Source organism: Deinococcus metallilatus (genome assembly GCF_004758605.1).
In the GTDB taxonomy this organism is placed as follows: domain Bacteria; phylum Deinococcota; class Deinococci; order Deinococcales; family Deinococcaceae; genus Deinococcus; species Deinococcus metallilatus.
Genome location: NZ_CP038512.1, coordinates 1,000,001 through 1,055,694 on the forward strand (window position 1 = coordinate 1,000,001; position 55,694 = coordinate 1,055,694).

Genomic DNA, 55,694 nt, shown 5'->3' on the forward strand with positions numbered 1-55,694 from the left:
CGCGCGGGAAGTACAGCCTGCGCGACCTGACCTGGGTGGCCAGCGCGGTGCTGCGTGACGGCGCGACTATCGTCGAGGAGGTGAAGAATCAGACGGGTCACAGCCAGGCAGCCGTGCGGCTCCGGCTGCGCCGTCTCGAGGTTCGTTACCCGGCAGGACCGTAGGCACTACGCCCCGCGGACCGGGTGAGAGACGGGGAACGGGACGCCGTCCAGCAGGGCTTACATGCCCGCGCAGATATGCAACTGACCTAGAACATCTGGGACTCTCGCTCGCCCCACTTCCGGCCCTCTTCCGGGGTCCCAGGGTGGTCGGCGGGTCGCCTGGCAGCACTCTTGCCCAGGCACGGGCTGGGGAGTGGGCCGCCCCGGGGGGCCTCCGGCCGCTGTGAAGGCCGCCACCTGTCTCCCAGCTCCCGGTGCGGTCACCCGGGGATGTGTCAGGGAAGGGATACCGTTAGCGAAGTCCGGGGGATGCCTCAAACGCATAGCTGACGCACTAGACCGATGACCCAGCCCGCCAACAACACGCCTGTTATCGACTTCGCCAACGGCAAGTAGGGCGCGGGGGAAAAACAGAACTTCCCGCCCGCGTACCCCCTCTTCCCAGCGCTCCGCGCCGACCCTCTGCCAGCAGCTCTACGGGTCTCGCGCAAGGGGCGAGGGTGAAGAGGCCTCCCGGAAGATGACCGTATTTCCTCCCGCGAGCTCCTTATCGCTTCCCTGACACACCCCCCTCTAGGGCAGCTTGATGCACTCTCCACCGAGCATTTCCTCAGGCTGGCCGCAGGCGGGCAGGAGGGTATTCCCCCGAACGCTGTCATAAACCTTCCGAATGGATTGAATCACCAGCTCAGGCTGCTCCTTGTGGATGTAGTGCCCACTGTTTTTTGCCACGATGAGCTGAGTATTGCTGGAGATCGTCGCGTTTTTCACTTGCAATTGGTGCCACAGCGCCTGGAAGGCCGCGCTGATCGGCGTTCCAGGCGGCAGAAGTTCCTTCCCATGTTCGAGGACCACGGTCGGCATCTTCCCGAACGGCCCCAGAGGACGTACTTCATCGGCACTCCGCCGGAGCAGCAAGCCCTCTTTGGGGACCATTTCCATACTGGCTTCCTCACGCAGGGCACCGATGATCGCCGCCTCGCCCTCTTTCTGCGGACCGACGAGCTGGAGGACGCGGTCGAACTGGTCAGGGTTGGAGGTATCCACCAGCACGAGGCCCTTCACGTCCTGCGGGGCCTGCTGAGCAAAGAGCCTGGCCGTGAATCCCGAGATGGAATGTCCCACGTAGATATAAGGACCAGGAACCTTGGCATTGCGGAGCAAGGCTCTCAGTTCGGAAACCACAGTTCGGGTCGTCCGTGGGCGTGGCCCCGCTTCGCTCTTGCCCAGGCCGGAACGGTCATAAGCACAGACACGGGTGAACTGGGCGACCCCTGCCTGCACCTGGCCCCACTCGCTGCTGTCACCCCCCGCGCCCGAGTCCAGGAGGACAGTCGGACTACCACGGCTCTTCCCCATGCAGGAGATATACAGCCGATGTGTCCCCACGCTCACCAGTGAGTTGACTGGGACGGAGACAGCCTGCGGGGGGGGTGCGCCCGCACCTCCGGCTGAGGCAGGAGCCTGGGACCCGATCAGAAGGGCCAGACTCGTGAACAGCAGACATAAGCGACGGGGGCCAGGAGCTGCATTGTCCATGAACAATAGTAACGTCTCGCCCTGGAGGGGGGTGCGTCAGCTTCCTGATACCGTTGGCGAAGTCGGCGGGCGAGGCGCACACTGAGCGATGCTACGTCCAGACCCGCTCGGCCCCGTTCCCGAAGACACAGCTCGTATCGCCTGTGCGGCCTTCCGGCAGGGCAACCTCTACCTCAAGCTCCGAGACGAGCTGGGCGTGCTGTACACCGACGAGGATTTCGCCGCGTTGTTTCCAGCGCTAGAGACTGGGGAGGAGACTATCCAAGAAAGGGCTTGGATTTTGCCAGGAGCAGAACGCAGGCCGCGAGGAAATGAAAGCCGATCAGGGTGGAGGACAGGCGTTCGAGGTGACGTCCGAGGCGACGAAAGCGGGATAACCAGGCGAACGAACGCTCCACCACCCAGCGTTTGGGGAGCAGGACGAAGCCACGTGAAGCGTCCAGACGCTTCACGACCACCAGTTCGATGTTGCTCTTCCGAGCGGCCTCCAGGGTCTGTTCGCCGGTATAGCCCTGATCCACGAAGGCCACTTCCAGCATGCCCCCGGTGATCTCCTGTGCCTCTCGACACAGCTCTGCGACCTGAGCGCGATCCTGTTCGTGAGCGGGCGAGGTCAGCAAGGTGAGGAGGTGGCCCAGGGTATCGACTACCAGATGCACCTTGGTCCCCTTACGCTTCTTGGCACCGTCGAAACCAGCACGGTGTCCGCTCTCCGGGGTGCTTTGCAGGGTGCGGCTATCGATGATGATCGCGGAGGGTTCCCCTCCGCGTTGCTGCTGAACCCGGCTCAGAAGCCGCAGATCATGCACGGCGTTTTCGAAGCAATGCGCCTCGAACCACCGCTTCGCTTGTGCCCGAACAATGTCTTCGGGTGGAAAGTCATGGGGAAGATAATCCCACTGTGCCCCTGTGCGGCCCAGCCACAACAGCGCGTTCAGAACCTCTCGCAGCGGATATTTGCGTTGTGGTGCGTCCTCTGGAACCAACGCCAGATAGGGCAGCAGGAAGTGGTAGGTAGCGTCGTCCACATCGCTGGGATAAGCGCACCGTGTCACCCACTCATTCTGACCTTGGCAGAGCGAGTTCCTTCAATTTGGATTGCCTTCAACCCAGCCTCTAAAGCGCCCCGCTCACTTCAGCCGGTGCGCCTCGATAAAGTCGATCACCTGTTGCCGAGTCCCCCCCAGGAATGTCAGGGGCCGGGCGAGGGCGGCGGCAATCGTGATGTGGTTGACGCGCGGCAGCACCGTGCGGGTGACCGGCACTCCGGCAGCTTTCAGTGCCGCTTCCATATTCAGGGCGTTCTGCGGGTGAACGGTGGTGTCGTTGGCGGCGACCAGCAGCAGGTGCGGGGGCGCGTCCCGGCGGACGTGGCGGTCAGGCATCACCTCGTCGGGGGTGCTGCCCTCGGGAAAGGCGACGCGGCTGGGGTACTGCCGGAAATCGTAGGAGTACGGCCCCGCGATGCCGATCACGCCGCGCACGGCACTGATCGGCACGCCCGCCTCGCGCAGCCAGCGTTCGTTGTCCACCGCCTCCACCGCGTTGAAGGCGCCCGCCGAGTGTCCCACCACGAACAGGTCGTCGGGGTTTCCGCCGAAGCTCTTCGCGTGGTCGCGCAGCCACTTCAGGGCGGCGGCGGTGTCCTGCACGTAGGTCGGGTAGCGGTTCTGCGGCGCCAGGCGGTAATTCATCACGCCCGTCACGTACCCCGCCCGCGCCAGGCTCTCCCCGACGAACTTGTGCCCGGCCTTGTCGCCGCCCTGCCAGGAGCCGCCGTGGACGAACAGCACGACCGGGGCGTTTGTGGCGTCTGTCGGGGCGTACACGTCGAGCAGGTTGCGGTCATAGGGCCCGTACCGCTGATCGGTGACGACCTTCAGCCCCCGGGTGCTGATGGCGCGGTTCAGGGTATCCTGCGCGCCCGCGGCCGAGCAGGCGGTCAGGGACACGCCCAGGGCCAGCATGCCCAGGCCGAGCAGACCCAGCTTGAGAGGAAAGGTGCGACCGGAGAAGGGGGAACGGGACATGCGCGCAGGCTAGCGGCGCCGTGTGGTGGCCCGGCGTGCAAGGGGCACACTCGGGCTTGAGGCGGCCTTGACCTTGCGGGGTGAGGGGTGGGGCGCACAGGCAAAAGGGAAGCGGGCGGGCCGAGTCCCTTGAGCCGCGTGTTTTGAAAGCCGGACGAAATTCATTTGAGCGGAAAAAGGCCGTCAGAGTCGGTGGCTCTGGAATGCATAGCGGCTTTCCCTGGCATCCAGCTATGCACGCATAACCGCCACCTCCCTTGAGCATTTGGTCGTCCCTGACGCAAGTTGCCCCAGGGCTGTTCCGGCTGGAGGTCAAACTGGGACCGGAAAATGCCGATCTGGTCATGAATACTCAGACTTTCGTCCGGCTTTCAAGCGTGTTAGCTTGCCCGGATGCGTCTGCTCCTGATCCGCCACGGACAATCCAGGAACAATCACCTGACAGGAGCACCGGACTACCTTCAGGGAAGGTTGGCCGATCCACCCCTCACGGAGCGAGGCCATCAGCAGGCGCTCCGGCTGGCGGACTGGGCCACCCGGGACGACTTCTGTCAGCGAATCACGCATCTCTACACCAGCCTCACGATCCGCGCGGTGCAGACGGCCGCGCCACTCGCCCAGGCGCTGGGGCTGAAGGCGCGCGGCCTCACCGAAGCCTACGAGTGCGGTGGTCTGAACAGCGGCCCGGCTGGAGGATTCACCCCTGTTGCGGGCCGCGACCACGCCTCACTTCAGGTGGACTGCCCGGCGCTCCTCTGGCCGGAGGACCTCTGCGGCCAGGTCTGGGATGGAGGCTGCGAACCCTGGGAACAGGCGCGCTTTGCCGCACGGGCGGCCAGCGTGACGGCCCGGCTGCGGAGAGTTGCGGACGAGGCAGACGTGATCGCCCTCATCACCCACCATGATTTCGCGCAGTATCTCACCTCCGACCTGCTTGACCTGCCTGCGCTGAGCGGTGAGGCGCTCACGTTCCGACTGAACAATGCGGCCACCGCCTGTATCGAACTGGGCCTGGACTCTGCTGGAACGGAGCGTCGCCTGTTGCACTGGTTCAACCGTGTCTGTCACCTGACGCCCGATCTCATCACGCTTTGACGACAGGGGTGCGGAGCTTGCCGCGTTCCGGCTGCTCCCTCGCCACTCTCCCTTCCGTGTGCATGCCTCCACTCCCGGTTCACCCCCACACGCTAGCCTGCGCGGCATGCCTGCCGCCTCCCCAGCGACGGACGCCCTGGTGGTGGGCGGCGGCCCGGCGGGTCTGGGTCTGGCGGCCGAACTCGCCGCGTGTGGGTTGCGGGTGTGGCTGGTCGCGCCCCACCCGCCCCGGCCCTTCCCGGCCACCTACGGGGCCTGGCTGGACGAACTCCCCGCCTGGACACGTACCTGCCTGGCCGACGTGTGGACCGACGTGCGCGCGTACACGGGTGAGCGGCCCACGCCGCTGCTGCGCCCGTATGCCCTGCTGGACAATGCCCGGCTGCTGGAGACACTGCTCGCCCGCGCCGGAAGCGGCCTGACCTGGACCGTCGGCACCGTGCGCGGGGCAACCCGGCTGGAGGAGGGGTGGGAGGTTCACGGTGCGGGCGGCGAAACCTGGTATGCCCCGGTGGTCGTGGATGCGGGCGGACACGTGGGGAGCCTGTCCCGGCCCCGGTATACCGGCGGGGCGGCCCTCCAGACGGCCTTCGGGATCGTCGCGCACTTTGATCGGCCGCCTGCCCCGCCCGGCGCGATGGTCTGGATGGACCACCGTGCGTCCCACCTCGCTCCTGCGGGTGTGTCTGCCGCTCCTACCTTTCTGTACGCCATGCACCTGGGCGGTTCCCGCTATCTGGTGGAGGAAACCAGCCTGATCGCCCGCCCGGGTCTGCCCCGCGCCCTGCTGGAGCGGCGACTGCACGCCCGCCTCGCCGCGCAGGGGACGCCCCCCCGCGAGGTGGAGCGGGAGGAATGGGTGGCCTTCCCCATGAACGCGGCGGCGCCCTGCCCCGGTCCCATCCTCGCGTTCGGGTCGGCGGCAGGGCTGGTTCACCCCGTCAGCGGCTTTCAGGTGGCGGGCGCCCTGCAAGACGCGCCGGAGGTCGCGGAGGCGGTGGCAGGGGCTCTCGCCGGGCATGACCCGTGGGCCGCCGTGCAGGCCGGGTGGACGGCCCTCTGGCCCCCGGAGCGCCGCGCGGCCCGCGAGGTCGCCCTGCTGGGGGTGGACGCGCTGCTGGCGCTCCCGGGTGACCAGCTTCCTGCCTTCTTCGAGGCCTTTTTCCGGCTGCCTGCCCGTGAGTGGCGGGCCTTCCTGGCCCCCCACACGGACGCGGGAACGCTGGCCCGGACCATGCTGAGGGTGTTCGCGCACGCGCCGAACGCCGTCCGTGCCCCCCTGGCCCGCGCGGCTCTCGGGCAAACGGGCGTGAGTGGGCGGGCGCTGAGGGCGGCGGTGCGTGGGTTTTGATGAATGCCCGGGTCTGAGTTCCGCCCGACCTAAGCCTGCCGCACCAGCACCGCCGCCTCCACCTCTACCGGGATATTCCAGGGCAGTTCGGCCAGGCCGACGGCGGACCGGGCATGCTGGCCGACCTCGGGGCCGAACACCGCCAGGATCAGCTCGGAAAAGCCGTGGATGACCCCGGGAAGGTCGGTGAAGCCGGGCGCGGCATTGACCATCCCGTGGACCCGGCCCCAGGCCGCGATCCGGTCGAGGTCGCCCAGCGCACGCTTCAGGCTGCCCAGCATGGACAGGGCCACCAGCCGTGCGGCCTCCCGCGCCTGCACCGGACTCACCCCGGCCCCCACCTTACCGAAGGGTCCGGCCAGGGAACCGTCCGGCGCCTGCGGCCCGTGTCCCGAGAGCAGCGCCCGCTCGCCCACGATCCGCACCGCCACAAACGGCAGCGCGGCTCCCCCCGGGGCTTGCAGTGGCGGTGGCAGGGTCAGGCCGAGATCGTGGAGCCGCGATTCGATCTGCATGGGCCGAGCATACCGGGTGGCCGCAACAGCTCCGGGTCAGCGGATGAACGCGGCCTTGGCCTCCCCACATCCTCCCGCAGTGCAGCGCGCGTCAAGCTCAGGTATGACGGACCGACAAGCCGAGGACCAGACGCCCCAAACCAGCCAGTTGGACGTGTCCGGCGCCGACCAGCAGGACTCCGTCGGCACGGTGAACCCGGCGGGCCTGGACAGCGATCCCCAGCGAACCGAGCTGGAAGAACTGCGCGCCACCCTCGCGGACATGACCCACGAGGAAAAAACGCGGCTGGAGGAGGTCGAGGAAGGGGAACAGTAGCCTCCTCCCCAGACGCTTGATGGGCAACAGAAACTTGCTGTCTGAGATGGGCTTTTTTCTTCCTCCCCCCTTGCAGGCTGGGTGATGCAGATAAGTCTCTCATGTCTGCAAAGGCTGGGGTTGCTGTTTCGTTCGGGTCGCGCCGGGAAGGCGTTTGCGTTCCCCCCTCCCAGCCTCCCCCGCAAGGGGGGAGGAGCGAAAAACGCCGTGTTTACCGGTGTTACTTCTTTTATGAGTGACATGCGTGCATCACTCAGCCCCTTGCAGGGGACCGGTACAGCTCGCACCGCTTGAGGCTGGGCCTCGCAGAGCTGTTTGCAGAGGGGGGTGTTGGGCGAAGCCCGCTTCCGTGCCAGACGAGAAAAACGGTTCCGCGCGCCCTGCTCGCCTGACCTATAAGGCACATCAAGCGTAGAGGTGAGAGGGCCAGGACACCGACCTTCAGAAAGGGAGGAGATACGTGGCTCCTTCCTGCTTCCCGCGTTGCCGTCCTCCCGCCCCGGACACGCCCAGATGGAGTTATCTATACTGATTTCATGTCCCTGCTCGACATGATCGGCCCCGTGATGATCGGGCCGAGCAGCAGCCACACGGCGGGCGCCTGCCGCCTGGGTCTGGTCGCCCACCACCTGCTCGGGGAAGCCCCGCGCCGCGCGGTGATCGGCCTGCACGCCTCCTTCGCCAAGACGGGGCGGGGCCACGGTACCCACCTCGCGCTGGTGGCGGGCCTGCTGGGCTTTTCTCCCGACGACCCCCGCCTGCCTCACGCCTTCGAGGAGGCCCAGGCGGCGGGCCTGAGCGTCGAATTCAAGGACGTGGACCTGGGGGACGTTCACCCCAACACCGCCCATATCGATCTGCACGGCGACACACAACACGTGACCGTGCAGGGCAGCTCGACAGGGGGCGGCGTGATCCAGGTGACCCAGGTGCAGGGTCTGGGCGTGAACTTCAGCGGCGCCAGCCCCACCGTCCTCCTCCGCTACACCGACGCGGTGGGCATGATCGCCCGCATCGCCACCACCATCGCCGCCGACGGCGTGAACATCGCCGCCCTCACCTGCACCCGCGAGAACCGCGGCGGCCAGGCCCTCCTCGCCATCGAACTCGACGCGCCCCTCAGCGAACAGGCCCTCGCCTTTTTCAACCACTGGCCCGATACCAACTGGGTGCGGCTGCTGCCCAAGTTGATGGATGGGTAGCGGCTGGCGCCGCTGTCTCAAGGTCTGACGGTCAAACCGTCTCCCCGCCGGACCGCAGCTTTTGCCTTTAGACAGTCAGACCGTTAGACAGTTAGACCCTCCGCAGGAGACTCCATGACCCTCGAAGAACTGATGAACGCCCCCGCTCCGGCCTCCGCCTGGGTGCTGGCGCAGGACTGCCAGGAAACCGGGCTGAACCCCGAAGACATCCGCGCCGAGATGGCCCGCCGTATCGGGGAGATGCGCGCCAGCATCGAACGCGGCCTCAAGAGCGACGCCAAAAGCATCACCGGCATGGTGGGCTGGAACGCCAAGGGCCTGTGGGACGCGCCCGACGTGCTGAATGCCCCGCTGCTGAGGCGCGTGCAGGCCTACGCGATGGCCGTGAACGAGGAGAACGCCCGGATGGGCCGCATCGTCGCCGCGCCGACGGCGGGCAGCGCGGGCACCATTCCCGGCGCCCTGATCGGCGTGGCCGACCACCTGGGGATTCCCGACGAGCGGCTGGTGGACCCGCTGATTCTGGCCGCCGGGGTGGGCAAGGCGATCAGCAAGCGCATGTTCATCTCCGGCGCGGCGGGCGGCTGCCAGGCCGAGATCGGCTCAAGCGCCGCGATGGCCGCCGCCGCCGTCACCGAACTGCTGGGCGGCACGCCACGCGCCTGTGTCCATGCTGCCTCCCTCGCGCTGATGAACACCATCGGCCTGGTGTGCGATCCGGTGGGCGGCTACGTGGAGGTGCCCTGCGTGAGCCGCAACGCCTTCTACGCCGTTCACGCCATCAGCGCGGCGCAACTGGCCCTCGCGCAGCTCGAATCCTTTATCCCCCCCGACGAGGTGCTGGGCGCGATGGCCTCGGTGGGCCGCATGATGCCCCCCGAACTCCGCGAGACGGCGGAAGGCGGCCTGGCGCAGACACCGACCGGGCTGGCCGTGACCGCGCGGATGGAGGGGAAGGGCGACGGGGAACTGCCCGGCGGGATGGTCGAATTGCCGATGGCATGACAGGCCGTTCTCTTACAGCACGCCCCGGTACATCTCGTCCAGCGTGAGGGTGCGTCCCAGGCAGGGCACCTCCACCTGTCCCTCCCCGCGATGCTCGCGCATCTGCCAGCCCCCGTCCGTGCGCTGGTACTCCACCACATGCCGCTCGTCCTGCGAGACGATCAGGTAGGTCTGGAGGGTGGGAACCGCCGTGTACGTCTGGTACTTGGTGCGCCGGTCGTTGTGGGCCGTGCTGCCCGAGAGAACTTCCACGAGGAGGCAGGGCGAGGTTTCGTAGTAGCGGTCGGGTGGCTCGCCGCCGCACACCAGCATCACGTCCGGGTAGAAGTAACTCTTGCTGCCGGGGCTGTAGAGCTGCATGTCGGACTGGTAGAGGCGGCAGCCCTGGCGCATGGCATCGGGGTAGAGGTGCCCGCCAATGTTCATGCTGATCCGCGTATGTTCCCCGCTCGCCCCCGCCTGGGCATGCAGCGGGTACACGAACCCCCCCACGTATTCCCGCTTGTAGGGACTCTCGCGCTCGGTGCGGAGATATTCGGCCTCGCTCATGGCCTTTGGAGCGGTGTCCGTCATGGGTCATCTTACGGCGGGCGGGGGGGGCAAGGCCCCTCACACCGGCACGCCCACCCCCAGCGCCTCCCGCAGTTCGGCATGCGTGCCCAGCACCCGCGCCGCCCCCGCTTCGAGCAAGGCCTGAGCCCCATCCGGGTGGACGTGGCCGCCCGCCAGCAGGCCCCACACCGTCGCGCCTGCCGCCACCCCCGCCGTCAAACCCGTCACGCTGTCTTCCACGACGAGGCAGCGGGCCGGGGAGACGCCGAGTGCCGCCGCCGCGTGCAGGTACAGGTCCGGCAGGGGCTTGCCCCGCCCTCCCACATCTGCCGGATGGTAGGCGTGCTGGCCCACCAGTTCGCTCAGACCCGCCGCCGCCAGTTTCAGGTGGAGCCTCTCGCGCAGGCTGTTGCTGGCGACGGCGAAGGGGAGGCCCGCCGCTCTCAGCGCGCGCAGGGTATCCGCGGCGCCCTCGATGGCAGGGGTGGCCGTGAAGGCCCGGGCCAGCCGGGCGTCCAGTTCGGGCAGAAAGTCCCCCGGCTGCTCCCAGCCGTGTTCGGCGCGCAGCCAGTCGAAGAGCGCCCGGTGCGTGCCGCCCACCGCCCGCGCCATGAAGGCGGCCCGGTCCAGCGTCAGCCCGTGTTCGGCCAGCAATTCGACCCAGACGGTATTGCCCAGCAGTTCGCTGTCCACCAGCACGCCGTCCAGATCGAAGAGGACGGCGTCAAAGGGCCGCCCGCTCACTGGACGTCGCTCTCCGGGCTGCCGTCCCACCCCGCCAGGATGTGGATGTGGGTGTGGAAGACCAACTGCCCGCCGCCCGGCCCGCAGTTCACGACCATCCGGTAGTCGCCCGCGTGCTGCCGCGCCACCTTCACGGCGGTCAGCCACAGGTCGCCCATCTCGATGGGATCGGTGATCTCGTCCACGCGGGCGGTGACCTTTTTGGGGATGACCAGCAGGTGAATCGGCGCTTTGGGCGCGATGTCGCGGATGGCAATGTAACGGTCGTCCTCGTACACCACGTCGGCGGGCAGCTCGCGGGCGATGATGCGCTCGAACAGGGTCGGTGAAGGGTTGGTCATGCCTTCACTTTAAGGATTCCTGGCGGCCGGGACAGGCACACTCAGGGTATGCGACTCCCGAAACGTCTGATGCTGGCGGCTGGCCTCAGTGCCCTCGCGGCCCGGCGTGTCCTGAAAGCGCCCTATGACCTGGGCGGCAAGAGCGTGCTGATCTCGGGTGGCTCGCGGGGTCTGGGCCTGGCCCTCGCCCGCGAGTTCACCGCGCGCGGGGCGCGGGTGATGCTGCTGGCCCGCGACGAGGGCGAACTGGCCCGCGCGGCGGCGGACCTGCGGGCGGAAGGGGCCACCGTTCACACCGTCACCGGTGACGTGACCGTGAAGGCCGACCTCCTGCGGGCCGTTGAGGAAACCGCCCGCGTGTACGGCGGCCTGGATGTGCTGGTGCACAGTGCGGGGCTGATCCAGGTGGGACCGCTGGAGAACATGACCGAGGAGGACTTCCGCGAGATCATGGAGGTGAACGCCTTCGCTGTCCTGGGCCTGACCCGCGCCGCCCTGCCGCTGCTGCGCGCCGCGCGGGGCCGCGTGCTGATCGTCGCGTCCATCGGCGGGAAGGTGGCGGTGCCCCACCTCGCCCCCTACTCCTTCAGCAAGTTCGCGGTGACGGGGCTGGGCCAGGCCCTGCGCGCCGAATTCGCCCGCGAAGGCGTGGGCGTCACCACCGTCTGCCCCTCGCTGATGCGGACCGGCAGTGCCCGCCACGCGGAAGTGAAGGGCCAGCAGAAGAAGGAATACGCGCTGTTTGCCACCCTCGACAATTTCCCATTCGTATCGTTGGATGCGGACAAGGCCGCCCGCCGCATCGTGAACGCCCTGCGGCGCGGTGACGCCGAGGCGATGATCGGCGGCCCCGCGCTGATGCTCCGTTACGCAGAGGCCCTCGCCCCGCAGCTCACCGCCGACGTGATGGCCCTCACCAACCGCCTCCTGCCCGGCCCGAGCACCAACAATCAGGGCGTGCTGGGCGCGAGCGTCGAGACGGCCATTACCCGCGACAATCCCATCAAGCGCGAGGCGGAGAAGGAGTGGAACGAACGTTGAGCGCCGGTAAATTTCCGGCAAAAGCGGTAAGAAGCGTCTAACCGTCGAACGGTCCAACGGCCAGAGAGGCCAGAGAGGCCAGAGCAAGACGAGGCTTCGAGCGGTTAGACCTTTTGACCGTTAGACCCGCTTTCGTGTGAGGTCTGTTCCTCAAAGGGCCACCCGTCAAAAGGCGTGATCGGCAGCGCCCGCTTGTGCCGGGTGGCGAGGTACAGCCTTTCCAGCCTCGCCGCCGCTTCCGGGGATACGTCGCGGCCCTCCAGATAGGCGTCGATCTGCGGGTAGGTCACGCCCAGCGCCGCCTCGTCAGGGAGGCCGGGGCGGTCGTCTTCCAGGTCGGCGGTGGGCACCTTGCGCCAGGTGCTTTCCGGGGCGCCCAGGAACGCGAGGAGCTGCGCGCCCTGCCGCTTGGTCAGGCCGGTGAGGGGCGTCAGGTCCACGCCGCCGTCGCCGTACTTGGTGAAAAAGCCGGTCAGCGCCTCCGCCGCGTGGTCGGTGCCCACCACCAGCATGTTTTCCTGCCCGGCCAGGGCGTACTGCGCGACCATCCGCTCGCGCGCCTTGATGTTGCCGCGCACGAAGTCGCGCAGTTCTGTGCCCAGCGCCTCCGCTGCCGCTGCCGCGCTCGCGTCCGCCGCGGCCTTGATGTTCACCGTCACCGTCCGGTCGGGCCGGATAAAGGCCAGGGCGGTCTGCGCGTCGGCCTCGTCGGCCTGCACGCCGTAGGGGAGGCGCACCGCGAGGAAGGCCGCGTCGCCGCCCCCGGCCCGGACCCGTTCGGCGGCGAGCTGGGCCAGCCGCCCGGCCAGGGTGCTGTCCTGCCCGCCGCTGATGCCCAGCACGAAGCCCCGCGCGGGCGTGCTCCTGAGGTAGTTCACCAGAAAGGACACCCGGCGTTCGACCTCGGCCCCTGGGTCGATCTCGGGCTGCACGTGGAGTTCCTGGCGGATGCGGTCGCGGAGGGTGGACATGGGGGGAGTATTTCATGGGGTTTCGCCGCGGGGCTGGAGGGGCCGGGCGTCCTGAAGTCCGTCCTGAACTCACCGCGCCAGTTGCCCCCCTGTCCCTGAACAGGTTGCTGCCCCCTTGTGCTTCCTGTCACGTACACTCGCAACGTCATGACTGCCATACCAAAGGCTGTTCCCCTCGATGATGCGATTGACCGCCTGGGCCTGGGCCGCTTTCAGTGGCGGCTGCTGGCGATCTGCGGACTGACCTGGGCGGCGGACGCGATGGAAGTCCTCCTGATGGGCTTCGCGCTGCCGGGCATCAGCGCCGCGTTCGGACTGGCGCGGGGGTCGGCGGACGCCACCTGGCTGCTGACCGCCACCTTCGCCGGGATGCTGGTCGGCGCGGTGTTCTGGGGCTGGCTGGCCGACCGGGTCGGACGGCGGGCCGTCTTTCTGACGACCGTCTCGCTGGGGGTGGTGTTCGGGCTGGCTGGCGCCTTCGCGCCGGGGGTGACGTGGTTGCTCGCCGCCCGCTTCCTGACGGGCTTTGCCATCGGCGGGACGCTGCCGGTGGACTACGCGATGATGGCCGAATTCGTGCCGACGGCGTGGCGGGGCCGTTTTCTGGTGTACCTCGAAAGCTTCTGGGCGCTGGGGACGGTGGTGGTGGCGGCGCTGGCGTGGTGGCTGAGCACCCTCTTTGAACCGGCCGAGGCGTGGCGCTGGCTGCTCGGCCTGGCCGCACTGCCGGGCGTGGTCGGTCTGCTGGCCCGACTGGGGATTCCCGACTCGCCGCGCTCGCTGCTGGTGCGGGGGCGGGAGCCGGAAGCGCGGGGGGCCCTCCTGCGGGTTGCGCGGGCGAACGGGACCCTGCTCCCCGACGCGCCGCTGCTCCCACCTCCGCCCGCCCCACGTGCGACGCCCGCCGCCCTCTTCCAGGGAGTGCTGCGCCGCCGCACCGTGCTGCTCGCGCTGGTCTGGTTCGGCCTCAGCCTGGGGTACTACGGCATCTTCTCGTGGTTGCCGTCGTACCTGCGGGCACAGGGGCTGGACCTCGGGGCGGTCTACCGCACGACGCTGCTGCTGGCGCTGGCGCAGCTTCCGGGGTACGTGCTGGCCGCGTATCTGGTGGAGAAGGTGGGGCGGCGCGCCACGCTGGTCGGGTACCTCGCCGTGTCGGCGCTGGGGGCGTACCTCTTCCTGCTGGCCGGGACGCCTTCCGCGGTCCTGCTGACCTCCGCGCTGCTGTCGTTCGCGCTGCTGGGGGCGTGGGGGGCGCTGTACGCCTACACGCCCGAACTGTTTCCCACACCGCTCCGCACGACCGGCATGGGCTTCGTGAGCGGCATGGCGCGGCTTGCCAGCGTGCTGTCGCCCAGCGTCGGGGCGCTGCTGCTGACCGGGCAACTGGGCGTGGCCCTGACCCTCTTTGCCGCCTGCTTCGCCGTGGCCGCCGTCTGCGCCTGGGGGATCGGGGTCGAGACACGCGGGCGGAAGCTGCCGGAGACGCTGATGCCGGAGACTGTGTTGCCGGAGAATGGCGCATGACCGCGACGGCCTCACCCCCCGCCCCATCGGCCCTGTTCACCGACCTCTACCAGCTCACGATGATGCAGGGCTACTTCGCCTACGGCCTGCACCGGGAGGAGGCGGTCTTCGACCTGTACTTCCGCAGGCCGCCCTTTCACGGGGGCTTCGCGGTGTGGGCGGGACTGGAACCGGCCCTGGACCTGCTCGAACGCCTGCGCTTCACGGGGGGCGACCTCGCCTACCTGGAGTCGCTGGGCCTCTTCAGGCCGGATTTCCTTACGGCGCTGCGCGGCTGGAAGTTCACGGGGCGCGTCACGGCCTTCCGCGAGGGCAGCGTGGTGTTCGCGCACGAACCGCTGCTGACCGTTACCGCGCCGCTGTGGGAGGCGCAACTGGTCGAGACGGCGCTGCTGAACACCCTCAACTTCCAGACGCTGGTGGCGACGAAGGCCGCCCGCTGCGTCCTGGCGGCGGAGGCGAGTCCCCACGGCGGCCAGATCGTCGAGTTCGGGGCGCGGCGGGCGCAGGGGCCGAACGGGGCCGTCAGTGCGGCGCGGGCGGCCTTTGTGGGCGGCGCGGTGGGCACCAGCAACGTGGAGGCCGGGCGGGAATTCGGCCTGCCCCTGACCGGCACGCATGCCCATGCCTGGGTGGAGAGCTTCCCCGACGAACTCGCGGCCTTCCGGGCCTACGCCGCGCTGTACCCCGACAGCACCACGCTGCTCCTCGACACGGTGGACACGCTCCGCAGCGGCCTGCCCAACGCGCTGACGGTGGCGCGGGAACTGCGCGCGGCGGGCCATGAACTGCGCGGCGTGCGGCTCGACAGCGGCGACCTCGCGTACCTGTCGCGCCGGATTCGCGCGGCGCTGGACACGGCAGGCTTCCCAGAAGTAAAGATCGTGGCAAGCAACGACCTGTCCGAATCGGTGATCGCCTCGGTGATCGCGGAGGGCGGCCGGGTGGACGTGTACGGCGTCGGCACGCAACTGGCGACGGCGGGCGGCGAGGGCGGCGGGGCGCTGGGCGGCGTCTTCAAGCTCGCCCAGCTCGGCGGCGTGCCCAAGATGAAACTGACGGGCGACCCCGCCAAATCCAGCCTCCCCGGCGTCAAGCAGGTGTGGCGGGCTGTAGGCGAGGACGGCGAGTACGCCCTGGACGTGCTGACGCTGGGCGGAGCGCCCCGCGAGGGCGAGCGCGTCAGCGATCCCACCAACCCCCTGCGCTTCTCGCGCCTGCCCGGCGGCCTGACCTGGCAGAACGCGCGTGAGGTGGTGCTGGAAGGCGGGCGGCGCACCGGCACGCCGGAGACGCTTCAGCAGGCCCAGGCCCGCGCCCGCGCCGACCTCGCCCGGCTCCCGGAAGGCACCCGCCGTGCCCTCAACCCCCACATCTACCGGGTGGGCCTGGGGGACGACGTGGCCGGGCTGCGTGACCGCGTGGCGGAGGCGTTGCGCGCGCACACGGGGGCATGAGCGCACCGCTCGCGCCCGCCGCCGTCTTCGTGGGCCGCTTTCAACCGCCACACGCGGCCCACGTGGCGACCGTCCTGCACGCCCTGAAGCGCGCCTCCCGCGTGCTGGTCCTGCTGGGCAGCGCGAACCTCGCCCGCAGCATCCGCAATCCCTTCAGCGCACCGGAACGTGCGGCGATGTTCGGGGCCGCCCTGCGTGAAGCCGGGGTGCGGCGGGGCCGGGTGCTCTTCCGCCCCCTGCCCGACCGCTTCGACGCGGACCTGTGGGCGGCGGACGTGCGCGCCGCAGCGGCGGAGGTGTTCGGTCCGGAAGTCCCCGTCCTGCTCGTCGGCTTCGAAAAGGACGCCAGCACTTCCTATCTGCGCTGGTTCCCCGGCTGGGAACGTCTGCCCGCGCCCGAGGTGCCCGGCCTGAACGCCACCGACCTGCGCGCGGCCTGGCTGACCAGGCGGCCCCTGCCCGAGAGCGTGCCGCAGGCTGTGCGCGCCTTTCTGACCCGCTTTGCCCGGACGCCCGCCTTCGTCCGCCTGCAAGCGGAATGGGCGGCGGTGGAGACGGCCCGCGCGGCCCTTCCGCCCGGCGCCCATCTGCAAGAGGAACGCTGGCTGCACGTGCAGGCGGAACAGGTCTGGCTGCACACCCGCCGGGGCCCCATCGGGCACGGCCTGTGGGAACTGCCGGGCCGTGTTCTCCCGCCCGGCGAGCGGCCCGCTGTCCCCGCCGACGCGGTGTTCGACCACCCGGCCCGCGCCCTGGTCGCCCCGACCGCCGCGCACGTGTGGCTGGGTCCGCCGCCCGGGGTCTTTCCTTCCCGTCCCGTGCCACTCGCCCGCGCGCTGGCCCTGCCGCGCCGCTTTCACGAAGACCATCACGTGATCCTGACGCGGCTGCTGGGGAGGGTATGAGCCGAGGGGCTCCGGTTCTGCCCAGCGTTGGATACGGCCAGATGGTCAGCAGACATTGAGCAGAAGGTTGCGATTCGGATTCATTCTGTTGTAAACTAAATCCACAAGACGGATTTCGAGACTGAGCTGGTTTCTCCCGTCTCCTGCGTGCTTCCGGGCGCGCACCGCCCCCCCCATTCTCAGGAGAAGGCAGGAGGAAGACCTTGAAGGGCGGGAGCCTGACGTTCCAGTGCTGAGGGTCTGACCGAAAGGGAAAGGTGCCGCCGCGAACAGCAGCGGCTGAAGTCGCCGTGCCAACAGGAGGGAATGCATGACCCAGCAGGCCAGCAGGCAGCCCCACGCCCATCCGGAACCTTGCCTGAGCGGCACCAGCGAGCCGTTCACCTCAGCGCCTGACCTTCAGCTCAAGAAGGCCCAGAACATCTTCTGGGGGGAGTCGGGACGGCGGGCCTGTTCTCCTGGGGAGGCTTCCTGGGCTGAGGGACCGGCCTTCACCCGGCTTCCTGCCGCCGTGCGGGGAGGAGGCTGTAACGGACACCGGGCAGGTTCGTCCGACAGGCGCCTGCCCATCCGGGTTGACTCGGGTGATCTCATAGCCAATGCGGAGTGTGCCGTTTCCCTGCCCTGAACGCGATAGACCAGAGGGATGGCTCTGGGCCCACGGCTGTCCCTTCAGAACGCCGCCCCGAGAGGTGACTGAGGCCCGCCTCCCCAACAGGAAATGAGGTCAGACCTTGATACCCCCCACCCCACCCGCCCCCCTGTCCCCCCGCGACCGCGCCGTGATCCTGATTCTGCTGATCGCCACCTTCGTGGTGATCCTGAACGAGACGATCCTGAATGTGGCGCTGCCCCGGCTGATGACCGAGTTGCGGGTGGACGCCGCCACCGTGCAGTGGCTCTCCACCGCCTTCATGCTCACGATGGCGGTGGTGATTCCGGTCACCGGGTTCCTGCTGCAACGCCTGAGCACCCGCCGCGTATTCTTCAGCGCCATGCTGCTGTTCTGCGCGGGAACGCTGCTGGCGGGCCTCGCGTCCGGCTTTCCGGTGCTGCTGCTGGCCCGCATCGTCCAGGCCTCGGGGACGGCGATCATGCTGCCCCTGCTGATGACCACCGTCCTCACGCTGGTGCCGCCCGAGCGGCGCGGCGCCGTGATGGGCAACATCAGCATCGTGATTTCCGTCGCTCCGGCCACCGGGCCGACCATCTCCGGCCTGATTCTCCAGGCGCTGTCCTGGCGCTTCCTGTTCCTGTTCGTGCTGCCCATCGCCCTGGCGGTGCTGGCCTACGGGGCACGCGCGCTGGTGAATGTCGGTGAGCCGCGGCGCCTGACCCTTGATGTGCTGTCGGTGCCGCTCTCGGCGCTGGGGTTCGGCGGCGTGGTGTACGCGCTGAGCCGCGTCGGGACCACCCCGGCGGGGCTGGGGAGTCCGGCGGTCAGCGCCCCGCTGCTGGTCGGGGTCGTCAGCCTGGCGCTGTTCACCTGGCGGCAGCTCGTCCTGGGGCGGCGGGGCGCTCCGCTGCTGGACCTGCGGGCCTTCCGGTTCCCGATGTTCACGCTGGCCACCGTGCTGATGATGGTCGCCATGCTGGCCCTGTTCGGCGGCGCGATTCTGCTGCCCCTCTACCTCCAGAACATTCGCGGCCTGGGGTCGCTCCAGACCGGGCTGCTGCTGCTGCCGGGCGGCCTCCTGATGGGCCTGCTGGCGCCCGGCGTGGGGAAACTGTATGACCGCTCCGGCCCCGCCTGGCTGGCTCCTCCGGGTGCCGCGCTGCTGGCCTTTACGCTTTGGCGGCTGGGCAGCATTACGGCGGACACGTCCGTCTGGACGCTGCTGACCCTGCACCTCGTGCTGAGCGTGGGGCTGGCCTTGCTCTTCACGCCCCTGTTCACGAGTGGCCTCGGGGCGCTGCCGGTGCACCTCTACTCGCATGGCAGCGCCCTCCTGAGCACGCTGCAACAGGTGGCGGGTGGTGCCGGAACCGCCCTGCTGATCACGGTGATGACGGGCCGCACCGCCGCGCTCCTCCGGGACGGCGCCGCTCCGCTCCCGGCCCAGACGGCGGGTCTGCAAGCCGCGTTCGGTGTGGCGGCGGGCATCGCGGTTCTCGCGGTGGTCCTGGCCCTGTTCCTGCGCCGTCCCGCACCGGCTGCCGATCTGGGTGAACCACTGCCGCACCCGGAAGGCGAACCGGCGGCCCTCTCCACGTCCTGAAGTTGAAGTGGTCCGTCAGGCCGTCCCGCAGGTGGGGCGGCCTTTTCAGCGTGAGGGTGAACGTCGCCTGGCCCTTCTCGATGGGGGCGCTGGGGGGCAGGTCATCCAAACTCTTCCGGAGTGCATAGAGCCTGTTGAACCGGTCAGAACGCAGCCGCGCTGACCTTCACCGGAGGAACCCCTATGAGCCACGATCACGAGACGCCCGCCCCCCAGACCCTCGACACCCCGCCCCTCGACCGCCGCGCCGCCCTGGGCACGCTCGGCAAATTCGGCCTGGGCGTCGCCGCCTTCGGCCTCGCCGGGTCCCCCGCGCTGGCCGCGCCCGCGAAGGATATCGACGCGGACGTGCTGAATTTCGCGCTGAACCTCGAATACCTGGAGGCGGCCTTCTACCTGGCCGCCGTGGGCCGCGTCGACGAACTGCGCGCCATCGGCGGCGGGGCGGACATCCGGCTGCCGGAGAGCCTCGACCGCGCCCGGGGGATGCAGTTCAAGGACGGGAACGTGCAGGCCTACGTGCGCGACATCGCCGAGGATGAATTCCAGCACGTCAAGTTCCTGCACGCCGCGCTGGGCAAGGCCGCCGTTCCCCGCCCGGCCCTCGACCTCGCGGGCGCCTTCGACGCGGCGGGCCGGGCCGCGAGCGGGGGCAAGATCCGGGGCTTCAATCCCTACGCGAACGACCTGTTCTTCCTGCACGGCGCCTTCATCTTCGAGGACGTGGGCGTCACGGCCTACAACGGCGCGGCGACCCTCATCACCAACCCCGCCTACCTCCAGGCGGCGGCGGGCATCCTCGCCACCGAGGCCTATCACGCGGGCGCCATCCGCACCCTGCTGTTCCAGCACCGCTACGAACCGGCAGCGGCGGGCCTGTACGTCGGGCAGGTCGTGGACGCGATCAGTGCCCTGCGCGGCAAGGTCGGCGGCGGCAAGGACGCGGGCCTCAGCAACGCGCAGGGGGCCGTCATCGCGCCGACCGACGCGCACGGCGCGGCCTACCACCGCACTCCCCGCGAGGTGCTGAATATCGTGTACCTCGCCCCCGGCGCGCATATGGGCGGCTTCTATCCCAGGGGGTTGAACGGCAACATCAAGTAGCGGTCGGCCGTCAGCAAAAGAAGGGCTGCCTCAGCGAGGTACGGTCCTTCTTTTTATGCCTGGGTAGGGGAGAGGAGCCTCTGGACGCCCTGCACTGGCGTCAGATTGCCTGCCAGCACTTCCGCGCGCAGTGCCCGCAGCTTTTCCGTGTCCAGCCCGGCCTGAAACGCCCGCCACGCCGCCTCGCGCAGCAGGTCGTCGAACCAGAGGGCGGTCTGGGCGCGGCGTTTGGCGGCCACGTCCACCGCTTGCCGGTAGGCGCCCACCGCCTCCCACACCTGGGGGATGCCTGCCCCGGTCAGGGCGGAAGCCTGGAGCGCCCGCGGTCGCCAGGGTACGCCCTTCGGGGTCAGGAGTTTGAGGGCGGCCGTGAGTTCCGTCTGGGCGCGGGTGGCCGCTTTGGGATCGGTGTCCGCTTTGTTCACCACGCACAGGTCGGCCAGTTCCATGATCCCGCGCTTGATGCCCTGAAGCTCGTCCCCGGCGTTGGGCAGCGCCAGCAGCAGGAAAAGGTCGGTCATGGCCGCCACTTGCGTCTCGGACTGGCCCACGCCGACCGTTTCCACCAGGATCACGTCATAGCCCGCCGCCTCGCAGAGCGTGATCGCCTCGCGGGTGCGCCGCGCCACCCCGCCCAGCGTGCCGCCGCTGGGACTGGGGCGGATAAAGGCGCCCTCGTGGACGGTCAGCCGGGGCATCCGCGTCTTGTCGCCCATGATGCTGCCGCCGGTGCGCGCGCTGCTGGGGTCCACCGCCAGCACGGCGACCCGGTGCCCGGCGTCGGCCAGCCAGGTGCCCAGTGCCTCGATAAAGGTGCTTTTGCCGACCCCCGGTACGCCCGTCAGGCCCACCCGCACCGACTTTCCCGCGTGGGGCAGGACTTCGGCCAGCAGCGCCTGCGCCTGCGCCTCATGGTCGGTGCGGGTGCTTTCGCTGAGGGTGATGGCGCGGGCGAGGGCGCGGCGGTTGCCGGAGAGGAGAGGGGCAGCGAGGGGGTGAGGCATAGGGAAGGCGGCGGGGCAGCGTACCTCCGGCCAGCTTAGCGCCACGGCGGTGTATACTGCCCCCATTCCAACTGGTCAGACCACTTGTGGAGGACTATGAACACCACTTCGTCACCGCCTGTTCCCGGCGACATTCAGGCCATCTTCGAGGCGCAGCGGGCACACCGCCTGCGGATGGCGCAGACGGACGCTGCCCCGCGACAGGCCATCCTGCGCCGCCTGCGAGACGCGATCAACCGGCATCGGGTCAGGCTGGCGGAGGCCCTCGCATCCGACCTGGGCAAGAGCCGCGCCGAGGCCGAAATCACCGAGCTGCATTCCGTGGTCGGGGAATTGAACCACGCCGTCGCCCACCTGCCACGCTGGATGCGGCCCCGACCGGTAGCGACGCCCGCCACGCTGCTCGGCTCGCGCAGCCGGGTGGTGCCCGAAGCCCGCGGCGTGACGCTGATTCTCAGTCCCTGGAACTACCCGGTGAACCTCGCGCTCGCGCCGCTGGTCGCCAGCCTCGCGGCGGGGAACACCGTCATTCTCAAACCCAGCGAGAAGGCGCCCGCGACGGGCCATGCGCTGCGTGCCTTGCTGGAGGAGGTCTTCGAACCGCACCTCGTCGCCGTGGTGGAGGGCGGCCCGGACGTGGCGGAGGCGCTGACCCGCCTGCCCTTCGACCACATCTTCTTCACGGGCAGCGGTGAGATCGGGCGCCGGGTGATGGAGGCCGCCGCGCAGAACCTCACGCCGGTCACGCTGGAACTGGGCGGCAAGAGTCCGGCCATTCTCGGGCAAGGGGCCGACCTTCACCTCGCCGCCGAACGCATCGGCTGGGGCAAGTTCCTGAACGCGGGGCAGACCTGCGTGGCTCCCGACTACGTGCTGGTGCCGGAGGCGCAGCATGACGGGTTCGTGGAGCGGCTGCGGGAGGTGGTCAGGCGCCGTTACGGGTCCGGCCCCGACACGCTGAAGGATTTCGGGCGGCTGGTGGACGCTGCGAGCGTGCAGCGGCTGGAGCGTCTGACCCGCGAAAGCGTGGAGGCCGGGGCGCGGGTGGTGTGCGGCGGGCAGTTCGACGCCGGGAAACGCTTCATCTCGCCCACGCTGGTCACGCACGTCACGCCCGAGATGCCGCTGATGCGCCAGGAACTCTTCGGCCCGGTCCTGCCCATCCTGCCCTACCGCGACCTGGAAGACGCGCTGGCGCTGGTGCGGCGGCTGGATACGCCGCTGGCCCTGTACGTCTTCACCCGCGACCCGGACGAGGCCGAGCAGGTGCGCCGCGAGACGCGCAGCGGCGGCCTGGTGGTCAATGGAACCGTCGTTCACCTCACCAACCCGAACCTGCCCTTCGGCGGCATCGGCCCCAGCGGGATGGGCAGCTACCACGGCGAGTACGGCTTCCGCGCCTTCAGCCACGAACGCGCCGTGCTGCACGAGGCGGCCCTCAGCCCCACTCAACTGAGCTTTCCGCCCTACGGCCGCCCTGCTCCCCGTTTCAGTGCCTGGCTGCTGCGCCAGATGGAACGCACGCTGCCTTCGGGTTAGGGCTGAGGACGGACGTGATTCAGAAAGAGGGCGCGTGCAGCAGGACTTTTTTCGCTCCTCCCCCTTGAACGCCATTACAGGCAGGGCGCGCAGAACCGTTTTTCTCGTCTGGCACGAGGGCGTGCCTCACCCGTCACCCCCCTCCTCAACCCTCTCCTGCGGAGCTGTACCGGTCTGCTCCGCAGCTTTGCAAGTCCCCCGCAAGGGGAGAGGGAGAAAAAATCTGTTCATTCTGGTCAGACCTCTGACCTGCTTTTCAGAAGGGAGCTTCCCCCATGACCCTGCCCCGCCGCCCCGCCCTTCACGCCGAGGAGGTTCTGCTGGCCCGCCTGCTGGACGGTCACTATCCCCCCGGCACCGCCCTGCCCGCCGAGCGCGAACTGGCCGCCGAACTGGGCGTGACCCGCCCCACGCTGCGCGAGGCCCTGCAACGCCTGGCCCGCGACGGCCTGCTGGACATCCGGCAGGGCAAATCCACCCTGGCCCGCGACCCCCGCGAGGGCGGCCTGACTGTCCTGGCGCACCTGGCCGCGCGCGGCGGGCTGAACGGGCTGATTCCCGATCTGCTGGACCTGCGCGCCGCACTGCTGCCCCACTGGACCACCGCCGCTGTCGCTTGCCCGGCCGCCGCCGCCGAACTGGCCGACCTGCTGGCCGAGGTTCCCCGCGAGAGGGAAGATGACGCCGCCGTCTGGGCGTCCTTCGACTGGCGGGTGCAGAGCGCGGTGGCCCGGCTGAGCGGCAACGCGCTGGCCCCGATGCTGCTGGGCAGTTTCCGGGGCGTATTCGCGGCGGCGGGAGCAGTTTACTTTGCTTCTCCCGAGCGCCGCGCCCGCTCGCGCCGCTACTACGCCGAACTGCGTGAGGCCGCGCGGCGGGGTGACGCCGACGAGGCCGCCCACCTCGCCCGGGAGGTCGCCGCCGACAGCCTGAGGCTCTGGCAGCAGGCGCAGGAGGGAGAGAAGGCTCCCCGTGTTTGACCTGATCCAGAAGGCCGTTCCCTTCTTCATCCTCTCGCTGGTGCTGGAGTGGGCCGCCTACTTCTTCCTGCGCGAGAAGGACGAGGCGGCGGGGCACAACTACCCCGGCTATGGCACGGCGGACACCCTGACCAGCCTGAGCATGGGCATCGGGAACGTGCTGGTCAACGTGGTGTGGAAGGGCGTGGTCGTGACCCTCTACGCGGCGCTCTACACGCTCACGCCGCTGCGGATGCCCGCCCACGCCTGGTGGGCCTGGGTGCTGCTGTTCTTTCTGGACGACTTCGCCTACTACTGGTTTCACCGCGTCAGCCACGAGGTCCGGCTGTTCTGGGCGTCGCACGTCGTCCACCACTCCAGCCAGCACTACAACTTCTCCACGGCGCTGCGCCAGACCTGGGTGCCGATGACCGCGCTGCCCTTCTGGCTGCTGCTGCCGCTGCTGGGCTTCGAGCCGTGGATGGTGCTGCTGGCGCAGAGCTGGAACCTGCTGTACCAGTTTTTTGTCCACACCGAGCGCGTCGGGCGGCTGCATGCCTGGATCGAGGCCGCCCTCAACACCCCCAGCCACCACCGCGCCCACCACGGCAGCAATCCCCTGTATCTCGACCGCAACTACGCGGGCATCCTGATCATCTGGGACCGGCTGCTCGGCACCTTCCAGCCCGAAACCGAGCGCGTCCGGTACGGGTTGGTCCACAACATCCACACCCACAACCCCGTGACGGTCGCTTTCCACGAGTTCGCCGCCCTGTGGCGCGACGTGCGGGCGGCACGGACCTGGCGTGACCGCCTGGGCTACCTGTTCGGCCCGCCCGGCTGGCAACCCGCGCCGCCCACGGGGAGGGAGAGGGGTTGAGCCTCACGCTGGCATTCCCAGGGTCAGCACTTCACCCGCTGGGGCACGGGGCGCAGGTAGGAACGCAGCGAGGCCGTCACTCCCGGCGCCCGGTAACCGCTTTCCTTCACCAGCCGCCCACGGGCATCAAAGCTGCCGCGCAGGTCCAGCACCCGTCCGGCAAAACCCGTCTGCCGGATCGTGACCCCGGTGAGCCTTCCGGCCCGGTCATAACTCTGCGTGACATGCAGGACATTGTCGGGGTAACGGTGCCCGTACTCCAGCGAGCGCACGTGGCCCTGCCCGTCCACCCGGTAACGCACGCCGTCTTGCGAACAGACCCGCAATCCTGCCGTGATGGGCGCTGTCGGAGCTGGCTTCAGGGAGGGGACGGGCGGCAGGCTGTCCGCGGAGGCGCAGGTAAGAGCCAGCGGCAGCAGAACAGGCAGGAGGCGGCGCATGTCGCAGGTACGTCCGCCCCCTGGCCCCGGTTCCCCGCTTCAGGCCGGGCAGCGGCCCAGGCGCAGCGCCGCGGTGTCGAGGCGACCGAGGCGGCGCAGGTCGGCGTTCCAGCCGGGACGGCGCGTGCCGGACTCGTGGAGCAGCAGTCCGCGCGGGTCGTACTCGGCGGTCACGTTGTACAGCAGCCCCGAGAGGCCCGACGCGCTGCCCGTCGCCAGCCGCAGACGCCCCGCCGCGTCGTAGTAGCCGGTGAAGGCGATGGAATTGTCCGGTTCCCGCTGGTCATAGCGCACCAGGCGCGGCGTGCCCTTGGCGTCCACCAGCACGCTGAGGCGGGGTTGACCGGAGCGGTCGAGGCAGTTCGCCGCCACGGGGGCGGACCGCAAGGCGCCGCTGCGCTCCAGCAGCCGCACCTGCGCCGTCTCCCGCGCCACCTGCACGCGGGCCTCCTGCACGGCGGTCGGCTGGCGCGGCGGCGCCGTCTGCGCCAGGGCAGGTGCGGCGGCCAGCAGCAGGGGGGCGAGGGAGGCGATCAGCTGGTGAGGCTTCATGCCCCCTTGTACCCTCTGTGTGTGAGTGAGCCTGGGGAGTGAGACTCATGGTTCTTTCACATGCACGCTCCCCTCAGGGTGTGAGGGGCGTCTCGGGCTGGCGTGCACGCAGCAGTCCCAGCACCTCCCGGGCGGAGTTCAGGATCGGCGTGCCCGGCCCGAAGATACCCGCCACGCCCGCCGCCCGCAGCGCCGGATAGTCCTGCTGCGGAATCACGCCGCCCGCCACCACCAGAATGTCGTCCGCCCCCTCGGCCCGCAGCGCCCCGATCAGGTGCGGGATCAGCGTCTTGTGCCCGGCGGCCTGACTGCTCACGCCGATCACGTGAACGTCGTTCTCAATGGCCTGCCGCGCGGCCTCCTCCGGCGTCTGGAAAAGGGGGCCGACATCCACGTCGAAGCCCAGGTCGGCAAAGCCCGTGGCGATGACCTTCGCGCCCCGGTCGTGTCCATCCTGGCCCATCTTCACCACCAGGATGCGGGGGCGGCGGCCTTCCGCCTCGGCAAAGGCTTCGATCTCGTTCTGAAGGGCCGCGAAGCCCTCGTCGCCGTCGTAGCCCTGTGCGTAGACGCCCGAGAGGGTGCGGACTTCCGCCTGATGGCGACCCCACACACGCTCCAGCGCGTCACTGACCTCGCCCACGGTGGCGCGGGCCCGCATCGCGTCCACGCTCAGCGCCAGCAGGTTGCCCTCACCGGTGCGGGCCGCCTCCTCCAGCGCGGCGAGGGCACGGGCCACCGCTTCCGGGTTACGCTCGGCCTTCACCTGGTTCAGTCGGGCGATCTGCGATTCACGCACCGCCACGTTGTCGATGTCCAGCACCTCCACGGGCGTCTCGTCGGTGGTGCGGTACTTGTTCACACCCACGATCACGTCCTCGCCCCGGTCGATGCGGGCCTGCTTGCGCGCGGCGGACTCCTCGATGCGGAGCTTGGGAATGCCCGCCTCGATGGCCTTGGCCATTCCGCCCAGTTCCTCCACCTCGCGCATCAGTTCGCGGGCTTTGTCGGCCAGGTCGTGCGTCAGGCGCTCCATCAGGTACGAGCCGCCCCAGGGGTCCACCACCTGCGGGATGCCCGTCTCCTCCTGAATGACCAATTGCGTGTTGCGCGCGACCCGGGCGCTGAAGTCGGTGGGCAGGCCGATGGCCTCGTCGAAGGCATTCGTATGAAGGCTCTGCGTCCCGCCGAAGACCGCCGCCATCGCCTCAATCGTCGTCCGGATGATGTTGTTGTAGGGGTCCTGCTCGGTCAGCGACCAGCCGGAAGTCTGGCAGTGGGTTCGCAGGGCGCGGCTCATCGGGTTCTTCGGCTCGAACCGCGCCATGATCTCGTCCCACAGCAGCCGGGCGGCCCGGAGTTTTGCCACCTCGGTGTAGAAGTTCATCCCGATGGCGAAGAAGAAGCTCAGCCGGGGCGCGAACTCGTCCACGCTCAGGCCCTTGGCGAGCGCGGCCCGCACGTACTCCAGCCCGTCGGCCAGCGTGTAGGCGAGTTCCAGCGCCGCATTCGCCCCCGCCTCCTGCAAGTGGTAGCCGCTGATGGAGATGGAGTTGAACTTGGGCATCTCCCGCGCCGTGAAGGCGATGATGTCCGCGACGATCCGCATGGACGGCTCGGGCGGATAGATATACGTATTCCGCACCATGAACTCTTTGAGGATGTCGTTCTGGATGGTGCCGCTGAGTTGCGCCCGGGGCACGCCCTGTTCCTCGCCCGCCACGATGAAGGCGGCCAGGACCGGCAGCACCGCCCCGTTCATCGTCATGCTGACCGACATCTCGCTGAGCGGGATGCCCGCGAAGAGAATCTTCATGTCCTCGACGGAATCGATGGCGACCCCCGCCTTGCCTACGTCGCCCACCACGCGCGGGTGGTCGGAGTCGTAGCCCCGGTGCGTGGCGAGGTCAAAGGCGACGCTGAGGCCCTTTTGCCCGGCGGCGAGGTTCCGGCGGTAGAAGGCGTTCGATTCCTCGGCGGTGGAAAAGCCCGCGTACTGGCGGATGGTCCAGGGGCGGGCGGCGTACATGGTGGCGCGCGGCCCCCGCGTGAAGGGGGGCAGGCCCGGCAGCGTGTCCGCCCCTGTGGGCAGGTCGGCGCGGGTGTAGAGCGGCTTGAGGGTGAGGCCCTCGGGCGTCGTGCGGTTCAGCGTTTCGGGGGCCGCGCCGCGCAGGTCCTTCTGTGCCAGCGCCCGCCAGGCAGAAAGGTCGGGCCACGCGGAGAGGTCAGGGGCAGCGTTGTCGGGGAGTGGGGTCATGGCAAGTCCTCCGTCTGTCCCGCATGATGCCACGCAGCGAACGAACGGGCGTTAGGCGCGGCCACGTGCCCGTTCCTTTCCGCTAAATGAGGAATGTTAGACTGCGGGACGTGACCTCCGATGCAGCGGCCTCTCCCTCCTCCCGGGCGGCGCGGGTGAAGCTCGCTCCCAGCCTGCTCTCCTGCGACTTCACCCAGCTCGGGGCGGAGCTGAACCGGATCGTGACCGCCGATTACGTGCATGTGGACGTGATGGACGGCCTCTTCGTGCCCAACATCTCCTTTGGCTTCCCCATCCTGGCCGCTGCCCGCCGCGCCAGTCCCCTCTTCATGGACGTTCACCTGATGATCGAACGGCCCGAACGCTACCTGCGCGAGTTCGCGGAGGCGGGCGCGGACGGGATGACAGTTCATGTGGAGGCCACGCCGCACATTCACCGCGCCGTGGGCATGATCCACGAACTCGGCAAGCGGGCGGGCGTCAGCCTCAATCCCGGCACGCCCCTGGAGGCGGTGCGGCCCGTACTGAGTGACGTGGACCTGGTGCTGGTGATGAGCGTGAATCCCGGCTTCGGCGGGCAGAAATTCATCCCGCAGAGCGTGGAGCGCATCCGCACGGTGCGCCGCTGGCTGGATGAACTGGGCAGCGCTGCCGAACTGGAAGTGGACGGCGGCGTCACCCCGCAGAATGCCCGCCTGCTGGCCGACGCGGGCGCGACGGTTCTGGTTGCGGGGAGCAGCGTCTTTGGGCCGCAGGGGCCGGAGGTGGGGCTCGCCCGGTTGAGAGAGGCCCTCGCTTGAGACTGCGCGTGGACCTCCTCCCGCACGGGAACTACCCGGACGTGGTGCTGGTCGTGGACGTGCTGCGCGCCACCACCACCGCCGTGACGTACCTGGAGCGCGGCGCGGACGCCCTGCTGCTCACGGCCACGCCCGAAGTCGCGCTGGGCCTGCGCGGGGAGGCCGCAGAAGGGAAGCTGGTGCTGGGCGGCGAACGCGGCGGGCTGCCGATTCCCGGCTTCGATTTCGGCAACAGCCCGGTGGAGGCCGCCGCGCAGAACTTCACCGGCCGGGTGGTCGTGATGAACACCACCAATGGCACCGGGGCCGCCCACACCGCCGCGCAGACCGGCAAACACGTGTTGCTGGCCGCGCTCACCAACGCCCACGCCGCCGCCCGCCGCGCCCGCGCGCTCGCCAGCGAGGAAATCGCCATCGTCTGCGCCGGGACTGACGCCCGGGTGGGTCTGGAGGACGTGTACGCCGCCGGGGTGCTGGCCGAGTACCTGCTGGCGATGGGCGAATTCGGCATCGACGACGGGACCCGCATCGCGCTGACCGTGCGCCGCAATGCCGGGAACCCCATCGAGGCCCTGAGCAGCAGCGGCCACGGCCAGCACCTCGTCAGCCTGGGCCTGGGCGACGACGTGCGCTACGCCGCGCAGGTGAGCACCAGCACGGTCGTGCCCATCCTCGACGCGGTGCAGGAGACGCCGGAGGCGCTGCGGTTCGTGGTGGGGTGAGACGGGGCTTGTGGCGCGTGGCCTGTCGCTTGTAGAGGTGGAGGCGAGGCGGTCTATTCGCCCTTCTGAATCACGCAGAACCGGTTGCCGTCCGGGTCGGCCAGCACGACATAATCCGCGTCCGGCCCGTAGCGCCAGTCCACCCGCTGAGCGCCCAGCCCCAGCAGCCGCTCCACCTCTGCCGCCTGATCCCCGGCGTACAGGTCGAGGTGATGCCGCTTCGCCTGCGGCGACGTAACGAGCTTCAGGGCCAGTTGCACGCCGTGGCCCTCCCGTGGAACCAGCACCGCCCAGTCGTCATCCGGTTCGTCGCGCAGTCGGTAGTTCAGGGCCTGCGTCCAGAAGGCGATGGCGCGGGGAAGGTCCCGCACGCCCCAGACGAGAGAGCCGATTCGCAGCATGGGTCAGTATGCCCCTTCCCTCCACCCCCGACCCGTTACCCTGTCCCCCATGACCGTCTCTGACCTGAAGCTCCCTGCCGTGACCCCCACGGACTCGATTGACTGGAAGGCCATTCCCAGCCCGGCCTTTGTCCTCGACGAGTCGAGACTCCGCCGTAACCTCGCCCTGATTTCCCACGTGCAGCGCGAGAGCGGCGCGCAGATCATCGTGGCCTTCAAGGGCTTCGCGATGTGGAAGACCTTTCCTCTCCTGCGCGAGTACGGCATCACCGGGGCGACCGCCAGCAGCCTGAACGAGGCCCTTCTGGCGAAGGAGGAGATGCGGGGCGAGGTTCACGTCTACGCGCCCGCCTACAGCGAGGCGGAGTTTCCCCTGATCCTCGACCTGGCCGACCACCTCGTCTTCAACTCCTTTTCGCAGTGGGAACGCTTCAGGCCGCAGGTGGAGGCCGCCCGCGCCGCCGGAAAGGAACTGCATGTCGGCCTGCGCGTGAACCCCGAATACGCCGAGGTCGAGACGGACCTCTACAACCCCGCCGGGCCGTTCTCGCGCCTGGGCGTGACGCGCCGCGAGTTCCGCCCGGAACTGCTCGACGGCATCGACGGCCTGCACTTCCACACCCTCTGCGAAAAGGACAGCGACACGCTGGAACGCACGCTGGAAGTGGTGGAGCGTAACTTTGGGGAATTCCTGCCTCACATGAAGTGGGTCAACTTCGGCGGCGGCCACCTGATGACCCGCCAGGGCTACGACCTGGAGCGCCTGATCCGGGTGGTGCGGGCCTTCCGCGAGAAGTGGGGCGTCCACGTGATCCTCGAACCCGGCAGCGCCTTCGGCTGGCAGACCGGCTGGCTGGTGAGCAGCGTGCTGGACGTGGTCCACAACGTCAAGGACATCGCCGTTCTGGATATCTCCGTCAGCGCCCACATGCCCGACGTGCTGGAGATGCCCTACCGCCCGCGCATCCTGGGTGCCCGTGACCCAGGCGAGGGGCAGGAAACGCACCGCGAGGCCCACGACTACTACCCCTACATCATCGGCGGGACCACCTGCCTCGCGGGAGACGTGGTGGGCGAGTACGTCTTCGACCACCCGCTGAACATTGGGGACCGGGTGGTCTTCGACGACATGATCCATTACACGATGGTCAAAACGACCTTCTTCAACGGCGTGAAGCACCCTGATATCGGCATCCTGCATATGGACGGCACGTATGAGCGGGTGAAGACCTTCGGGTACGGGGAGTTCAAGGCGAAGCTGAGTTGAGGCTCTGAGCCGTGAGCGATGGGCTATGAAAAAGATGGCTGCCGCCACAAGCCGAAGCTTCCGGGTGCTGGTTCATAGCTGAGGACTTACGCGAAAGACGAGTGCATGTGGGAGAGGGTTTTAGCCCCTCCCCCCTTGCGGGGGACTGGTACAGCTCGCACCGCGAGAGGCTGGGACTCGCAGAGCTGCTTGCAGAGGGGAGTGGGCGGCGCAGCCGTTCCAATGCGGGAAAACGCGATTTCCCTCTGCCGCCGAGAACCATGTTTCGCGTAAGTCCTCAGCGCTCAGCTCCACCCAGACGAGCGCCCCAACCACTCCCGGCTGGGGCGCTCGTCTGCTGGTTTCCCTTTTGGAGAGGAGAGGCGAAAGGCTGTGCGTGGAGGACGGGACTCACCGCCGGTCCGCGCGCCGATTCAAACCCGGCCCGTGTGGGACGCGGGAGGGATCAGGCCGGAGGTGGGGCGAAAGGCGCAGCCAGGCACCCCCGGCGCGGAGGGTCAGATCACTTGCGGTACACCTTGACCACGCCGTTCACGGTGCGGAGGGTGCCGCCCTCGAAATCGGCGGCCCAGGCGCCGTTCAGCAGGTACTGGTCACGGGTGGGGAAGCCCAGGAACGAGCCGCTGCCGCCCAGGCCCTGATAGGTCTTGAGGATGGAGCCGGTCAGCCAGAAGGTGCCGTACTTCTCGGTGCCGTACAGCGCGCCGTTCTGGAAGAAGCCGTAGAGGCCGCTGGTGCCGAAGCTGTTGCGGGGGATGACCTTCTCGTCCCCGGCGGCCCACCCCAGGCGGGAGGGCGGACGGGTGGCGCCGTTCTCAGCCCGCGCCAGGGCGAGGTAGCGTTCCAGCAGGCGGCCGTGGACGGCGTAGGCGCGGCTGCTCCCGTTCGCGTGCAGCAACACGGCGTCGCCGTAGGCCGCCACACCCTGGAACTTCTGCCAGAGGCCGTCACCCCAGGGGACCGCGTAGCTGCTGGCCTCGCCCAGTGACTCGCTGCCCTTCAGGCGGTCGTAGGCCTGCACCATCGCCTGGTCGAAGTCGCCGTTCTGTTTCTCGCCGGGCTGGATGGTCGTGACCGGCTGCGCGGGGGCGGGCTGTTGCGGCGCGGGCTGGACAGGCTGACTGGGTGCGGGCTGCCCGGGGGTGACGGACACCGTGCCGGTCGCGCCGCCCTGGTTGCTGCCCTGGTTGCCGTCTGGGTTGCCGACCCGGAAGATCGCCACATCGGTCACCCAGCCGTCTTCGGGCAGGGGGTTCACCACGATGCTCAGCGCGCGGGCGAGGTTTTCCTGGCCCTGCACCTTCACCCGCGCGAAGCCCTCGCCCTGCACGAAGCGGGCGATGTCGTCGATGTTGAGCTGTTTGGTGCTGGCCAGCGCCAGCAGCTTGTCCTGGCCGTTCGGCCCGCCCACCGTCAGGGTGTACTTCGCGCCGTCGGCGGGGAAGATGCGCGTGACGCCCGCCTGCACGAAGTTGCTCTCCTCGTAGCTGTTGGGGAAGAACAGGTCGATCTGGCCGTTCGCGTTCACGTTGAACAGGTACACGTAGGCGTCCTGATTCGTCTTCAGGCCGATGGTGATGTTCTCGCCCTTGCGGTACACCGGGTTGCCGCGCCCGCTGGCGTCCTTGTTTACCCACACCTGCACGCCCAGTTTCGTCTCCACCGGGTTCACGATGATGCTCTGCGCGGTGATCTTGGCCGGGCCAGCACTGGCGACACCCGCCGCGCTCAGGCCCAGCATGGCCGTAATGGACAGCATTCCCTTCAGATTGGTCCGCATTCCTGCCTCCTTGTGATGCGGGACAAGGTAAGGTGCGAACCTGACTGGGCACTGATAGATCACCCTGGAAAACGTTGTGCTGCACGAGCATGAACATCTCTTCAAGCCCTGTTCCTTCAGGTGGGGATGGGGTGAGGCGAGCCTGACCACACCCTGACGCTGTGGGGGTGGGGTGCTGCGGCCTCCAGCCCGCAGCCCTTACCCTGGCCCGCATGAACCGCCTGCTCCTCGCGCTGGGCCTGATGACGCTGCCCCTGGGGGCGCACGCTGCCACATCACCTGACCCCTGGCCCGGCAGCCCGGTGCTGGTGCGGCTGTTCAGCCTGCCCGCGGGCCGTGCGGACGGTGAGCGCCTGAGCCGGACGCTGGCCCTGACCCCAGTGCAGATCGCGGAATTGCGCCGTCTGGCGCGGGTTGAGGCCGCCTACGGGCAGGCGGGGCGGCAGGTGATCGGCCGCCAGGAAGCCGCGCGGCTGAACGCCCGCATCGCCGTCATGCGCGTGGAAAAGGACCGCAAGGTGCGCGCCCTGCTCGGCGCGAAGTATCCGGCCTTTCGCCAGTGGGTGCGCGTGTGGTGGGCCGGGCAGGTGCGGGCCGCGCGTTAGAGCCTTGTTCAGAATGACGGTATGCCGGGAAGATGGTCGCGGAAGGCGCGTGTTACCTTCGCGTTGCTCGCTGGTCCGCCCGCCCATGAATCAGACCAGTCCCCGTATCAGGAGAGTGCCCATGCGAACCCTGCTTGCTCTGACTGCCGCCCTTACCCTCACGCCCGCGCTGGCCGCCAGCCGGGAAGTGACGCTGGAGGTGCCGGGTGCGCACCTCGCGGCGACCCTCCAGACGCCGGACGGCCCGCAGCACGTCCGCCCGCCCGTCGTGCTGATCATCGCGGGCAGCGGCCCCACCGACCGCAACGGGGACAACCCCCTCAGCGGGCCAGCGGGCACCTACCGCAAGCTCGCGGCGAACCTGGCGGCGCGGGGGATCGCCTCCCTGCGCTACGACAAGCGCGGTATCGGCGCGAGCACCCTGGCCGACCCGCGCGAGGAAGCGTTGAGCTTCGACGACTTCGTGAGCGATGCCCGCGCGTGGCTGGCCTGGCTCGGGCAGCAACCGGACCTCGGCCCCGTCGGGGTGATCGGGCACAGCGAGGGCGGGTTGATCGCCCTGGCGGCGCTCCAGGGCGACAGCCCGGCCCGCGCCCTGGTCCTGCTGGCGGCCCCCGGTGAGGACATCGGCACGACCATCCGCCGCCAGCTCGCGCAGAATCCGGCCAATCCGCCCGAGCTGGTGCGGGAGGGGAACGCGATTCTGGACGCGCTGGGCCGGGGCGAGACGGTGGCGAACGTTTCGCCCGTCCTCGCGCCCCTGTTCCGGCCCAGCGTGCAGCCGTACCTCCGCAGCAGCCTGAAGTACGACCCGGCAAAGCTGATCGCCACCGTGAATGTCCCCACCCAGATCGTGCAGGGGGACCGCGACCTGCAAGTCCGGCTGGAGGACGCCCGCCTGCTCGCCGCCGCGCAACCGGCCGCCCGCACGTTCCTCGCGCCCGGCGTGAACCACGTTCTCGTTCCCGCGCCGCTCGACCCCGCCGGAAACCTCGCCACCTACGCGAACGCTGGGCTACCCATTGAGCGCGGTCTACTCACGGCAGTCGTGGAGTTCCTGAAAGCCAACCTGCATTGAGGGGTTGTGGGCGGTAGGGCAAAGGTTCCTCCAGCCTTACAGCCTCCCCGCCACCCACAACGCCACCGGCCCCAGCAGCAGCGCGGGCAGCAAACTGCCGACCCGCACCCGGCGGTCTTCCCACCCCAGGCCCGCCAGCATCAGGTTCCACGAGATGCCCGCGATCATCAGGCCGCCGACGCCGGTGATCAGGAGGACGTAGGGGTTGGTTTTCAGGATGCCGGGGTCCGCCCCGCCCAGCAGGCCCGCCGCGAACGCGCCCGCCGCCAGGCTGATGCCCCCTTGCAGCAGCAGCACCGTGAGGGCACTGAAGCCCACGCCGATACCGTACGCACCCGCCAGCGCCAGCGCCGCGATGCCGTCCAGCGTGCTTTTCAGGACGTAGGTGGACGAGTCGCCGGTCAGCCCGTTTTGCAGCCCGCCCACCACCGTCATCGGGCCGATGCAGAACAGCAGGCTGGCCGCGACAAAGCCCTCCGTGAAGCGGCCCCCGCCCCGGAACCGCCGCCTCAGGCTTTCGCCCAGGCGCGCGAGGCCCTCCTCGATGCCCAGCGCCTCCCCGATGACGGCTCCCAGTGCCAGGGCCACCAGCGCCAGGATCACGCCGGGAATGCTGCCGCCCGTGACGCGGTTGAGGTTACCCGCCATGTCCAGCGCGATGAAGAGCGTGACCAGCGAGAGCGTTTGCAGCAGGGTCCGCTGCGTGCGCTCGGGCAGCCTTCCACTCAGCGTGAGGCCCAGCACGGTGCCGACAAGGACGGTGGAAACGTTGATCAGGGTGCCGGACAGTTGGGCGAGGAGGCTCATGCGCCTTCACCCTAGCGTGCAAAAGGGCCGCCCCCACGCGGGGTGAGGGCGGCCGGAGGTGGAGGCGCGGCGTTACTCGCTGCGGTACTTGGGCGTCAAGACCTGCTCGTGCGCCCCGAGGTCCAGCCCGGCGGCGGCGCTCTGGCCGGAGAGCAGGCTGTAGCTGTCGGCGGCGGCGTAGTTCACCACGTAGCCCATGTCCTGCAAGGAACCGACGCTCATGCGCGACAGCGGATTCACGACGCCGCTGTTCAGGTAGCCGGTCATCAGTTCCGTCTTGAAGGTCGTCTCGCGCCAGTGGGCGCCCGCCGTGCCCGACCCGCCCTGGTTCTCGACGGGCACGGTGGACAGGGTGCCGCCGAACGCGCGGTACTCGCGGACGCCGTTGGTGCCCTTGTACACGGGGTTGGTGGTGCCCACGCCGCTCACCAGGCCGAACTGCCGCCACAGCGACCCGATGCCCAGCGAGTGCCCCAGCTCGTGCACGGCGATATCGGCCAGTTGGCTGCTGAACTGCGACAGGTCCGCCGTGTCGAACACCAGCGTGGAATAGGTGGTCAGGCCGCTCGCGGAGCGCACGCTGCACGGCCCGCTCTGGGCGAGGATGCCCCCGGGGCCGTCGATGCTCTTGTTGCCGGTGAACACCATGATGTCGTCGATGGTGCCGCTGTAGGCCGCGTTGCTGCCGCAACTGTTGGCGGGGATGTTCGCCGTCACGCTCGGCAGGCCCTGCGTGACGACCTTCTGCCAGCGGCTGGCGGCGGCCTGCATCGCGTTGACCACGCTGGGGTCACTGCCCGGCGCGAAGTTCAGCGTGATGTTGTAGGCCTCCGTCGCCTGCTCCTTCAGCGGGCTGGACTGCACGTAGGGGTCCACCGGCAGCGAGGCGACGTTCAGCGCGGGGGCCTGCGCCGTCTGGTCCTCGGGCAGCGCGGTGTTGGCCGTCGTGGTGCCGTTCGTGCCGCAGGACGCGAGCAGGGCGGTCAGCGCGAGGGTGGCGGCGGTCAGGGTGAATCGGGACATGGGGCCTCCTGGCAGGCTGGGGAAAGGGGCTGGAAGGACGCTCCGGCGGCCCCCGCTTCCGTCCCCTTCACCCGCCGCGACGGGCAGCGGGGAGAGCGGGGGAAGGCGCAGTGGGCACGTCAGAAACGACTGAAGGTTAGAGCGGCAGGTGTGATGGGCCGGGACGGGGCAGAAAAAGAGCCGTGCTGGTGCGTTCTGCCCGCTTTCATGGGCGACCTGCGGACCGGTGGGGGAGCCGCTCCGCCCGCCGCCTGTTCACAGGTCGTGGCCGGGGCCTGAAAGGACCTTTATCCTTGACCGCCTGCTGACCTGTGGCGTGGTACGCTCCTGTCAAGTTGACCGGCCTGCCTGCCCCCGCGTTCCCTCTTCCGCCTCTGGGCGGCGGGGACCCGGGTGCGCCGGTGGCCGGGCACAATTCAGAACGTCGTCGGGGCTGCCGTGAGGTGGCCCCGCGTGCTTTTCGGAGGTTTCCTTGACGCTCACCGAACAGTTCCAGACGCTCCCGAAGCTCCTGAAGGTCCGCGAGGTCGCCGACTTCACCGGCACCCACGAACGCACGGTCCGCCGCTGGATTCGTGACGGCCGCCTCGGCGCGGTCGAACACCCCAACGGACTGCGGGTCCCCCGGCGTTCGCTGTGGCGCTTCCTGGGCCTGGACTTCAGCCTGAGCGCCTGACGTTCCGCCCCTGCGGCGGGGAGTGGGCAGCCCGCTATGCTGACCGGGTATGGTCCCCTCCGGTGCCCTTCAACCCCGGCGCGTGCTCTCCGGCATTCTGGATACGTTCAGGGCGTGATGGGCAGGACAAGCTTGACGCTCGCCTCCGTCCGGGCCGCGCTGGAGCGGGGAGACGACCCCGCCGCTCTCGGCGCCCTGCGCGCCCTGACGCCCTCCCTCGACGAGCGGGACGGGGCCGCCGCGCTCGCCCTGCACCTGGGGCAACCGGGGCTGACGGTCTGCTGGGCCAGTGATCCCCTCACGCTCGCCGCCGCGCATCTGCGGCTGGGGAAGCCGGGTCAGGCCCTTGCCGCGCTGCACGGCCAGCCGGACGCCGCGAGGCCCGCCCTGCTGCGTGCCCGGGCCGGGTGGCAGGCCCGGCAGGCGGACGCGCCTGAGCTGGCCCGGCACGCCCGCACCCTCGCCCGCGCCGAAGGGGACGCCGGGGCACTCGTCGCCGCCGCGACCCTGCTGGGTGAACTGTTGCTGCCTGGTGACTCGAAAGCCGCCCTCCGCACCCTGGCCGAGGGGCTCAAGGTCGCTGAACTGGGCGGGCAGGAGGCCGACGCGCACCTGCTGGCCGTGCTCGCCCACGCGCAGGCGCCGCTGGGCAGCCCGGACAAGGCGGGGCGCACCGCCGCGAAGGCGCTGAGCCGCAGCCTCCCGCGCAGCCCGGCCCGCGTGGTCGCCCTGCTGGCGCTAGGGCGTGCAGAGGAGGCCCGCGCCGAGGCCGCTGCGGGGGAACTGGGTGAAGTCTGGTGGCAGCCCTGGACCTCCACCTGAAGCCGGATTTAGGTCAGAGCCGCCCACCTCACCTGGAAAGGGACATAGGGCGGCGGGCCGATGAACCGGCGTGGGCCGGGGTTGCCCTCGATGTACACGCTCTCGTAGGTCCAGACATTCCGTTCCTGAAGGAAGGCGTAGAAGGCCCCGCCGTCCGCCAGTTCGTCCGCTGACAACGGCAGACGCTCGCGGTAGCCCTTCAGAAACGCGGTGGACAGCGCCGGGTCGAGCTTCAGGCTGAGGTCCAGGCAGCGGACGATCTCCCAGGCACGGGGGGCCAGGCGGGTCTGTTCCCAGTCGATCAGGGCCGCAGGGCGCGTGCCCACGAAGAACACGTTCCCGTCGTGGTAATCGCCGTGCAGGAAGCGGTGGGGAAAGGCGGGCTGGTGATCGGGCAGGGGAGAGGCCCGCAGGTGCGCCAGCCGTTGCCGGGTCCGCGCGAGTGCCCAGCTGTCCACCTCGTCTGGGGCAGGGAGGGCCAGGAGGGCGGCCTCCACGCGCTCCAGCCGCTCCACCGTGCGTTCGATGCTGGACGCGCGGAGCTGCGGCACCTCGAAGGGCACAGCGGGCGGCAGCCGGTCATGCAGCTCCGCCAGGAAGGTGCCCAGCGCCGCCGCATAGGCGGGCGTAAGGGCGCGGCGCGGTACGGGTGCCCCCGGCGCGAGCGGAAACAGGGCGGCCAGTTCCCCCCCGATCTGGCCGAGAGCCCCGCCACTGCGGGTGGGCAGGGGTTCCGGCGTGGGGACACCGGCCGCCACCGCGGCAGCAATCGCCCCATGTTCCCGCCCGGCCCTCGCCCGGTCGGGGCTGCGGTACACGCGCAGATGAAAGGCCCCGGCGGCGGTCAGAACGCGCCAGGCGCCGTTGATGCTGCCGCCGCCCAGCGGCCTGACTGCCTGGACCGCCCCCACGTCCCAGACCCGCGCGACCTCTTCCGGCTTCACCGCGGCAGCACGTCCAGCCGGTTCAGCCCGCGAATCACGAAGCCGCCCACGTATTCCGGTTCGGCGTCCGGGTCACGCAGCCGCAGGTCCGGCAAGGCCCGCGCCAGCGCCCGCAGGCTCAGCGAGAGTTCCAGGCGGGCCAGCGGGGCACCCAGGCAGTAGTGCGTGCCCAGGCCGAAGGTCAGGTGCGGGTTCGGGTCACGGGTCAGGTCGAGGCGGTCGGGCTGCTCGAAGCGGCGGGGGTCGCGGTTGCCGCTGGCGTACAGCAGGCCGATCTTCTCGCCGGGGCGCAGGGCCGCGCCGTGCAGGGTCAGGTCCTCCAGCACGTACCGCTCGAAGAGGGGCAGCGGCGTGTCGAAGCGCAGCAGTTCCTCCAGCGCGGTGCGGAAGAGGGGCAGGCTGTCCTCCCCGGGCGCGGCCCGCACCAGCGCCTCCCAGTGCTGCCGCTCGCGCAGCAGGGCCAGCACGCCCGCCGCGAGGCCGTTCACCGACGCCTCGTGCCCGGCGTTCAGCAGCAGGATGCAGGTGTCGATCAATTCCTGCTCGGTCAGGCGGTCGCCCTCCGCCTCGACCTGCACCAGCGCGGTGATCAGGTCGTCGCGCGGCTCAGCCCGCCGCGCCCGCGCGAGGTCGCGCAGCAGGGCGCTGAACTCCAGCACCGCCCGCTCGGCCCCCGCCTGCTCCTGCGGCGTGTACGTCGGCTCGTACAGGCGCACGATGGCCGCCGACCAGGGGCGCAGCAGGTGCCGCTCCGTTTCGGGCACGCCCAGCAGTTCCGCGATCACCGTGACCGGCAGCGGTTCGGCGTAGTCCGCGACCAGATCGAAACCGCCCGCCGCGCCCAGCCCGGTGAGTTGTGCCGCCAGGATCGCCTCGATGCGGCCCGAGAGCGCCTCCACCCGCCGGGGCGTGAAGGCCAGGCCCACCAGGGACCGCAGCCGCGTGTGCTTGGGCGGCTCGCTCTCCAGCAGGTGGTTGTTGTTGAAGGCGTCGAAGTGCGCCTGCCGGGGATCGGGCGGCGGCCAGCCCAGCTCCTCGCGCGAGTAGCGGTGCAGCACGCTGCGCCCGAAGCGGCGGTCGCGCAGTGCGGCGGCGATGTCCGCGTGCCGCGTCAGAAAGACCCGGTTCAGCGCCGGATCGCGAAAGGCGGGCGTCTCCTCCCGCAGCCGGGCCAGCAGCGGATAGGGATCACGGACGAACGCCGGGTCGCCCAGGGGCAAGGTGAACTCGGGCAGGGGCATGGTGACAGGCTACGGCACCTGCCAAAAAAATGCCGCCGTTGTGGCGGGACGGAAGGCGGGCGTTCTCCCGGGCATCCGGGGAGGGCACGCGGGCAGCCCGCTCTGGCAGAATGCCCGCCATGTTGTTGCGCTCCCTGCTGTGGCTGCCCGGAGCGGTCCTGATTCTGGTGGTGCTGCTCGATCTGCTGGCCAGCAGCATGCAGACCGGCGAGGGCCGCCTCACGCGCCTGATTCACCGTCCGCTGTACGCGGCTGTCCAGGCGCTGGCGCGCCTGACGGAGCGCCGCAGCCTGCTGGCGTGGTCGGGGTCCGTCCTGATGGTCGGGACCCTGACGGCCTGGGTCCTCCTGTCCTGGCTGGGCTGGTCGCTGGTGTTCTGGACCCGGCCGGGGGCACTGGTCGGGGCCTCGACGGGCACGCCCGCCGATTTCTGGGACGTGCTGTATTTCGTGGGCTACACCATGCCGACCCTGGGCCTGGGCGACCTGAAGCCGGTCTACATCGGCTGGCGCCTGCTGACCGACCTGACCGCGCTCGACGGGTTCGTCCTGATCACGTTCGCCATCTCGTTCATCGTGCCGGTCGCCCAGGCCCAGGCGGGGCGGCGGATTCTGGCGCTGCGGATTCACCGCCTGGGCGGGACGGCCCAGGGCCTCGTCACCACCGCCTGGTATGACCACCCCCACGGGCTGCAAGGGCTGGTGGACGACCTGGCGGTCAGCCTCAACGCCCTGGACGCCCAGCTCAAGAACACCCCCGGTCTGTACCGCTTTCACGACCGCCGCCACGAAGAATCGCTGGAGATTTCTCTGCCCGCCCTCGACGAGGCCCTGAGCCTCATCGAACACGCGCTGGACGCGCCGCCCCCCAGGGGCCTGCGGGCCGTGCGCGCCTCCATCTCCAGCCTGCTGGACACGTACCGCTACGTCCATCCCGGAACCCCCGCGTCCCCCCCGCCCCTCCCCGACCTCACGCCCCTGCGGGCGGCGGGTCTGCCGCTGCGCGGGGGCGCCGAGGTCGAACGGGCCTTTGCCGCTCTGACCGACCGCCGCCGGGTCCTGCTGGACATGACCCGGCGGGGAGGCTTTCACTGGTCGCAGGTGGAGCAGGTGGAGGACTGTGTTTACCCTGACCCGGGCCGTGGGATCACGCGAACGGCTGGCCCTCGCCGCGCGTGAGGGCAGGCTCGGCCGGGGCGGGGCCGCCTTGCTCGCCTTCCGTGACCGGGGCGGCGAGGACGGCCGTCCCGGCCGGGATGGCCGCGGGCAGCGGCAGGTCTTCCCCGGCGGGCAGGTGCCGGGCGCTGAGTTCGGAAAAGGACTGCACCAGCGCGCGGTACTGGCTGACGAACTGGCTGTATTCGGTGCGGACCGCGCTGAGGCGGGCGCTCAGGTCGGCGTGCCGCTCGGCGTAGGCGCGTTCCAGGTACACGGTGCGCTGGGCGTGGGCGCGGTCGCGTTCCAGGGTGAGCTGGTGGTGGTCGCGTTCCAGGTCGGCAAAGCGGCCCCGGAAGGCGGCCTCCAGTTCGTGCATGCGGGCCTGGTGCGCGGCTTCGAGTTCGGTGAGGCGGACCTGCGCTTCCTGTTCCAGCCCCTCGCGCCGGGTCTGCGCCTCGGCCAGCATCAGCTCGCACTGGCGGGTGGCGTTCTCGCGCAGGTCGTGGCCGATGCGTTCGGCGGCGACCACCGCGCGCCGGATCTCGTCCTCGCAGGCGCGGCGCTCGTCGAGTTCGCGTTCCAGTTCGGCCACGCGCGCGCGCAGGTCCTGCCGCTCGTGCAGCAGGGCTTCGAGCTGGTCGGCCACCTGCCCCAGAAAGGTGCGGACGCTGGCGCGGTCATAACCGCCGGGGCGGCCCGGAAAGGTGTGGTGGCCGATGTCGAGGGGGGTCAGGGGCTGGTTCGTTGGGGACTGGCTCATAGAAAAAGGCTCCTTCCGACGCGCACCAGGGTCGCGCCCTGCTCGATGGCGACCGCGTAGTCGCCGCTCATGCCCATGCTGAGGTCCGGGAGGCCGAGGTCGTGGGCCCGCCGCGCCGCGTCCGCGAACACGGGCCGGGCGGCGTCCGCGTCCCCCTCGGGGGCCATCACCATCAGCCCCCGCACGTTCAGGCCGGTCTGCACCACCCCAGCGTAGACGCTGCGGAGGTCCTGCGGGTGAATGCCGTGCTTCTGCGCCTCGCCGTTGTGCAGTTGCAGCAGCACGTCCGGCGCGTGCCCCCACTTCGCGGCGGCGTCCGCGAGGGCCTGCGCCTGCCGCACGTCCTCCAGCGCGTGGATCAGCGTGACCGGCCGCATGTACTTGACCTTGTTCAGTTGCAGCGGGCCGATGAAGTGCCACTCCACGTCCGGGAGCTGCGCCGCCTTGTCGCGGAGTTCCTGCGCGCGGCCCTCGCCCAGCGGAAAGCCGCCCGGCTGGAGGTCGGCGTAAGGCAGGACCTGCGTGCGGATCGCTTCCAGGTCCTGCCCCTTGGTGACGGCCACCAGGCGCACGCTGCCCGCCGGACGGCCCGCCCGCTGTTCGGCGGCGCGGATGCCCGCCAGGACCTCCGGCAGACTCACGCGGCCCTTCCCGGCGTTGCCTGGGGGATCATGTCCCGCTCCTTTCGGTTGTGCCTCACGCCGGGCATTGTGGCCTGTCCGGGCGCGGCGCTCAAGTCCGGCGCGTGGGTCTGCCCGGGAATGCGGAGGTGGACGCTTCGTCAACGTTCCTTCACCCTTCTCAGCCCACGAACAGGAAAGGTGAGACAAGGCACTTGCCAGGTGCCCCGCTTCAGCCCTTGCGGGGAGTTTCCGCGCCTGTGCAACACTAGGAGACGCATGCGACACCCCCACACCCTTGCCCTCACCCTCTTCCTCGCGGCTCCCGCCGCCCTCGCTCAGCAGGCCGGGACCGTGCAGGACGTGGTGATCAACGGCACCAGTGATCTGCTTTCAAACTATGTCAAGGCCACGCTGAACGTGCAGCCCGGCGCGGCGCTCTCCAGCGTGAATCTGCGCCAGGTCGAGCAGGACGTGCTGGCGACCGGCTACTTCAGGACCGCCACGGCTGAACTGCGGACCATCGGGGGCCGGGACACGCTGGTGATCACGGTCACGCCGAACCCCACCATCGCGTCGGTGGACGCCACCGGCCTGACCTTCCTGCCCGCCGAGGGCTTCAAGAAGAGCATCGCGGACCTGCTGAACGTCGCGCCCGGCGCCACGCTGAACACCCAGCGGCTCGACCAGGCCAAGGAGGCCCTGGCCCAGAACTACCGCTCGGAAGGCTTTCCCTTCACGCCCAGCATCAGCGCCACCACCAAGACGAACAAGGACGGCACCGTCGCCGTCAGCTTCGTGGTGGACGAGACGGCGCCTATCAGCCGGGTGGAGGTCGAGGGCGTGTCCCTGCTGCCCGCGCAGACCGTCACCAATATCTTCAAGCCGCTGTACGACGCCCGCAAGTTCACGGTGCCCGCCTACTACAACGCCGTGCAGCAGCTCCAGCAGGCCTACGACGCGGCCGGGTACCTCCAGAGCGGCGTGAACCTCCAGGCCAGCACGCTGGAAAACGGGGTGCTGAAGGTGCGCGTGGTCGAGGGCAAGGCGGCCAGCGTGAACCTCGACGGGATCGAGGCCCCCGGCGTGACCCTCCAGACCAAGCCGGGGCAGCCGCTCTCGCTGGAGCGCCTGCGCGCCGACGTGCGGACCCTCGCCAACAAGACGGGGAAGCCGGTGGGTTTCGCGCTCCAGCCCGACCCGCAGAACCCCGGACAGGTCGCGGTGTACTTCGGCGCGGCGGACGTGGCGAGCGGCCCGGTCAAGCAGATCGTCTTCAAGGGCAACACCCAGGTGCCCACCGCCACCCTCGCCGCCGCCATCAAGACCAAAGTCGGGGACGTGTACTCGCCGCAGCTCGCGCAGGAGGACTTCCTGGCCCTGCGCGACGCCTACCGCAAGGCCGGGTACGAACTCAGCACCCGCGACGCCATCACCTTCAACGAAGGCACCCTCACCTTCAACATCCGTGAGGTGAAACTCGCGGGCTACGAACTCCAGTGGCAGGGCAAGCACAACACCAAGGACCGGGTGGTGCTGCGCGAACTGCCCGCCGCCGGGCACCTCTTCAACCTCACCGAACTGCGGGAGGGGCTGGCGCGCGTGAGTCGCCTGGGCTTCGTGCAGGTGGTGGGCGAGAACGTCCGCAGCGACCCGCAGAACCCCGAGAGCGTCACCTACGTGCTGACCCTGGCCGAGAGCAACCAGGGCATCCCGGTCAGCCTGGGCCTCCAGTACGACAGCATGACGGGCTTTGCCGGGGACGTGGCCTACAGCAATCCCAACGCCTTTGGCCTGGGCCACAACTTCAGCGTGCAGGCGGGCGCCCAGCAGAACGACGCGGGGCAGAACCTGTTCGGGAACGTGTCCTACACCATTCCCTGGCTGGACCTGAACTTCCTCGACTTCCGCACCAACCGCACCAGCCTGGGCGCCACGCTGGGCAGCCAGGTGGCGGGCAACCTGGCCCTGATGGACAAGAGCAGCGGGACCGCCGTGGACACCGGCCGCCAGTACACTGTCCGCACCAGCGGCTTCAGCGTCCGCGCCGGGCGCGACATCACCAAGTACCTGTCCGCCTCGCTGGGCACCGGGTTCAGCTACCGCACGTACTTCCTCGAACCGCTCAAGGGCGACGAGACGAGCAACTACACCGACGAGCAGGCGACCAACCTGCTCACACCCACCACCCGCACCACCAGCGTCAGCGCCAGCCTGAACTACGACAGCACCGACAACCCCGAATTCCCCAGCCGGGGCGTGCGCGCCAACACCGACGCTTCCTACAACTTCGGCGCTTCGGGCAGCACCCCGGTGAGCTGGACCGACGTGCAGGCCGGGGCGAGCACCTACCTGGGCCTGGGCCGCACGCTGGACAAGGGCCTCGGCATCCAGACGCGCCAGCAGGTCTTCGCGGTGCGCGCCAACGCCGGGACCATCGGCGGCAATCCCCCCACCGGCACCGGCTACAACGTGGGCGGCGGCAGTTCCCCGGCGGCGGCCTACCAACTGCGCGGCCTGGACAACAACCAGCTCTTCGGCACCAACTACTTCACCGCCAGCGCCGAGTACCGCTACGACTTCAACCTCACCAACTCCTTCACCCAGGGCCTCTACGGCGTGGCCTTTGTCGACGCGGGCGACGCCTGGAACAATGGTGAAACCTTCAAGCTGAACTACGGCGTCGGCGCGGGCGTGCAGCTCAACCTGGGCTTCGGCGGCGCACGCCTCCCCAGCCTGCGTTTCGACTACGGCTACAGCCCCCAGAACGGCAGCGGCAAGTTCTACTTCCGCATCGGGAACTTCTTCTAAAGGGGGGAGGGGAGAGGCGGGCCTCACGGGGGGCCTGCCTCTCTTTATGGGCTTAGACTCATGGCGTCCCGCTTCGGGACGGGGTGCATGACAACCGGGAGGGGAGGCGCAACACGGGTTCAAGCGAAAGCACCCGGAGTTGCGTTCCGGGTGCAGAAAGGAGGTGATCCTTATGGCTAGACACCGTAAGGATACACCCAAGCGCCCGCGCAGGCAATGGAAGCCTGCTGAGATCGCCGGGATCATCACGGCCCTCGGCACCTTCCTGACTGGCCTGGCGGCGCCCTGAAATAAGCCTCTCTCCCCCGGTTGCACCTTTCTTTCAGACCCGTTCTTCGCCCAGGCGGGGGCGTTTTTTGTGGTTTCCGGCGCGCACCCGCTACCATGCCCCGATGAACCGCCACCGCTTCCCCACCCAAAAGGACCGCCCATGGAAGGGCTGATGCTGGCGCGGGTGCTGCGCGACCTTGAGCGGCACCTGCCCGCCCGCAACCTGGGCTGGGTCTTTCCCGACGAGACGACCGCCGCGCTGCTGCTGGACGGGGTGGGCAATCTGGTGCTGAGCTACCGCCCGCCGCAACCCGTGGTGTTCGTGTCGCGCGAGCGGCTGCGCGGCGACCCGCACAATCCCTTCCAGCGGTTTCTGGCGAACCGGGTACGTGGCGACCTCGTCCGGGCCGGGCAGCTCAAGCTCGACCGGGTGTTCGTGCTGCACTTCGCGGGCGAGACGGGCTTCGTGGACCAGCCGCCCACCCGCCTGCTGTTCGAGGTGACGGGCCGCAACGCGAACGTTCTGGTGCTGGAGGAGGGGGAAGGCTTCGGGGGCCGCATCCTCCAGGCCGCCCGCGAGATCACCGGCAGCCGCAACCGCTTCCGCACGGTGCGGACGGGCGGCACCTATACCCCGCCGCCGCCCTACGAGAAGCTCGACCCGCGCACGCTGACGGAGTCGGACGCGCAGGCCCTCGCCGCCCTCCCCACTGGAAAGTGGCGTGAACGGGTGGACGGGCTGGGGCCGCTGCTGGGCGCGGAACTGGCCCGCCGTGCGAACCTCGCCCCGAATGAGGCGCCCGCCGCGCGCTGGCCGGAGGCGCTGACCGCCCTGCGTTCCCTGGTAACTGATCCCACCGTCAGCGAGGGCGTGATGCAGGAGGGGGCGCGCGAGGCCGCCCGTACGGAAAAGGCCGCGCAACTCCGCAAGGCGCTGCGTGAACCGCTGGAAAAACGCCTGACCCTGCTCCAGAACCAGCTCGGAGACGTGGCCCGCGCGGAGGCGGGCGTGGACGCCGCCGCCCAGGACCGCCGCGAGGCCGACCTGCTGATGGCCTACGCGCATGGCCTCGAACCCGGCGTGGCTTCCACCGTCCTCCCCGCCTTCGACGGCAGCGGCGAGGTGCCCATCGCCCTCGACCCCCAGATCAGCGCCGTGCAGAATGCCGAGAAACGCTATGCCCGCGCCCGCCGCCGCGAGGAGGTGTACGAGCGCCTGCAAGGGCGCGAACCCGCCCTGCGGGCCGAACTGGCCGAAGCGCAGGAACGTCTCGACCGGCTCGACGCGGCCCCCCTGGAAGACCTCGAAGCCCTGGCCGCGACCCTCCAGGCCGAGCGGCCCGAGAAAAGCGCCTACGGGATGCGCTTCACCACCCCTGGCGGCTTCGAGGCACTGGTGGGCCGCAACAACAAGGAGAACGCGACCCTCACGCACCGGATCGGGCGCAGCCTGGATTACTGGTTTCACGCGCAGGGCTATCCGGGGAGCCATGTCCTCGTCCGCACGGGGGGGCGGGACCTGGCCCTGCCCGACCTCCTCTATGCCGCGCAACTGGCCGCTGCCCACAGCAAGGCGCGCGGCAGCAGCAACGTCCCCGTGGACTACACCCGCATCAAGAATGTCTGGCGGCCCAAGGGTGCCCCCGCCGGACAGGTGCATTACACCGACCAGAAGACGGTGTTCGTGGACGGGACGCTGCCGGAAGGGTAGCGGGCAGCGTCCAGCGGCCAGCAGGAGAAGATGCTCCGGCCCGTCCCCCTGCCTCCCGGCGCGTACAATCCGGGGTCGTGGAACGGATCATGTTCAGGGCCAAGATTCACCGTGCGACCGTCACGCAGGCGGACCTCGACTACGTCGGGAGCGTGACCATCGACCAGGACCTGCTGGACGCGGCGGACATCCTGGTGGGTGAGCGGGTGGATATCTGGAACATCACCAACGGCAACCGCCTGCACACCTACGCCCTCAGCGGCCCGCGCGGCAGCGGCGTGATCGGTATCAACGGGGCCGCCGCCCACCTGATGCGCCCCGGCGACATGGTGATCATCGCGGCCTTCGGGAACTTCAGCGAGGAGGAGGCCCGCACCCTGGAGCCGCGCGTGGTGCTGGTGGACGCGAAGAACCGCATTCTGGATCTCCAGCCCGCCTGAAGAAGCGGTCTGCCCACCAGACAGGCGAGGGCGGGCGCGTACCCCCTGCCCGGCGGGAGGGTCAAAAAAAGTTATCCTTACGACAAGTGCTCTAAAGGAGGCTACAGGACGGCTCCCCGCGTGCGGCTCTGTCAAGTCGCGCCTCATGAGGGAGAAGGACGCGGTCTTTAGCCACCCTTTAATTTGGTGTTAAAATCCGCCCGTGATCCACAAGCCGACGTTGTCGTCCCTGGGGCTGGTTCTGGGACTGGGCGCACTCGCGTATGCGGCGGTGACGGGTCAGCCGGGGTTGCTGGCGGGCGCGGCGGTGCTGCTCAATGTGCTGGCAGGTTCCCGTGGCGACGGGTGGCGCTGGGCGGCTCTGGCGGCCTACCCGGTGGCGTTCGGGGCGTCCATGTTGCGCCCCGGCGCGGTCCTCCACCTGCCCGAGCTGGTCGGCGCGCTGCTGGTGCTCGGCACGCTGGGTGTCCTGACCGTGCAGGGTGGGGCGACGGTGCGGGAACTCGCCTGGCGGCGCAAGACCTTCCAGGCCCTTCAGACCGGCAGCGAGCAACTGGCCGAGGCCCGTGACGCGGCAGCCATCATCCGGGCGGGGGTGGATATTCTCGACCGGCTGGAGGTCGCGCCGCACCTCGCCTTCGTGGCGTACCGTCAGGGCACGCCCTATCTGCTCGCCGCCCGGGGAGCTTTTGCCCAGCATCTGGAACGGCCCATCCAGCCCAGCGACGACGACAGCCGCAGCGTGCAGGCCGACCACTGGGTTGCCGAGGAGGTGCTCGCGCTCCTGAGCCGCGAGGAACGCCCGCACCACCACGTCGTGCCGGTATATGACGCCGCGCAGCGGCACCTGGGCATGCTGATCCTGGCCCGTCCGTCCCGCGCGTTTGGCGGCGAGGCGGCGGCGGTCGTCGCGTCCTTTGCGCGGCTGCTCGGCGCGCAACTGGGCCAGTGGCAGGCGATCCGTGACCTGCGCGAGGCCAACGACGTGACCCTGCGCTCGCTGGGTGCGGCCCTGGAACGCCGGGACGACGACACGGGCGGCCATACCCTGCGGGTGGTGGGGGCCAGCGTCCGGCTGGCGCAGCGACTGGGCTGGGACGAGGACCGCGTCAAGGCGCTGCGCTGGGGCGCATACCTGCACGACCTGGGCAAGCTGGCCATTCCCGACCGCGTGCTGCACAAGTGCGGTCCCCTCGACCCCGAGGAACGCCGCATTATCCAGCGCCATCCGGTGATCGGCTACGACCTGCTTCAGGACCTGCACTTCCTGCCCGCCGAGACGCTCGACCTGGTGCGCTGCCACCACGAACGCTGGGACGGCAGCGGGTACCCGGCCGGGCTGCGCGGCCAGGACATTCCCGAGACGGCGCGGCTGTTCGCCATCGTGGACGTGTACGACGCCCTCACCAGTACCCGGCCCTACAAGGCCGCCTGGACCCACGAACGCGCCCTCGACGAGATCCGCTGGCAGGCCGGGCGGCAGTTCGACCCCCGGTACGTGGACGCCTTCCTGCGCCTGATGGCCGAGCAGGACGACGTGCGGCTGGTGTCGTGACGGCCACCTGGCTTTCCCGGTTGCGCCGTGACGGGCACACCGCCTTCCGCAACGGCCTGCACGGCGACGGCTGGCTGGAGAAGGGCGAGGTGACGCGCGGCCCGCGGCATCTGGACCGGCTGGCCTCGGCCCAGGCTGCGCGGATCGCCGCCTTTCCCGGCGCGACGTTGCTGGCCGGGACCAGCCAGTAAGGGGGAGGAGAAAAACAGCGTCCTGCACGCTTTCTTCTTCCAATCGCGCAAGTCCTCATCTTTTCAAAACTCTGGAAGCGACGGCCAGGTTCCGCCTTCCCAGTGGGCAGGCAGAGCAGAGGAGCTTTCGGGCCGCAGGCCCGCAGCCGCCCGGCGGAGATCAATACGTTCCAGGCAGGAACCGTCACTGCCCGACACAAAGCCGCCGCTGAACGAGTCTCCCTTTGCCGAGCGCAGCGGAAAGCTTCCCCTGCCCCCGGCGGTGGGGAGTGGGGGAACACCTTCCAACGCCACTGTCCTACCAGGGCAGCCCGCCTTCCCAACCAGCCCCTCAGCCTGGCAGGGCCGCCAGGTCTTCGGCAGTCGGCGCATACGCTCCCGGGTGGGCACAGGCCGCCGCCGCCGCCCGCAACCCCAGCCGCAGGTGCTCGGTCCACAGCGCCTCCGGGTGTTCGGTCGCGCTGACGAGCAACCCGGCACACAGCGCGTCCCCCGCGCCCACCGTATCGGCCACCCGCACGGGCACGGCGGGCAGGTCCACCCGGCCTGCCGATTGGTACAGCGTGGCCCCCTGTGCGCCGCGCGTGATCACGATGGGGCAGCGGGCATTCAGGCCGCGCAGGTGTCGCAGCGCGTCCTCCTCCGAGAGCGTGGGGAAGAAGAAGGCCAGGTCCTCGTCGCTGAGTTTCAGCAGGTCGGCGCGGCGGATGACCCGCTCGAACACCGCCGGGTAGTCCGGGTGGCGGTGCGTGAGGCGGGCGTTGGGGTCGAAGCTGATCTTCACGCCCGCCGCGCGTGCCGTCTCGATCAGGCCCAGCAGCGTGTCCGCCAGCGGCCAGCGGCTCAGGCTGATGCCGCCCACATGCAGCCAGCGGGCCGCCTGCGTCCATCCCTCCGGCAGCCGTGAGGGGTCGAAGTGCAGGTCGGCGCTGTTCTCGCCCAGGAAGCGGTAGGCGGGCGGCGAGACGCTGTACACCACTGCCAGCAGCGTCGGCTGGGGCACGTGCTGGAGGAAACGCGGGTCCAGGCCCGCCGACCCCCCCGCCCGCGTCAGGTCCTCCCCGAAGTTGTCCTGGCCAACGGCGCCCGCAAAGGCGCTCGGCACCCCCAGCCGCGCGCAGGCCCGCGCGACGTTCCAGCCTGCTCCCCCCGGGTGCGCGTGCCAGGTGTCGCCCCCGGCGGTCACGAGGTCGGTCAGCGCCTCCCCGGCGCTCACGATCAGGGGCAGCGGCGTGGTCATGCCCGACAGACTAAGGCCCCTGCCCGGGGCATGGGTCAACCCGGACTGCTCAAGCCGGGTGTGACCGGCCCGGCCATGTCCCCCGGCCGCCTGCGCCAGACTGCATCCGTGAGCGTCTCCGGCTCTTTCCCGCATCCCTTCCGGGCCTATACGCCCGCCGCCTACACCTTCCCCCTGCCGGTCGGGCACCGCTTCCCGGCCTACAAATACGCGGGCGTGGCGGAGAGCCTGCGCGGCCTGCTCCCGGTGCTGGACACGCCCCCTCTGCGCTGGGCGGACGCGGCGCGCGTCCATGACCCGGTCTGGCTGCGGCGCTGGCGGCGCGGGGAGGTGACGGCCGCCGAGGAACGCGCTTTCGGGCTGCCCTGGAGTCCGGCGGTGGTGGAACGTGCCCGGCGCGCGGCGGGGGGCAGCCTGGCCGCCCTGCATGACGCGCTGGCGCAGGGCTGGGGCGCGAACCTGGCAGGCGGCACGCACCACGCCTTCCGCGACCGCGCCGAGGGCTTCTGCCTGGTGAACGACGCCGCCATCCTCACCCGCCTGGCGCTGGAGGAGGGCCTGGCACGCCGGGTGGCGGTCCTCGACCTCGACGTGCATCAGGGCAACGGTACGGCCGCGCTGCTGGCGGGCGAGGCGCGGGCCTTCACGCTGAGCATCCACGGCGAGCGCAACTACCCCTTTCGCAAGGAAACCAGCAGCCTCGACCTGGGCCTGCCGGACGGTGTGACGGACGCCGACTACCTGCGGGTGCTGTGCGAGCAGGCACTCCCCGCGCTGGACGCCTTCCGGCCGGGGGTGCTGCTGTACCTCGCCGGGGCGGACGTGCTGGCCGGGGACCGCTTCGGCCGCTTCGCCCTTACGCTGGACGGCGTGCGCGAGCGCAACCGCGCGGTGCTAGGCTGGGCGCGGGAGGCAGACGTGCCCGTCGTGACGATGATGGCGGGCGGCTACAACCGCGACCACGGGCTGACGGTGGCGGCGCATGCGAGTACGGTGCAAGACGGGCTGGATGTGTTCGCCTGAGCCGCCCGGCCCCCGGATTGCGCCAACCTTCACAACGTGGGGGGCGAACGCTTGGCGCGGGGAGGGGGCCTGTACAGTCTGGGCAGTCTGCTGGCCCCCACCGTTCCTCGTCCCCTTTCAGGAGCACTTGATGGATCTGTACCCCTCCCTGTCCACGCCGCCCGACCTGGGCCGCCGTTCCCTGCGCCGGGGAGACACGCTGTACTACGCGGGTGACCCGGCGCCCAGCCTCTACCGCCTGGACAGCGGCCTGCTGCGCGCCGTGCGCCTGACGCCCCAGGGCCGCACCCTGACCCTGCGCCATATCCGGCCGGGCGACGTCTTCGGGGAGGAGGTCCTGCACGGTATCCCGCGCGGCCAGCAGGTCACGGCGCTCACCGACGCGACCCTCACGCCGCTGCACCCGCAGCACTTCGGCCCCGGCGAACTGTGGGAGGTGACGCGCAGCCTGAGCACGCAGCTCCAGCGGATGATGACCGACGGCGTCCACATCCAGGACGGCGAACTGCGCGAACGGATCGCCCGCTACCTGCTGAATCTGGCGGACAGCAGCCTGGGCGGGGCGCACCGCGACGGCACCCGCTATGTCCGCGCCACCCACGAACTGATCGCGGAGGGCACCGGCGCCACCCGCGAGAGCGTCTCCAAGCTGATCGGTGAGATGCGCGACGACGGTCTGCTCACCCCCGCTTACCGCTGCCTGACCCTGACCGATGAGGCGGGCCTGCGGGCGCTGTGTGGGGATCAGGGGGAATAGAGCACCGGCTGGCCCGTGGCTGGAGGGCCTCGCGCAATCTCCGGTCCACGGCCTTGCTCCGCCCTCTAGAATGCGCTCCATGCGGATTCGCCTTGACCCCTGGCCTGTGGACATCGAGGGCGGACAACTGGGCCTCCAGCGGTTCGAGGGGGAGCTGATCGACCTGGAGACACCGCGCTGGGCGGCCATTCCCGCCCGGCCCATTCCGGCGCGGCTGGGCACCGTGCATGTGGTGGACGGCAAGCGGCGCATGGAGTCGCGCGTCTTTATCGAGGACGACCAGGGCGAGGCGGGGATGGGCGGCTTCGGGGCCTTTGTGGTGGGGGCGGTGGACCTCTGCCCCCACGGCACGCGGCCCGCGCGGCTGACGGACGTGAAGGCGCAGCGACTGCTGGCCCATGTGCCGGGCCTGCGGGTGGACCCCTACCGCCTCTCGCCGCGTGACCCCCACACCGGGCGGCTGGAGTACCACCCCGTCCCCGCCGACAGCGCCGATCCGCTGGCGCCGCTGCACAAGCTGCAACAGACCATGCTGGCCGCCGAGCAGCAACTCTCGCACGGCCTCGCCACGCCGGTCCCCTTCGACGAGACGGACCCCCGCGAGGCGCTGACCTCGTTGACGTTGCAGGACGGCACGCTGAGAAGTCAGAACCTGGGCGGGGCGGTCGTCGGCTGCGTGAAGACCATGCAGACCCTCTACCTTCCCGAGGACCGCGCGCCGCTGCTAGCCCAGTTGCGGCCCGGCGAGCGCACGCCGATCCTGCACATGAAGTACGCGAACGGCACCTACACCCGCTTTATCTGGTACGTGCGGCTGTGCGAGGCGGCCTTTTACCAGCACCCCATGTCCGGCGTGATGCGCCTGGAAATGTACGCGCCCGACGAACCCGACTTCCTGCCGCCCATCGTGCGCGAGGTGGCGAACATCAGCGGCAATCTGCTCTGTCGCCTCGCCAGCAAGGCCCACAAGGACCCCCGCGCCCCCCAGAACCTGATCCCGACCGCCGCCCTGGAAAGCGCGATGACCCGCGCGATGGGCAGCGCCGAACTGGTGACGCGCCGCCTACGCGCCCACATCGCCCGCGAACTGGGAGTGGTCGCGTGACTGGAAACCTGCGCCTGGGGCCGGAGGGGCCGCCACCGCCGGAATCCGGTGAGCGCATCGGCATGGTGCTGGGCACCGAGGACGCCACCCCCGTCACTTTCTGGTTCGCGGTCAGCCCCGGCGCGAGCGTGCAGATGGACGACCTGGTGGCGGTCCGCACGCAGAAACCGGGCGGGCAGCCCGTCCACTTCTACGGCATCGTGGACCACGTCCGCACCCGCCACGAGGGCGTGACCTTCGACAGCGACGTGGCCGACGTGGTCGCGGGCCTCTTGCCCGCCAGCGTGAGCTACGCGGCCCGCGTGCTGGTGACGCGGGTGGACCCCGAAGACTTCATCCCCCCCCAGCCCGGCGACGAGGTGCGCCACGCGCGGGGGGACGACCTGCGGCTGGCCCTCAGTGCGGACAAGATGGACTACGCCTTCGCGGGCGGGTTGCTGGCGGACGGGCAGGTATTGCCGGTCAACTACCAGTTCGTGAACGGCGAGAGCGGCGGGCATATCAACATCAGCGGCATCTCGGGCGTGGCGACCAAGACGAGTTACGCCCTCTTCCTGCTGCACTCGATCTTCCGGGGCGGCGTGCTGGGCAGGCGCAACGAGGGCCACAACACCCGCGCGCTGATCTTCAACGTGAAGGGCGAGGATTTGCTCTTCCTGGACAAACCCAACGCGAGGGTCGGCCAGAAGGAGGAGGGCGTGCAGGAGCGCAAGGGCTGGCAGGGGGGCCGTTACGACCGCCTGGGCCTGCCCGTCGAACCGTTTCGCGACGTGCAGTTTCTCGCGCCCCCGAAAGCCGGACAGGGGGATGTGATCGTGCCGGACGTGGAGCAGCGCGGCGAGGGTGTCACCCCCTTCGTCTTCAGCCTGCGCGAGTTCTGCCAGAAGCGGATGCTGCCCTACGTGTTTTCGGACGCGGGGAGCAGCCTGAACCTGGGCTTCGTGATCGGCAACATGGAGGAGAAGCTCGCGCGGCTGGCGGCCGGGGACGACGCGCCTTACCTCACGGTCGAGGACTGGCAGCCCGACACCGAGGTGCTGCTCTCGGAGGATGTCCGTTTCGACGAGATGGGCAAGACGCGCATTCAGACCTTCGGGCAACTGATCGCCTACCTCGAATACAAGCTGCTCGAACAGAACGACGGCGAGGGCGATCCGAAGTGGGTCCTCAAACAGAACCAGGGCACCCTGCGCGCCTTTATCCGCCGTCTGCGCGGCGTGCAGAAGCACCTCTCGCCGCTGGTGCGCGGGGACCTCACGCCGCAGCAGGCCGCGAAGTACCGTCCGGACATCCTCAGGAGCGGCGTGCAGACCAGCGTGGTGGACATCCACAAGCTGGGGGCGCACGCGCAGAGCTTCGTGGTAGGGGTGCTGCTGCGCGACCTCTTCGAGCACAAGGAACGCTACGGGCGTCAGGACACGGTCTTTGTGGTGCTGGACGAGCTGAACAAGTACGCGCCGCGCGAGGGGGACAGCCCGATCAAGGACGTGCTGCTGGACATCGCGGAGCGTGGGCGCAGCCTGGGCATCATCCTGATCGGCGCGCAGCAGACGGCCAGTGAGGTGGAAAGGCGCATCGTCAGCAACGCCGCGATTCGCGTCGTGGGCCGCCTCGATCTGGCCGAAGCGGAGCGGCCCGAGTACCGTTTCCTGCCGCAGAGCTTCCGCGCCCGCGCGGGCATCCTCCAGCCGGGCACCATGCTGGTTTCCCAGCCCGACGTGCCCAACCCGGTCCTCGTCAACTACCCCTTCCCCGCCTGGGCCACCCGCCGCGACGAGGTGGCGGGGGGCGTGACCGTACAGGAGACGGAGGATACGGGCAAGGACTGGCTGGGGCTGTAGGCGTGGGCAAAGTCCTCATCACGGGCATGTCGGGGACGGGCAAGACCACCGTCCTTGAGCAGTTGCGCCTGCGCGGTTACGAGACGGTGGACACCGATGTGGACGGCTGGTGCGTGTGGGGCACACTTCCCGGTGACACGGATGCGGGCTGGCTCTGGCACGAGGACCGGATGCGCGAATTGCTCGCCCGTCCGCGCCGGGTGCCCCTGTTCGTCGGCGGATGCGTCGCCAACCAGGGGAAGTTTTACTCGCAGTTCGACCACATCGTCTTGCTGAGCGCCCCCTGGAAGGTTATGTGCGAGCGGTTGGGGCGGCGCACGGGCAACCCCTACGGCAAA

Annotated in this window: 54 protein-coding genes (2 of these 54 running past the window's edge); 33 read left to right on the top strand and 21 right to left on the bottom strand. The window is 69.6% G+C overall.

From position 1 onward, the window contains the following. Positions 1-164: the end of a hypothetical protein gene (locus tag E5F05_RS10755; RefSeq protein ID WP_129118626.1), read on the top strand. The gene continues 259 nt to the left of window position 1, outside the view; only the last 164 of its 423 coding nucleotides appear in the window; its start codon lies off the left edge, out of view; it ends in the stop codon at positions 162-164. 573 nt (positions 165-737) lie between these two features. Here the strand turns inward: E5F05_RS10755 and E5F05_RS10760 are convergent. The 3 genes from E5F05_RS10760 to E5F05_RS10770 all read right to left on the bottom strand — a co-directional run bounded on the left by E5F05_RS10760 (position 738) and on the right by E5F05_RS10770 (position 3,733). Beyond that, positions 738-1,703 (bottom strand): alpha/beta fold hydrolase, encoded by a 966-nt coding sequence (locus tag E5F05_RS10760; protein WP_129118627.1) that lies wholly within the window; start codon positions 1,701-1,703, stop codon positions 738-740. 257 nt (positions 1,704-1,960) lie between these two features. Then, positions 1,961-2,758: an IS5 family transposase gene (locus E5F05_RS10765; protein ID WP_129118628.1), complete on the bottom strand. Its 798-nt coding sequence runs from the start codon at positions 2,756-2,758 to the stop codon at positions 1,961-1,963. A gap of 75 nt (positions 2,759-2,833) precedes the next feature. Then, complete coding sequence (locus tag E5F05_RS10770) at positions 2,834-3,733, bottom strand: alpha/beta hydrolase (RefSeq protein ID WP_129118629.1); 900 nt, start codon at positions 3,731-3,733, stop codon at positions 2,834-2,836. A gap of 393 nt (positions 3,734-4,126) precedes the next feature. Here E5F05_RS10770 and E5F05_RS10775 point away from each other — a divergent pair, with 393 nt between their 5' ends. Further along, positions 4,127-4,828, top strand: coding sequence for a histidine phosphatase family protein (locus E5F05_RS10775; protein ID WP_129118630.1), 702 nt, complete (start codon positions 4,127-4,129; stop codon positions 4,826-4,828). A gap of 106 nt (positions 4,829-4,934) precedes the next feature. Beyond that, positions 4,935-6,179 carry a lycopene cyclase family protein gene (locus E5F05_RS10780; RefSeq protein WP_129118631.1) on the top strand — a complete coding sequence of 415 codons (1,245 nt, stop codon included), beginning with the start codon at positions 4,935-4,937 and terminating at the stop codon, positions 6,177-6,179. A gap of 29 nt (positions 6,180-6,208) precedes the next feature. On the opposite strand, the gene E5F05_RS10785 is transcribed toward E5F05_RS10780, so the two are convergent. Beyond that, the gene (locus E5F05_RS10785) at positions 6,209-6,694 is read right to left on the bottom strand and encodes a RidA family protein (protein WP_129118632.1); all 486 of its coding nucleotides are present in this window, start codon (positions 6,692-6,694) and stop codon (positions 6,209-6,211) included. A 103-nt stretch (positions 6,695-6,797) separates the two neighbouring features. Between E5F05_RS10785 and E5F05_RS10790 the strand changes: the two genes are divergently transcribed. The 3 genes from E5F05_RS10790 (at position 6,798) to sdaAA (ending at position 9,217) form a co-directional block, all read left to right on the top strand. Further along, entirely contained in the window at positions 6,798-7,010 is a 213-nt protein-coding gene (locus E5F05_RS10790; protein ID WP_129118633.1) for a hypothetical protein, read from the top strand. A 536-nt stretch (positions 7,011-7,546) separates the two neighbouring features. Next, the gene (gene sdaAB / locus E5F05_RS10795) at positions 7,547-8,212 is read left to right on the top strand and encodes an L-serine ammonia-lyase, iron-sulfur-dependent subunit beta (RefSeq protein ID WP_129118634.1); all 666 of its coding nucleotides are present in this window, start codon (positions 7,547-7,549) and stop codon (positions 8,210-8,212) included. A gap of 114 nt (positions 8,213-8,326) precedes the next feature. After that, positions 8,327-9,217, top strand: coding sequence for an L-serine ammonia-lyase, iron-sulfur-dependent, subunit alpha (gene sdaAA / locus E5F05_RS10800; protein WP_129118635.1), 891 nt, complete (start codon positions 8,327-8,329; stop codon positions 9,215-9,217). A gap of 12 nt (positions 9,218-9,229) precedes the next feature. Here the strand turns inward: sdaAA and E5F05_RS10805 are convergent, their stop codons facing one another. The 3 genes from E5F05_RS10805 to E5F05_RS10815 are packed head-to-tail and all read right to left on the bottom strand — an operon-like array spanning position 9,230 to position 10,854. Continuing rightward, positions 9,230-9,790 carry a Uma2 family endonuclease gene (locus E5F05_RS10805; protein ID WP_129118636.1) on the bottom strand — a complete coding sequence of 187 codons (561 nt, stop codon included), beginning with the start codon at positions 9,788-9,790 and terminating at the stop codon, positions 9,230-9,232. A gap of 36 nt (positions 9,791-9,826) precedes the next feature. Continuing rightward, positions 9,827-10,513: an HAD family hydrolase gene (locus E5F05_RS10810; RefSeq protein ID WP_129118637.1), complete on the bottom strand. Its 687-nt coding sequence runs from the start codon at positions 10,511-10,513 to the stop codon at positions 9,827-9,829. Next, positions 10,510-10,854: a histidine triad nucleotide-binding protein gene (locus E5F05_RS10815; RefSeq protein ID WP_129118638.1), complete on the bottom strand. Its 345-nt coding sequence runs from the start codon at positions 10,852-10,854 to the stop codon at positions 10,510-10,512. Before E5F05_RS10815 ends, E5F05_RS10810 begins: the two co-directional genes overlap by 4 nt. A 48-nt stretch (positions 10,855-10,902) precedes the next feature. Between E5F05_RS10815 and E5F05_RS10820 the strand changes: the two genes are divergently transcribed. Continuing rightward, positions 10,903-11,895: an SDR family NAD(P)-dependent oxidoreductase gene (locus tag E5F05_RS10820; protein ID WP_129118639.1), complete on the top strand. Its 993-nt coding sequence runs from the start codon at positions 10,903-10,905 to the stop codon at positions 11,893-11,895. Between the two features lie 104 nt (positions 11,896-11,999). Here E5F05_RS10820 and nadE read toward each other — a convergent pair whose 3' ends face one another. After that, positions 12,000-12,866: an ammonia-dependent NAD(+) synthetase gene (gene nadE, locus E5F05_RS10825; protein WP_129118640.1), complete on the bottom strand. Its 867-nt coding sequence runs from the start codon at positions 12,864-12,866 to the stop codon at positions 12,000-12,002. Between the two features lie 147 nt (positions 12,867-13,013). On the opposite strand from nadE, the gene E5F05_RS10830 reads away from it, so the two are divergent. From E5F05_RS10830 to E5F05_RS10850, 5 genes are all read left to right on the top strand, one after another. Then, complete coding sequence (locus E5F05_RS10830) at positions 13,014-14,393, top strand: MFS transporter (RefSeq protein WP_129118641.1); 1,380 nt, start codon at positions 13,014-13,016, stop codon at positions 14,391-14,393. Then, complete coding sequence (locus E5F05_RS10835) at positions 14,390-15,850, top strand: nicotinate phosphoribosyltransferase (RefSeq protein ID WP_129118642.1); 1,461 nt, start codon at positions 14,390-14,392, stop codon at positions 15,848-15,850. Before E5F05_RS10830 ends, E5F05_RS10835 begins: the two co-directional genes overlap by 4 nt. Then, positions 15,847-16,755, top strand: a complete 909-nt coding sequence (locus E5F05_RS10840; protein ID WP_129118643.1) for an adenylyltransferase/cytidyltransferase family protein — start codon at positions 15,847-15,849, stop codon at positions 16,753-16,755. The genes E5F05_RS10835 and E5F05_RS10840 overlap by 4 nt, the downstream gene beginning before the upstream one ends. A gap of 734 nt (positions 16,756-17,489) precedes the next feature. Beyond that, complete coding sequence (locus E5F05_RS10845; protein ID WP_129118644.1) at positions 17,490-18,974, top strand: MDR family MFS transporter; 1,485 nt, start codon at positions 17,490-17,492, stop codon at positions 18,972-18,974. Between the two features lie 183 nt (positions 18,975-19,157). Further along, positions 19,158-20,078: a ferritin-like domain-containing protein gene (locus E5F05_RS10850; protein WP_129118645.1), complete on the top strand. Its 921-nt coding sequence runs from the start codon at positions 19,158-19,160 to the stop codon at positions 20,076-20,078. Between the two features lie 53 nt (positions 20,079-20,131). Here E5F05_RS10850 and meaB read toward each other — a convergent pair whose 3' ends face one another. Next, entirely contained in the window at positions 20,132-21,082 is a 951-nt protein-coding gene (meaB, locus tag E5F05_RS10855) for a methylmalonyl Co-A mutase-associated GTPase MeaB (RefSeq protein WP_164973441.1), read from the bottom strand. Between the two features lie 96 nt (positions 21,083-21,178). On the opposite strand from meaB, the gene E5F05_RS10860 reads away from it, so the two are divergent. From E5F05_RS10860 to E5F05_RS10870, 3 genes are all read left to right on the top strand, one after another. Further along, on the top strand, positions 21,179-22,621 hold the full coding sequence (locus E5F05_RS10860) for an aldehyde dehydrogenase family protein (protein ID WP_129118646.1): 1,443 nt from the start codon (positions 21,179-21,181) through the stop codon (positions 22,619-22,621). Positions 22,622-22,896: 275 nt separating this feature from the next. Continuing rightward, positions 22,897-23,601 carry a GntR family transcriptional regulator gene (locus E5F05_RS10865; RefSeq protein ID WP_129118647.1) on the top strand — a complete coding sequence of 235 codons (705 nt, stop codon included), beginning with the start codon at positions 22,897-22,899 and terminating at the stop codon, positions 23,599-23,601. Then, positions 23,594-24,460, top strand: coding sequence for a sterol desaturase family protein (locus E5F05_RS10870; protein ID WP_129118648.1), 867 nt, complete (start codon positions 23,594-23,596; stop codon positions 24,458-24,460). Before E5F05_RS10865 ends, E5F05_RS10870 begins: the two co-directional genes overlap by 8 nt. Positions 24,461-24,483: 23 nt before the next feature. Here E5F05_RS10870 and E5F05_RS10875 read toward each other — a convergent pair whose 3' ends face one another. The 3 genes from E5F05_RS10875 to scpA all read right to left on the bottom strand — a co-directional run bounded on the left by E5F05_RS10875 (position 24,484) and on the right by scpA (position 27,709). Then, entirely contained in the window at positions 24,484-24,900 is a 417-nt protein-coding gene (locus tag E5F05_RS10875; RefSeq protein WP_129118649.1) for a hypothetical protein, read from the bottom strand. 39 nt (positions 24,901-24,939) lie between these two features. Continuing rightward, on the bottom strand, positions 24,940-25,452 hold the full coding sequence (locus E5F05_RS10880; RefSeq protein WP_129118650.1) for a hypothetical protein: 513 nt from the start codon (positions 25,450-25,452) through the stop codon (positions 24,940-24,942). 73 nt (positions 25,453-25,525) lie between these two features. Further along, positions 25,526-27,709 carry a methylmalonyl-CoA mutase gene (scpA, locus tag E5F05_RS10885; protein WP_129118651.1) on the bottom strand — a complete coding sequence of 728 codons (2,184 nt, stop codon included), beginning with the start codon at positions 27,707-27,709 and terminating at the stop codon, positions 25,526-25,528. Positions 27,710-27,864: 155 nt separating this feature from the next. On the opposite strand from scpA, the gene rpe reads away from it, so the two are divergent. Further along, positions 27,865-28,509, top strand: a complete 645-nt coding sequence (rpe, locus tag E5F05_RS10890) for a ribulose-phosphate 3-epimerase (protein ID WP_241687136.1) — start codon at positions 27,865-27,867, stop codon at positions 28,507-28,509. Further along, positions 28,506-29,231, top strand: coding sequence for a 2-phosphosulfolactate phosphatase (locus tag E5F05_RS10895; protein ID WP_129118653.1), 726 nt, complete (start codon positions 28,506-28,508; stop codon positions 29,229-29,231). Before rpe ends, E5F05_RS10895 begins: the two co-directional genes overlap by 4 nt. 53 nt (positions 29,232-29,284) lie before the next feature. Here E5F05_RS10895 and E5F05_RS10900 read toward each other — a convergent pair whose 3' ends face one another. Beyond that, positions 29,285-29,632 carry a VOC family protein gene (locus E5F05_RS10900; RefSeq protein WP_129118654.1) on the bottom strand — a complete coding sequence of 116 codons (348 nt, stop codon included), beginning with the start codon at positions 29,630-29,632 and terminating at the stop codon, positions 29,285-29,287. 49 nt (positions 29,633-29,681) lie between these two features. Here E5F05_RS10900 and nspC point away from each other — a divergent pair, with 49 nt between their 5' ends. Beyond that, a complete protein-coding gene (nspC, locus tag E5F05_RS10905; protein WP_129118655.1) occupies positions 29,682-30,899 on the top strand; it encodes a carboxynorspermidine decarboxylase in 1,218 nt (405 codons plus the stop codon). A gap of 502 nt (positions 30,900-31,401) precedes the next feature. Here nspC and E5F05_RS10910 read toward each other — a convergent pair. Next, on the bottom strand, positions 31,402-32,679 hold the full coding sequence (locus E5F05_RS10910; protein WP_129118656.1) for a DUF4384 domain-containing protein: 1,278 nt from the start codon (positions 32,677-32,679) through the stop codon (positions 31,402-31,404). Between the two features lie 212 nt (positions 32,680-32,891). Between E5F05_RS10910 and E5F05_RS10915 the strand changes: the two genes are divergently transcribed. Next, positions 32,892-33,284: a hypothetical protein gene (locus E5F05_RS10915; RefSeq protein WP_129118657.1), complete on the top strand. Its 393-nt coding sequence runs from the start codon at positions 32,892-32,894 to the stop codon at positions 33,282-33,284. A gap of 121 nt (positions 33,285-33,405) precedes the next feature. After that, positions 33,406-34,362, top strand: coding sequence for an alpha/beta hydrolase (locus tag E5F05_RS10920; protein WP_241687127.1), 957 nt, complete (start codon positions 33,406-33,408; stop codon positions 34,360-34,362). A gap of 36 nt (positions 34,363-34,398) precedes the next feature. Here E5F05_RS10920 and E5F05_RS10925 read toward each other — a convergent pair whose 3' ends face one another. Together E5F05_RS10925 and E5F05_RS10930 are read right to left on the bottom strand one after the other, a co-directional pair. After that, positions 34,399-35,169 (bottom strand): DUF554 domain-containing protein, encoded by a 771-nt coding sequence (locus tag E5F05_RS10925; RefSeq protein ID WP_129118659.1) that lies wholly within the window; start codon positions 35,167-35,169, stop codon positions 34,399-34,401. A gap of 72 nt (positions 35,170-35,241) precedes the next feature. After that, positions 35,242-36,192 carry a leishmanolysin-related zinc metalloendopeptidase gene (locus tag E5F05_RS10930; RefSeq protein WP_129118660.1) on the bottom strand — a complete coding sequence of 317 codons (951 nt, stop codon included), beginning with the start codon at positions 36,190-36,192 and terminating at the stop codon, positions 35,242-35,244. Positions 36,193-36,664: 472 nt separating this feature from the next. On the opposite strand from E5F05_RS10930, the gene E5F05_RS10935 reads away from it, so the two are divergent. Next, positions 36,665-36,868 carry a helix-turn-helix domain-containing protein gene (locus E5F05_RS10935; protein WP_129118661.1) on the top strand — a complete coding sequence of 68 codons (204 nt, stop codon included), beginning with the start codon at positions 36,665-36,667 and terminating at the stop codon, positions 36,866-36,868. A gap of 132 nt (positions 36,869-37,000) precedes the next feature. Further along, entirely contained in the window at positions 37,001-37,690 is a 690-nt protein-coding gene (locus tag E5F05_RS10940; protein ID WP_241687128.1) for a hypothetical protein, read from the top strand. An 8-nt stretch (positions 37,691-37,698) separates the two neighbouring features. Here E5F05_RS10940 and E5F05_RS10945 read toward each other — a convergent pair whose 3' ends face one another. Both E5F05_RS10945 and E5F05_RS10950 read right to left on the bottom strand, forming a co-directional pair. Further along, positions 37,699-38,634 carry a phosphotransferase gene (locus E5F05_RS10945; RefSeq protein WP_164973442.1) on the bottom strand — a complete coding sequence of 312 codons (936 nt, stop codon included), beginning with the start codon at positions 38,632-38,634 and terminating at the stop codon, positions 37,699-37,701. Then, complete coding sequence (locus E5F05_RS10950; RefSeq protein ID WP_129118663.1) at positions 38,631-39,875, bottom strand: cytochrome P450; 1,245 nt, start codon at positions 39,873-39,875, stop codon at positions 38,631-38,633. The genes E5F05_RS10945 and E5F05_RS10950 overlap by 4 nt, the downstream gene beginning before the upstream one ends. A gap of 119 nt (positions 39,876-39,994) precedes the next feature. Here E5F05_RS10950 and E5F05_RS10955 point away from each other — a divergent pair, with 119 nt between their 5' ends. Beyond that, entirely contained in the window at positions 39,995-41,053 is a 1,059-nt protein-coding gene (locus E5F05_RS10955; protein WP_241687129.1) for a potassium channel family protein, read from the top strand. Here E5F05_RS10955 and E5F05_RS10960 read toward each other — a convergent pair. Continuing rightward, positions 41,022-41,792, bottom strand: a complete 771-nt coding sequence (locus E5F05_RS10960) for a DivIVA domain-containing protein (RefSeq protein ID WP_129118665.1) — start codon at positions 41,790-41,792, stop codon at positions 41,022-41,024. The genes E5F05_RS10955 and E5F05_RS10960 overlap by 32 nt on opposite strands. Beyond that, positions 41,789-42,433, bottom strand: a complete 645-nt coding sequence (locus tag E5F05_RS10965; RefSeq protein WP_129118666.1) for a YggS family pyridoxal phosphate enzyme — start codon at positions 42,431-42,433, stop codon at positions 41,789-41,791. The genes E5F05_RS10960 and E5F05_RS10965 overlap by 4 nt, the downstream gene beginning before the upstream one ends. Before the next feature lie 258 nt (positions 42,434-42,691). Here E5F05_RS10965 and E5F05_RS10970 point away from each other — a divergent pair, with 258 nt between their 5' ends. The 5 genes from E5F05_RS10970 (at position 42,692) to E5F05_RS10990 (ending at position 49,390) form a co-directional block, all read left to right on the top strand. Next, positions 42,692-45,223, top strand: coding sequence for a BamA/OMP85 family outer membrane protein (locus E5F05_RS10970; RefSeq protein WP_129118667.1), 2,532 nt, complete (start codon positions 42,692-42,694; stop codon positions 45,221-45,223). Positions 45,224-45,653: 430 nt separating this feature from the next. Next, complete coding sequence (locus E5F05_RS10975; protein WP_129118668.1) at positions 45,654-47,204, top strand: Rqc2 family fibronectin-binding protein; 1,551 nt, start codon at positions 45,654-45,656, stop codon at positions 47,202-47,204. Positions 47,205-47,281: 77 nt separating this feature from the next. Next, the gene (gene panD, locus E5F05_RS10980; protein WP_129118669.1) at positions 47,282-47,644 is read left to right on the top strand and encodes an aspartate 1-decarboxylase; all 363 of its coding nucleotides are present in this window, start codon (positions 47,282-47,284) and stop codon (positions 47,642-47,644) included. Positions 47,645-47,846: 202 nt separating this feature from the next. Next, positions 47,847-49,199 (top strand): HD-GYP domain-containing protein, encoded by a 1,353-nt coding sequence (locus tag E5F05_RS10985; protein ID WP_241687130.1) that lies wholly within the window; start codon positions 47,847-47,849, stop codon positions 49,197-49,199. Continuing rightward, positions 49,196-49,390: a hypothetical protein gene (locus E5F05_RS10990; RefSeq protein WP_129118670.1), complete on the top strand. Its 195-nt coding sequence runs from the start codon at positions 49,196-49,198 to the stop codon at positions 49,388-49,390. Before E5F05_RS10985 ends, E5F05_RS10990 begins: the two co-directional genes overlap by 4 nt. Positions 49,391-49,721: 331 nt before the next feature. Here E5F05_RS10990 and E5F05_RS10995 read toward each other — a convergent pair whose 3' ends face one another. Further along, positions 49,722-50,630, bottom strand: a complete 909-nt coding sequence (locus E5F05_RS10995) for a carbohydrate kinase family protein (RefSeq protein ID WP_129118671.1) — start codon at positions 50,628-50,630, stop codon at positions 49,722-49,724. A 75-nt stretch (positions 50,631-50,705) separates the two neighbouring features. Between E5F05_RS10995 and E5F05_RS11000 the strand changes: the two genes are divergently transcribed. The 5 genes from E5F05_RS11000 to E5F05_RS11020 form a co-directional block, all read left to right on the top strand. Further along, positions 50,706-51,653 (top strand): histone deacetylase family protein, encoded by a 948-nt coding sequence (locus tag E5F05_RS11000; RefSeq protein ID WP_129118764.1) that lies wholly within the window; start codon positions 50,706-50,708, stop codon positions 51,651-51,653. Between the two features lie 130 nt (positions 51,654-51,783). Continuing rightward, positions 51,784-52,410, top strand: coding sequence for a cyclic nucleotide-binding domain-containing protein (locus E5F05_RS11005; RefSeq protein ID WP_129118672.1), 627 nt, complete (start codon positions 51,784-51,786; stop codon positions 52,408-52,410). A gap of 70 nt (positions 52,411-52,480) precedes the next feature. After that, complete coding sequence (locus E5F05_RS11010; protein WP_129118673.1) at positions 52,481-53,515, top strand: DNA double-strand break repair nuclease NurA; 1,035 nt, start codon at positions 52,481-52,483, stop codon at positions 53,513-53,515. Between the two features lie 62 nt (positions 53,516-53,577). After that, entirely contained in the window at positions 53,578-55,356 is a 1,779-nt protein-coding gene (locus E5F05_RS11015) for an ATP-binding protein (RefSeq protein ID WP_129118765.1), read from the top strand. Between the two features lie 2 nt (positions 55,357-55,358). Continuing rightward, a protein-coding gene (locus E5F05_RS11020; RefSeq protein ID WP_129118674.1) for an AAA family ATPase crosses the window boundary here: on the top strand, positions 55,359-55,694 show its 5' portion. It continues 156 nt past the right edge of the window; the window shows 336 of its 492 coding nt (coding positions 1-336); its start codon is at positions 55,359-55,361; its stop codon lies beyond the right edge, outside the window.

Bases quoted from the DNA above. Each gene is read 5' to 3' on its own strand.
- meaB (WP_164973441.1), bottom strand. From the start codon at position 21,082: ATGCCTCACCCCCTCGCTGCCCCTCTCCTCTCCGGCAACCGCCGCGCC.
- E5F05_RS10805 (WP_129118636.1), bottom strand. From the start codon at position 9,790: ATGACGGACACCGCTCCAAAGGCCATGAGCGAGGCCGAATATCTCCGC.
- E5F05_RS10900 (WP_129118654.1), bottom strand. From the start codon at position 29,632: ATGCTGCGAATCGGCTCTCTCGTCTGGGGCGTGCGGGACCTTCCCCGC.
- E5F05_RS10790 (WP_129118633.1), top strand. From the start codon at position 6,798: ATGACGGACCGACAAGCCGAGGACCAGACGCCCCAAACCAGCCAGTTG.
- E5F05_RS10960 (WP_129118665.1), bottom strand. From the start codon at position 41,792: ATGAGCCAGTCCCCAACGAACCAGCCCCTGACCCCCCTCGACATCGGC.
- E5F05_RS10995 (WP_129118671.1), bottom strand. From the start codon at position 50,630: ATGACCACGCCGCTGCCCCTGATCGTGAGCGCCGGGGAGGCGCTGACC.
- E5F05_RS10820 (WP_129118639.1), top strand. From the start codon at position 10,903: ATGCGACTCCCGAAACGTCTGATGCTGGCGGCTGGCCTCAGTGCCCTC.
- E5F05_RS10780 (WP_129118631.1), top strand. From the start codon at position 4,935: ATGCCTGCCGCCTCCCCAGCGACGGACGCCCTGGTGGTGGGCGGCGGC.
- E5F05_RS10930 (WP_129118660.1), bottom strand. From the start codon at position 36,192: ATGTCCCGATTCACCCTGACCGCCGCCACCCTCGCGCTGACCGCCCTG.
- E5F05_RS10875 (WP_129118649.1), bottom strand. From the start codon at position 24,900: ATGCGCCGCCTCCTGCCTGTTCTGCTGCCGCTGGCTCTTACCTGCGCC.
- E5F05_RS10925 (WP_129118659.1), bottom strand. From the start codon at position 35,169: ATGAGCCTCCTCGCCCAACTGTCCGGCACCCTGATCAACGTTTCCACC.
- E5F05_RS10815 (WP_129118638.1), bottom strand. From the start codon at position 10,854: ATGACCAACCCTTCACCGACCCTGTTCGAGCGCATCATCGCCCGCGAG.
- nadE (WP_129118640.1), bottom strand. From the start codon at position 12,866: ATGTCCACCCTCCGCGACCGCATCCGCCAGGAACTCCACGTGCAGCCC.
- E5F05_RS10850 (WP_129118645.1), top strand. From the start codon at position 19,158: ATGAGCCACGATCACGAGACGCCCGCCCCCCAGACCCTCGACACCCCG.
- E5F05_RS10775 (WP_129118630.1), top strand. From the start codon at position 4,127: ATGCGTCTGCTCCTGATCCGCCACGGACAATCCAGGAACAATCACCTG.
- E5F05_RS11015 (WP_129118765.1), top strand. From the start codon at position 53,578: ATGGTGCTGGGCACCGAGGACGCCACCCCCGTCACTTTCTGGTTCGCG.
- E5F05_RS10915 (WP_129118657.1), top strand. From the start codon at position 32,892: ATGAACCGCCTGCTCCTCGCGCTGGGCCTGATGACGCTGCCCCTGGGG.
- nspC (WP_129118655.1), top strand. From the start codon at position 29,682: ATGACCGTCTCTGACCTGAAGCTCCCTGCCGTGACCCCCACGGACTCG.
- E5F05_RS10880 (WP_129118650.1), bottom strand. From the start codon at position 25,452: ATGAAGCCTCACCAGCTGATCGCCTCCCTCGCCCCCCTGCTGCTGGCC.
- E5F05_RS10865 (WP_129118647.1), top strand. From the start codon at position 22,897: ATGACCCTGCCCCGCCGCCCCGCCCTTCACGCCGAGGAGGTTCTGCTG.
- E5F05_RS10970 (WP_129118667.1), top strand. From the start codon at position 42,692: ATGCGACACCCCCACACCCTTGCCCTCACCCTCTTCCTCGCGGCTCCC.
- E5F05_RS10860 (WP_129118646.1), top strand. From the start codon at position 21,179: ATGAACACCACTTCGTCACCGCCTGTTCCCGGCGACATTCAGGCCATC.
- sdaAA (WP_129118635.1), top strand. From the start codon at position 8,327: ATGACCCTCGAAGAACTGATGAACGCCCCCGCTCCGGCCTCCGCCTGG.
- E5F05_RS10975 (WP_129118668.1), top strand. From the start codon at position 45,654: ATGGAAGGGCTGATGCTGGCGCGGGTGCTGCGCGACCTTGAGCGGCAC.
- E5F05_RS10840 (WP_129118643.1), top strand. From the start codon at position 15,847: ATGAGCGCACCGCTCGCGCCCGCCGCCGTCTTCGTGGGCCGCTTTCAA.
- sdaAB (WP_129118634.1), top strand. From the start codon at position 7,547: ATGTCCCTGCTCGACATGATCGGCCCCGTGATGATCGGGCCGAGCAGC.
- E5F05_RS10955 (WP_241687129.1), top strand. From the start codon at position 39,995: ATGTTGTTGCGCTCCCTGCTGTGGCTGCCCGGAGCGGTCCTGATTCTG.
- E5F05_RS10835 (WP_129118642.1), top strand. From the start codon at position 14,390: ATGACCGCGACGGCCTCACCCCCCGCCCCATCGGCCCTGTTCACCGAC.
- scpA (WP_129118651.1), bottom strand. From the start codon at position 27,709: ATGACCCCACTCCCCGACAACGCTGCCCCTGACCTCTCCGCGTGGCCC.
- E5F05_RS10950 (WP_129118663.1), bottom strand. From the start codon at position 39,875: ATGCCCCTGCCCGAGTTCACCTTGCCCCTGGGCGACCCGGCGTTCGTC.
- E5F05_RS11005 (WP_129118672.1), top strand. From the start codon at position 51,784: ATGGATCTGTACCCCTCCCTGTCCACGCCGCCCGACCTGGGCCGCCGT.
- E5F05_RS10770 (WP_129118629.1), bottom strand. From the start codon at position 3,733: ATGTCCCGTTCCCCCTTCTCCGGTCGCACCTTTCCTCTCAAGCTGGGT.
- E5F05_RS11010 (WP_129118673.1), top strand. From the start codon at position 52,481: ATGCGCTCCATGCGGATTCGCCTTGACCCCTGGCCTGTGGACATCGAG.
- E5F05_RS10910 (WP_129118656.1), bottom strand. From the start codon at position 32,679: ATGCGGACCAATCTGAAGGGAATGCTGTCCATTACGGCCATGCTGGGC.
- E5F05_RS10920 (WP_241687127.1), top strand. From the start codon at position 33,406: ATGCGAACCCTGCTTGCTCTGACTGCCGCCCTTACCCTCACGCCCGCG.
- E5F05_RS10785 (WP_129118632.1), bottom strand. From the start codon at position 6,694: ATGCAGATCGAATCGCGGCTCCACGATCTCGGCCTGACCCTGCCACCG.
- E5F05_RS11000 (WP_129118764.1), top strand. From the start codon at position 50,706: ATGTCCCCCGGCCGCCTGCGCCAGACTGCATCCGTGAGCGTCTCCGGC.
- E5F05_RS10760 (WP_129118627.1), bottom strand. From the start codon at position 1,703: ATGGACAATGCAGCTCCTGGCCCCCGTCGCTTATGTCTGCTGTTCACG.
- E5F05_RS10830 (WP_129118641.1), top strand. From the start codon at position 13,014: ATGACTGCCATACCAAAGGCTGTTCCCCTCGATGATGCGATTGACCGC.